The following is a 43,673-nucleotide window of genomic DNA, read 5'->3' as shown; positions in this document are numbered from 1 at the left end:
TCTCAAAAAACGCCCAATCGAAAAAAACACCCTGAAACCGTGCCAAGGTACTGGCAGTTTCAAGGTGATTTATCGTATTTTACTGATTTAGCTGTGGTTAAAAATTTAGTGCATGAATAATCCGGGTCAACTGCTGATATCACTAATTCGGCAGCGTCAACGGCAAGTTCAGCAAATAGTGTTGCGCAAAGTATTGCTGCGACTGATTCTTATGCTGACAACGACGCCGTGAAGTCAGCTGCATCAGTGGCTAGTGCTGCGCAACAAACGGCGGATAGCGCGAATGCAGTTGCCCAGTCAGCTGCATCAGAAGCTGCTTCATTAGCGTCAGTTGCGAGTTCGGCAGCTAATGTGGGTGATGCCGTGACGGCAAGTTCAGCTGCATCAGCCGCAAGTTCAGCTGCAAATCAATCGGCAGCTGCATCAACAGCCGCATCAGAAGGCGCCGCAGCTGCATCAGCCGCGCAATCAGCAACTGATTTGGCTAATAATGCCGAAGCGACAGCGCAATCAGCCGCTGATCAGGCAGTGGTTGCTCAATCACAGGCAACTGATGCCGCAGCCGCAACTGATTTAGCAAACAATGCGAACGACGCAGCGACATTGGCTTCTGAAAATGCGGCATCTGCTGGAGAAGCAGCTAACACAGCTTGTTCATCAGTAACAGATTCTCAAAACGCCGCTAGTGCAGCTGGATCAACGGCACAAGTGACGGCTTCAACAGCCGCAATTGCCTCATCGTATGCCTCACAGGCTAGCGACTTGGCAAACGACTCAGCCTATGCGCACAACAGCGCAGTACAAAGTGCAATTACGGCGGCTACTAGTGCCGCTGCGGCAGCGAACGACTCCCTTACAACGGCAAATAGTGCTGCTACGGCTGCATCTGATGCTGCCAGTGCCGCAGCTGCCGCACAAGAAGCGGCTTCAACAGCTGCTTCAACGGCAAGTTCGGCCGCAACAGCCGCAAGTTCATATGCTGAATTGGCTTCAAGTGCTGCAAACGCGGGTGATAAGTCGGCCGCTGCAAGTTACGCCACGGCCGCAACCGGTGCACAAACCGCAGCGGCTGCTGCGATGAGTGATGCGCAATTGGCCGCTAGTGCCGCATCGGATGCTACTTCAGTTGCAAGTTCATATGCAACGATTGCCGATCAGGCTTCAAGTGCCGCTGATAGCGCCGCCACGGCAGCAAGTACGGCCTTGTCTGAAATGGCAACTGCTGTCAGCGCTGCGGATAATGCAGCGGGAGCAGCGACAGATGGCATTGCAGCATCTGTTTCGGCAGATAGTGCTGCCGCCAGCGCTGATCAAGCCGTAGATGATGCTGATTCAGCTGCTAGCTATGCTGATAATGCGCAATCTTCAGCTGAACAAGCCGCGTCAACAGCGTCGAATGCTGATACAACTGCCCAATCAGCAGCTGATATTTTGGCTTCGAGTGCATACAAGGATAATGCGGCGGTTTCAACGGCTGCATCGATGGCTCAGTCGGCAGCCGATAAGGCAAATTCAGCCAAGGCCGATGCAATTCAAGCCGCATCGGATGCTAAAACATCACAAGACGCAGCGATTGCAGCGGCATCAGAGGCTGATGAGCAAGCGGACATTGCGGATGCAGCTGCGTCAACAGCTGCTGAACAATCATCATTAGCTGCCTCATATGCGCAAGCAGGTGATTTGAGTGCGGCAACTAATGCTAGTTCGGCCGCAAGTTCAGCTGCAGCAGCAGCTAGTGCCGCTAGTGAAGCAGCAGCCAGTGCAGCTTCGACGGCTAATGCAGAAATGATAAAGGCTAGTGAAGCTGCCAGCGCTGCTGCAAGTGCGGACGCCGTAGCTAGTGAATCATTGTCTGAAGCACAACAGGCACTAGCTGAAGCGAAGACGGCTGCTCAAGCCCAGGATGCCGCCGACAGTGCTTTGAACAGTGCAACTGATGCACAAAGTTCAGCTGCTACGGCCGGTGATGTTGCCTCTGAAACAGCATCGACAAGTTCGGAGACGGCTGCATCAAATAATGCAGCACAATCAACGGCAAGTTCAGCCGCGATTGCAGCTGAAACTGCATCAACTGCTGCAGGCGAGGCAGCTTCTATGGCTGCCGATTCAGCCTATGCAAACAACAGTGCCGTGCAATCTAACGCCAGTGCGGCATCAACAGCTGCTTCTCAAGCGAGCGAAGCGAACAGTATTGCGCAATCAGCGGCCACAGTTGCCTCAAATGCCCAAAATGCGGCAAGTGAAGCAACGGACACCGCTAATTCAGCCGCGACGGTTGCCTCATCGGCAACCGAAGCAGCAAGCAAGGCTGCTTCTCAAGCGAGTGAAGCTGCCCAAGCGGGTGATCTAAGCGCAGCCCAAGTGGCAAGTTCAGCTGCTTCATCATATGCTGCGTTGGCAAGTTCAGCTGCCTCAACAGCGGCAAGTGCCCAAGCAGACGCACAAACAGCAGCGGATACAGCAAGCTCAGCTAATTCTTTGGCAAGTTCAGCTGCAACCACAGCATCGAGTGCGCAATCTGATGCAACTTCTTATGCTTCGGCTGGTAGTGATGCCACTGCAGCAGCCGATGCCGCCGGAACGGCCGGTAGCGATGCGGCAACCGCTGGTTCATCGGCTTCAGAAGCAACGGACGATGCAACGAATGCAACGTCAGCAGCGAGTGGCGCCAATACAGCAGCCGATAGCGCGAATGTCAGTGTTGAGAATGCCACTGCTGATAATGCAATTGCGCAATCAGCAGCGAGCGAAGCACAAAGCATCGCAACGAAGTACCCAGCTAACAGTGCGATTGCGACGGCAAATAGCACAGCATCAAGCGCGGCCAGCGTTGCTGACTCAGCTGCACAAGTTGTGTCATCAGCTAATGTCGTTGCCCAATCAGCAGCCAGTGCCGCTAATGATGCTGCGTCGAACGCAACATCGGCTGCTAGCGAAGCTAATAAGCAAGCACAAATTGCAACTGATCAAGCTAGTGCAGCCAGTTCATATGCCCAAGCGGGTGATTTGGCTAATGCATCATTGGCCTCATCAGCCGCAAGTTCAGCATCGGCTGCCGCATCAACTGCAGCGTCACAAGCTGCATCTGAATTGCTAGCAGCTGAAAGCGCTGCTTCGTTGGCTAATAGCGCTGCCACTGTGGCAAGTTCAGCCGCCGGTGTTGTTAGTTCGGCAGCTGCCGTGGCTCAGTTAGCGTTAGCAGATGCGCAAACAGCCGCCCAAGCCCAAGATGATGCTGACAGTGCAGCGTCGGATGCGAAGGCGGCTGGTACGACGGCCTCATCAGCTGGCGACACGGCAAATAATGTGTCACAAACAGCTAGTGATGTCGCGAATGTGACCTCACAAGCTAATGACGCGGCAAGTTCAGCTGCGACTCAAAAGTCAACGGCTGATCAAGTAGCGTCTTCAGCAAGCGCTAAGGCCGCAGAGTCTGCTTACGCAAATAATAGTGCTGTGCAATCAGCTGCTGTTGCTGCTGAATCGGCAGCGATGACAGCGTCGGTTGCTAACAGTACGGCGCAATCAGCCGCAAGTGTCGCGGATGAACAGTTGGCAACTGCGACAGCCCAAAATGCAATCGCAAGTTCAGCTGCTTCAGTCGCAAGTTCGGCCGCAGCTGCAGCCGATGCGTATGCTAAGGCCGCCAGTGAAGCAGCGCAAGTTGGTAATTCATCAGCTGCCGCAACGAACTCGGCCGCAGCAGCACAAGCATTGTCTGAAGCCCAATCAGCCGCTAAGGTGGCAAGTTCAGCTGCGAATGCTGCTGGTGATGCTTTGATTGCTGCCCAATCAGCTCAAAGTGAAGCGGCTACAGCAGCGTCACAAGCGAGCGATGCGACAGCTGATGCAAGTTCATACGCCCAAGCCGGTGACCAAGCAACTGCAGCAGCGGATGCTGCCGGAACGGCAGGAAGTGATGCAACAACCGCTAACGACCAGGCTAAGCAAGCTGGTAGCGATGCGGACAATGCGACCGTTGCCGCGTCAGATGCTACCTCAAATGCCGATGCGACGAATACAGCAACTGAGTCGGCAACTAATTACAATTCTGTCGCCCAATCAGCCGCTTCAGCAGCTGCGAATATTGCGTCAAGTTATCCAGATAACACTGCCGTTTCAACGGCAAATAGCACGGCTCAGTCAGCTGCAGCGGTTGCTAGTGATGCAGAGTCAACGGCAATAGCAGCCAATGCAACAGCTAGTCAAGCGGTTCTAGATGCTAATAGTGCCGCAACGGCAGCAAGTGAGTACGCTTCAACAGCAGCATCGCAAGCAAAGGTTGCCGCTGATCAGGCAAGCGCCGCAAGCTCATATGCTCAAGCTGGTGATCAATCAAATGCTGAAGCAGCCTCAACGGCGGCATCAACAGCCGCTCAAGCTGCTTCGGTAGCGTCATCAGCGGCAGCATCTGAGATGGCTGTTGCAACAACAGCTAACGAAACGGCTTCAAGTGCTGCAACAACTGCCTCATCGGCTGCTACGACGGCTAGTTTGGCAGCTGAAAAGGCTAAGTCAGCGTTGGCGGATGCTCAAACGGCAGCCCAAGCCCAAGACGAGGCTAACCGTGCAACTGAGGATGCAAACTCAGCGAATGCTGATGCTGAAAATGCCGGTCAGGCTGCCAGCGATGCTGGTAAGCAAACGGCTGATGCGAATGCGTCGGCTGATAATGCTTCAAGTGCCGCAGTAACAGCTTCGACAGCTAATTCAAATGCGCAAGCAGACTCTTCAGCTGCAAATGCGTTGCTAGATTCTTCAGCATATGCGCAAAACGCCGCTTTGAATAAGGCGATTGATGATGTGAATTCGGCTGCGACAACAGCATCGAACGCAAATGAAGCTGCCAGTGTGGCTGCCTCGATTGCTTCAAGTGCTGCCGCAACAGCAGATTCAGCTTCAACGGCTGCTTCATCAGCTGCAACAGCTGCAAGTAACGCTGCTAGTTTGGCAAGTTCAGCCGCCAGCGTCGCGAGCGAAGCAGCTCAGGCCGGTGATTTGGACAAGGCAACGAGTGCTGCAAACGAAGCTGCTGAGCAATCAGAAGCAGCTGCCAGTGCCTTGTCGACAGCCTCGAGTGCATCAGCTGTTGCTAGTTCGATGGCTAGCTTAGCTTCAAGTGCTGAAGCTATCGCGTCATCACAAGCAGAAATTGCAACCGCAGCAGAATCAGCAGCCTCGAGCGCCGCAACAACGGCAAGTACGGCCGCTGCTGCAACGGATCAAGCAATTGGCGCCGAGACGGCGGATAACAACGCGAAGTCAGCCGCCGCAGCCGCAAGTAATGCTGCTAGTGCCGCTGGCGTTGTTGCCAGTCAAACGGCAGATAACGCAAGCGCGACGGAATCAGCTGCTTCAACGGCTGATAAGGTTGCTAGTCAGGCGGATAGCGCAGCAACAAGTGCAAATGCAGATGCAGCAAAGTATCCAAACAACAGTGCGGTAACATCAGCTGCCTCAACGGCAACGAATGCCGCAAGCGTGGCAGATGATGCTGCGTCAACAGCAAGCAGCGCTGCGAGCGTCGCGGATGCCCAAAGTAAGATTGCAAGTGATGCCACTAGTCAGGCTTCAGAAGCAGCCAAGGCGGCTGCCGGTCAAGAAGTATTGGCAAGCAGCGCAGCTAGTGCTGCCGAATCATATGCGCAAGCAGGTGACTTGTCTGCCGCTAGCGAAGCCCGTTCAGCCGCAGATGCAGCTGCTAGCCAAGCGGTTGCCCAACAAGCAATTGCCGAGAGTGCTAATAGCAAAGCGATGACTGCTTCGAGTGCTGCTAGTGAGGCAGCATCAACAGCAAGTAGTGCTGCGAGCGTTGCAGGTAGTGCGAATGCAGTTGCCTCGGAAGCTGCTGAAACGGCATTGATTGCCGCAGATTCACAGTCTGAGGCGGATGATGCTCAAAGTTTGGCTGATGTCGCATCAAGTGCTGCATCTGCAACGGCCGATCAAGCTGAAACAGCCTCAAACAGTGCGAGTGTCGCTAATTCGGTAGCTGACGATACGCAAGAAACTGCTGAGGGAACATCAGAAGCTGCAAGTACGGCTAACTCAGCTGCGAAGGATGCTGGAAGTTCAGCAGCAAAGTATCCAAACAATAGTGCGGTAACATCTGCTGCTTCAGTTGCATCTGCTGCAGCTAGTGAAGCTGATAGCGCCAATGCTGTTGCGTCAAGCGCAGCGTCAACAGCAAGTAGTGCTGCAACGAAGGCGGAAAGCGCAGCATCGGTTGCATCAAATGCAAACGCAGTTGCCAGTGAAGCAGCTAACTCAGCTGCCAGCGCTGCAACGGCTGCCTCTTCAGCCGTTCAAGCAGGTGATGAGAGTGCTGCAAGTTCATACGCCGCAGTAGCCTCGAGTGCTGCCGATGCTGTGACATCACTGCAATCAGTAGCTAACTCAGCTGCGAGCGTCGCATCTGAAGCCCAAAGTACAGCAACATCAGCCGCAACCGTGGCCGATAGTGCGAGTGAAGCTGCCAGCGCAGCCTTGTCAACGGCTTCAAGTGCCGCAACAACGGCGTCGACTGCTGCTAATGCGCAATCACAAGCAGACGAAGCGGCTAAGGCGGCTTCATCAGCTAGTCTTGCAAACACAGCAACGGATATTGCTTCAGATGCTGCTGATTCCGCAACAAGTGCTGCCTCAAGTGCAGCGTCGGTTGCCGATGAAGTGGCTAATAACGCAAGCTCAGCAGCTTCAGATGCTACTGATGCAGCGTCAAGTGCTGCTAACGATGCCACGACTTATCCAAATAACAGTGCGGTAACGTCAGCTGCCACAGCTGCGAGTTCGGCTGCTTCGGAAGCGACATCGGCTAATGCGGTAGCAAGTTCAGCAGCCTCGACGGCTAGTTCATATGCACAAGTCGGCGACGAGAGCGCTGCAAGTTCATATGCAGCGATTGCCCAATCAAAGGCCACGGCTGCTAAGTCAGCTCAAGCGCCGCCACGGCTGCCAGTGCTGCTAATGATGCTGCTTCAAGTGCGAATAGTGTTGCGTCAAGTGCTGCCCAAACGGCCACGAGTGCTAATGAGACGGCTGCTAGCGAAGCAGCAACCGCCTCGACGGCAGCAGTTGCCCAATCAGAGGCAGATCAAGCTAGCCAAGCAGCCTCAGCCGCAAGTTCGGCAGCTTCTGCTACGTCAGAACAAGCCGACAAGACGGCTAGTGATGCAGATGCAACTGCTGAAGCGGCCAATTCAACGGCTAGTGCTGCTTCAAGTGCCGCCTCAACGGCAACAGTAGCAAGTTCAGCAGCCTCGAGTGCGGTAGCGGATGCAGGTAAGTATCCAAATAACAGCGCTGCGTCAAGCGCTGCCTCGGTGGCAACTAGTGCTGCTTCGGTTGCAGAATCTGCTAATAGTGTTGCTTCAAGTGCTGCCAGCGTGGCAAGTTCAGCTGCTAGTCTTGCTAATGAAGCGAATAGCGTGGCAAAGAGCGCTGCAACAGCCGCTTCGACAGCTACAGCAGCGCAATCAGCTGCTGATGAAGCTGCCAGCGCTGCGAGCCAAGCAGATGCGAATAACAGTAATGCAGCTTCACAAGCATCAACTGCAAGTCAAGTTGCATCTGGCGCAAGTCAGGCCGCTAGCCAAGCTGATAAGACAGCTTCACAAGCTAGTTCAACTGCCGAAAAGGCACAAAGTGTTGCAACGAATGCTGGATCAGATGCTGCCAAGTATCCAAACAACAGTGCGGTAACGTCAGCTGCCTCAACAGCTTCAAGCGCCGCTAGTGTTGCGCAAAGTGCTGTAAGTACGGCCTCAAGTGCTGCTTCAGTTGCTGCAAGTCAGGCAAGTACGGCCTCAAGTGCTAATGCGGTTGCTTCAAGCGCCGCAACGGTTGCTTCGAACGCCAATGACATTGCTAGCTCAGCTGCAGTCGCCGCAAGTTCATATGCGCAAGCTGGAGATTCTAGCGCTGCAAGTTCAGCAGCTAGCCAAGCTACCAGCGCTGCCGCTGTCGCAAGTTCAGCCCAGGCGGTTGCCTCAAGTGCCGCTAGTGTTGCGCAGTCAGCTTCTGAAGCTGACTCAAGCGCTGCGTCAGTTGCGTCAAGTGCAACTTCAACGGCATCGGCCGCTAATGAGATGGCTTCTAGCGCAGCTGCTGCAACATCAAGAGCAGCTGCCGCACAGTCAGCCGCTGATAAGGAAGCGGCAATGAACCAAGCTGGGGATGCTGCTAAGACTGCCAGCTCAGCAACAGCAACAACGAGTTCAGCCGCTACGCAGGCAACCACTGATGCGTCGGCCGCAAGTTCGTATGCTAAGACCGCTTCAAGTGCTGCAACAGCAATTGGCAGTGTGGCTAACCAAAGTCGCTCACAAGCAAGTGCCGTTGCTAACTTGGCATCGAAGACGACTGATGCAACGGTCGCTTCGGCTGCATCACAAGCTGCCAGTGCCGCATCAGCTGCGGACAGTGCTGCTAGTGTTGCGTCAAGTGCGAGTGCAGTGGCTCAAAGCGCTGCCAAGCTGCCAGCGCCGCCGCTTCTGAAGCAAATGCGTTGCACAGTACGGCCCAAGCTGCTGAATCAGCTGCCTCGATTTATGCCTCATTGGCAACATCGGCTGCCCAAGCTGGTGATCAATCAGCTGCTGATTCATATGCTACTAAGGCCGCCAGTGCTGCCAGCGAAGCAATGAGCGCTGCGTCAGCTGCAACGAGCGCTGCTGCTGTGGCTGCTAGCGAAACAGCAATTGCTTCAAGTGCCGCAGACGTTGCGACATCAGCATTTGCTGAAGCAACATCATTGGCCAATGTCGCAAGCGCCGCGATGGCAACAGCCCAAACGGCTTACGACCGTGCGACCGCAACAACGACACCACAACCTGTGGATCAAGTTGTGACGCAAACGCAAGAATCAAACGTTGTAACGACTGATGCAGTTGCACCAAGTGCAGAACAATCAATCGAAACGACGGTTGTGACACCAGGCGTAGCGGCCTACGTGGCAGAACCAACGACGCAAACAGATTCAGGTTCAGCGACATCGGTAGTGTCAGAAACACCGGCAACGTCTAGTGAGGCAAATGCTTTGCCATACGACGCTGGTACTAAGGCTGATGAGAAGATTATCCGTGCAACGCCGATTAATGTGACGGCCGAGCCAACGGAAACAAGTGAGCCAACTGACGGAACGGATGTTAAGAAGCGTGGGTTGATTGCTGGTGCTGTGGCATCAATGCTAGCTGCCTTGGGTGGTTTGATTGGTATCAAGCGCAAGAAGAACGATGATAAGTAAACGATAAAAATAAGCTCCTGAGATCTCAAAATGATTTCTCGGGAGCTTGTTTTAATTTCACGACAAAAAGAAAAGACCCAATCGGAGCGACACTTCCGATTGGGTCTTTTCTTTAGAGGTAGTGACGGGAATCGAACCCGCGATGGCGGTTTTGCAGACCGGTGCCTTACCACTTGGCTACACTACCAAAATATATTTAAAGTTTTATACCACGAATACATATTATAGGCGAAATGTGAACATCTTGCAATTCAATAAGGAACTTTCAGAGATGTCAAGAAATTTGCTCACGCGATAAGGACAAAAATTTAACCACTTTAATTCTGTTTTCTATCACTGAAAAGAAAAACCAGCCCCGTATTATTCAAGGTAGGGAAAGTATCGAAATTCTTAGGGTTGAGTATACACAAAAATATTGAGTGACTATTGAGGCGGAAACAATGAATAAAAACGAATTTGCAAAGGCGTCAGAAACGCCGAAAAAGAGATCCGCGTGGGTTATCGCGGGGATGACTGCACTGACAGTTGGGGCAAGTATTGTTGGTCCGGAAGTTGTTGATGAAATTCAAAATGAGACTGGTAACAACGAACCACGCTCATCAGTGAAAGTGAAGAAGAGTTCGTCGCCAATTACAAATATTGGGGATATCTTATTTGAGACGCGCTCAGCTTCGGCTGATGCGGTTAATGCTGTGACGGACGCGAATGGGGGAAACCACGCGTTCACGTCAACGCAACAACAGGTGACGTCGAACTTTACGTTGTCAGGTTCGGCGACTAATGCTTCGGGATCTCTTAACGGAAAGCTTGGTAGCGGAAGCGCAACCTTTACATCTTTGACGTCTGGAGCATCAGGCAGTCAGCAAGGTGCTATTGCGTTTAACAAGCAACTCGATATGACTGCAGGTTGGACAATGAAGTTCAATTTGAACTTGACGAAGTATAACACTGGTGGAAGTGGTGGATTTGGTGCTTCCAATGGAGCTGGAGATTTCTTGGGAATGGTGCTTGCGCCGATTGCACCGGGCGCGTTAGGAACTACCGGTGGAGCCGGTGGACAACTTGGAATTGGAAGTGATTCTGAAACAGGTGCTAAGGGTATCCCAAATGCCGTTGAGTGGGGGATTGATTTTTGGAAAAACGATGGGGATTCATCGAACATTGTTAATCCAACGGATGGAGGTGTGCTGTTAAGTGGCTCGGATGGAACACAAGTAGCTGGGTTCCGTACGACTAATTCATCAGGGACGTTGCAAGCAGTATCATCGTCAGATAGTTATCCTTCATTCACAGCTTCAAATGGTGGTTCTGGCGGGTTGATGGGATTTGACGGTTCATCGGCTTCAACGAGTTCAACCTGGAATGGGGCATCTGATTCTAACCTAGAAGCACCTATGACGGCGACGTATACCTATTCGAATGGTGTCGGAACGTTAACGATTAAAGCCGATGATGGTTCGTACTCAGCTACTAAAACTATAACGATTACTGATGGCGTGAATTCTACGATGTCATTAGGATTTAAAGCTGCCGACGGATCTAAGTATTCTCAAAAAGGTGTCACGATTAAGTCGTTTAACCTAACGTTGCCAACAGCTGACACAACTGTGAATTACCAAGACAAGTCGGGTAACACGCTTTCCACTAGTACTAAAATCAAGTCTAACGTCAACGATACATTGGCAATGGTGACTTCTGGTGCATCAACGAACCCAACTGGCACGGCCCACACATTTACGGCACCGACTATTTCTGGGTACACGTATGTTGGAACTACGTATGGTACATCGAAATCAACAACTGAGCCGTTGACGGTTTCTGATACGGATGCTAACAACATTATTAACGTGCAATATGCCAAGAATTCCAAGCTGCCGACGGTCTTCGTTGACCAGAACGGTAAGGTTATTTCAACCGTGCCTTCTGTTGAACTTGGAACGGCTGGTACGAATTATGATGGCCAAAAAGCAACGGCTGCAGCGGATTATGCTGACTATACGACAGCTTTGTCAAACGCAACGAAGGTTGGATATACCGGTGCTGTATCGGGCGTTTATTCAGATTCGGGGCTCACGACCAAGCTCGGTGCTGACCTGTCATCAGCAACATTTGGATCATCTGATAAGACAGTCTGCGTCCAATTGACGCCAGCGGCTCAAACAGCAACTATTAGCTATACACAACCAGATGGGTTGAATGATGCCGGAAAGACGGCACTTTCAACGGCTATCGGTGGTTCTGCAACGTCTTTGACTGGTGTCACAGACGGGGCTTATTCAGCGAACACGATTAAGGTGCCAGATGGATTTACGGCTAAGATTACGGCTAGTGACGGAACAGTGTTGGATACCGATTCAACGAAGTCAATGTACTACAAGGACAACGGTGATGGCACGTACACGATTGTTGGTGCCTTCAACATGACTAGTGCCGGTGCATTGGCCGTGCCAAGTTTCACGGTCGCATACGCTCAAAAGGCCGTTAACATGACCACGACGTACCCAGACGGGTCAACGGATGTTGTTAATCAGAATGCGTTCACGGATTATGCCGAACAAAGCATCAAGCAGCAAGACGGCAAGGTATCATTCGTTGATGGTAACAAGGCGACATCAATTGCTGCTGGTAGTTTTGGTTCAGACAACATTGCGCACACAGTTGCGTATGAAGACACGCCACAAGATGCCGGTGTTGTTGCAAGTGATCAATCAGTGCAAGATGCATTGACGGCTGTAAATAATGCGCAAACGTTGGCCGATTATCAAACGGCATTGGCAGCCTACAATGCTGCAGTATTGGATGCGCAAAAGAAGCGCGTTCAAGCTAATATTGACTCGATTAACAACAACATTGCCCAAATTCAGAGTGACATTACGCAACTTGAGGCAATCGCGGCGGACAATCCTAACGACACAGATATCGCCAACTGGTTGGCTGATGCTAAGACGCGTTTGACGAATGCGCAGACGGTGCTCTCACAAGCCCAAACGGCCCTTGAAAGTTTGAATAGTGGCACGATGTCGATGGCAGATGCCAACAATCTTGTAGTTGGTACTGATCAAAACAGTGCAGCTGCGGCATCAGCGCAACAAATCGCTGATACTGATTTGGCGAATGCACAAACGCGTGCGGCGTCAAACTTGGCCTTGGCTAAGGAAGCTGCAACGTCTGCTGCGACTGCGGTTACGAGTGACAATACGACGGCCACGAACACGATGGCTGACGACGTGGCCGCATTGGAGCAATTAGCTAAGGATTACTCAGGTAATACAACAATTGCGACAGCGTTGGCCGATGCACAAAAGGCGTTGGCAGATGCCAAAGCCGCACAGGTGACGGTTGATACGGCTGCCCAAGAAGTGCCGGATTTGACGTCAGTGCAAGCGGTTATCGCCCAACAAACGGCGGTTAATGCGGCTGGTAAGGATGTGCAAGGTATGCTGGTTGTTGCAAATGATGCGGTAACGGCGGCTCGAGCTGAAGCTGAAAAGGTGCTTGCGGATGATAAGGCAGCTGCTGCAACGGCAATTCAACAACAACTTGATGATGCAGATGCTAACATCAAGACGATTCAATCAAATATTGATGCCATCCAACAATTGCTCGATGATAATCCTGGGGATGCGGATATTCAGGCTGCGTTAGATGATGCGCAGACACAATTAACGACAGCAAATAATCAATTGACAGCGTTGGCACAAGCAGCAACGGATGCGCAAGATGCAACAACGCCAGCAGAGGTGCAGGCAGCACGTGATGCTGCGACGGCCGCTGCAGGTGAAATTACTGATGCAACGACACAATCAACAACTGATTTGGAGAATGCGCAAAAGAAGGCTGACGCTAATTTGGCAGCCGCAAAATCAGCTGCCGAAACCGCAATTGGTGATCAATTGACGCAAGTGACGGATAACATTGCGCAAATCAATGACGATATCACTGCTTTGACGCAGATTGCAGCTGATAATCCAGATAATGATGAAATCCAAGCGAAGTTGGCTGATGCCAAGAATCAATTGACAACAGCAACAACGCAACAAACAGCTATCAAGGATGCGCAAGCGGCCATTGATGCGGCAACCACAGTAGCAGCCGTAACGGCTTTGGAAGACACTGCGACAATGGCAACGACTACTGCAGACACAGCACAAACAGCAGCTGACAAGGACCTAGCTGACGCAAAGGATTTGGCAGCAGCTGATTTGAAGGCTGCCCAAGAGGCAGCAACAACCACGGTTGATAGCAACATCGCAGCTATTCAAGATCAAATTGACCAAATCACACAGGATATCGCCACGATTCAAACGTTGGCGGATAACAACCCTGGTGACACGGATATTGCAAATGCATTGACTGATGCGCAGAAGCAATTGGATAACGCCAACGCAGCGTTGACAGACGCACAAGCGCAAAAGGAAGCGATTGCTGATACAACGACGCCAGCTGCTGTTACGGCAGTTACGGCAGTTGCAGCCGGTGATCAAACCGATGCTGAAGCGGCTGGCACGCAGTCAGCACAAGACGTGACGACTGCCCAAGCTAAGAGCGATGCCAACTTGAAGGCCGCTCAAGAAGCTGCCAAGGATGCCATCCAAGACAACATCAACGCTATCAACGAAGACGTGGCACAAATCGCATCAGACGTCGCAATGCTGCAAACGCTGGCGGACAACAATCCTGATGATCAAGAGATTGCGGATAAGTTGGCTGATGCTCAGGCACAACAAACGATTGCTAATAACGCTTTGACGGATGCCGAGGCACAATTGAAGGCTGTAGATTCTGCAACGACCGTAGCGGGTGTTGATGCTTTGACAACGCAAGGTCAAAAGGATGAGGATGTCGCCCAGGCAGCGGCTGATGCTGTAAGTACGGATGTGACGGCTGCACAATCTCAATCTGAGGATAACTTGACCAATGCGCAAGCTGAAGCCAAGACGGACATTCAAGCAAATATTGATCAAATCGAAAAGGACCAAGCAGCGATTGCAGATACAATCGAATCACTACAAGATTTGGTTGATAAGAATCCTGGTGATACGGCGATTGCTGATGCTTTGGCAAATGCTGAAGATCAAAAGACGATTGCTGACAATGCTTTGGCAGATGCACAAGACCAATTGGCGGCAGTTGATGATGCGAAGACGTTGGCAGATGTGACGACGATTACTGATGCCTCCCAAGCTGATCAAGCCGCAGCTGATAAGGCTGTGACGGATGCGCAAACACAATTGGACACGGCAACTGATAAGTCGGCGGATAACTCGGCAGATGCTAAGACAGCTGCCGAGACAGCAATCGATGCAGACATTGCGGACATTCAAGATAATATCGATAGCATTCAAAGCAATGTTGATGACTTGAAGCAAATCGCGACTGATAACCCAGACAATACAACAATTGCTGACAAGTTGAAGGATGCTGAAGCGCAGTTGGCCGATGCCCAAGCGCAAAAGGAAGCTGCTGAAGCTGCCAAGGATGCGATTGCTGATCAAACGACAATTGCTGATGTGCAAACGCAAACTGATGCTGCCGATGCTGCCAAGAGCACTTCTGATACAGATGCAAAGACAGCGGCGGATGATTTGGCCGATGCTCAAACGGCAGCAGCCTCTGACTTGGCTGCTGACCAAGCGGCTGCGCAAAAGACGGTTGATTCAACGATTTCAACAATTGAAGACCAAATTGGTGATATTCAAGATGACATTAAGGCATTGGAAGATATCGCATCTAAGAACCCAGATGACCAAGACATCGCTGATAAGTTGGCCGATGCCAAGGACCAATTAGCAACGGCTGAGACGGCACTGGATCAAAACATTGCAGATATCACGTCGAACATTGACGATATCCAAACGATTGTTGATGACTTGCAGCAAACGGCAAACGACAATCCTGGCGATACAGTGATTGCTGATGCGTTGGCTGATGCAAAGCAACAATTGACGGATGCCAAGACACAATTGGCCGATGCTGAAACGCAAAAGGATAATGCTGATAACGCAACGACGCTGGCTGATGTCCAGACAGCAGTTGATGCGGGTCAAACAGACGCTGATAAGGCAGCACAAGATTTGGAGAATGCGCAAGCTGATCAAAAGACAGCTGACGAACAAGCAGTGGCAAACTTGACTGATGCGCAAACAAACGCCAAGAACGCGATTAATGCTGATTTGGAGACAATCCAAAAGAATATCGATGGTATTAACAGCGATATTGCTGAATTGACGCAAATTGCAGCAGATAACCCTGATAACACGACGATTCAGGACAAGTTGGCGGATGCGCAACAACAATTGACTGAAGCTGAGACGGCTCAAAAGGCCGCCCAAGATGCGTTGACGGCTGTTGATAGTGCTGCAACGCCAGCTGATGTTGATGCACAAGAGCAAATTGCGACGAATGCCGTAACCTCAACGACTGGTAACAAGGACCAAGCTGACCAGGATTTGGCCGATGCGAAGGACTTGGCAGCTTCTGATTTGGCAACTGACCAAGCGGCTGCACAAACCGCAGTTGATCAAGCGATTAGCGACATTAACGACAACATTGATCAAATTAATGATGATATTGCCGAATTGACGGATATTGCAGCCAATAATCCTGACGACACAACGATTGCCGACAAGTTGGCGGATGCAAAGCAACAATTGGCTGATGCGCAAGATGCTTTGTCGACGGCAACTGATCAAAAGGCAGCCATTGAAAATGCTGATACGCCGGCTGAAGTGACGGCTGCGCAAGATAAGGCGACTGAAGCAGCGACAGCGGGTGATACTGCCCAAGCAGCGGCTGACAAGGATGTGACAGATGCACAAACGCAATCAGATAGCAACTTGGCCGATGCGAAGACGGCCGCCAAGGAGTCATTGCAAGATAACGTCGATGCAATCACCGATGATGTTAAGTCGATTACGGATATCGTTGACCAATTGCAACAAGTTGCCGATAACAATCCTGATGACCAAGACATTGCTGATAAGCTAGCAGATGCGCAACAACAGTTGACGGATGCTCAGGACGCTTTGACGGATGCTCAAAACCAATTGGATACGGTTGATGACGCCAAGACATTGGCTGATGTGCAGGATCAAGTTGACGCTGGTACGGCTGATGAAAAGGCCGCAGCGGATGCTTTGACAAATGCCCAAGGTGATTTGACGGATGCGCAAACGCAATCAGATAGCAACTTGGCCGATGCCAAGGAGGATTCGACGGCAGCGATTACTGACCAAATCACAAGCATCGATGATGATATCGCTAAGATTAACGACGATATCGCAGCGTTGGAGAAAATTGCGACGGATAATCCTGATAACACGGTGATTGCGGATAAGTTGGCTGATGCCAAGGAGCAATTGACGACCGCTGAAACAGCTAAGGACGACGCCCAAAAGGCATTGGATGCCATTGACTCACAAACGACATTGGCTGACGTTGCTGAGCAAGAGCAAGTTGCAACAGACGCCGTTAGTGATGCTGATACGGCTGGTAAGGCGGCTGATCAAGATTTGGCGGACGCCAAGGCTCAAGCCAGTGGTGATTTGGCTGAAGACCAAGCAGCTGCGCAAACGGCAGTTGATAACACAATCGACAATATCAAGGATCAAATTGCTGATATCAATGATGACATTGCCGAATTGACGGATATTGCCGCTAAGAATCCGGATGATACTGAGATTGCGGATAAGTTGGCTGATGCGAAGGAACAATTGCAGACGGCGCAAGATGCATTGACTGATGCGACGAGTCAAAAGTCGGTTATCGAAAATGCAACGACGCCAGCTGAAGTCGAAGCTGCTCGTGATCAAGCAACAGCTGATGGTGACACGGCAACTCAGGCAGCTGAAGCATCAGCACAAGATGTGACGGACGCTCAAACAAAGTCTGACCAAAACTTGGCGGACGCAAAGACACAGGCTGAGACGACGATTACGGATAACATCGCGACGATTGATGACAACATCAAGAACATCACCGATGATATTGCGACGTTGCAAGATTTGGCTGATAAGAATCCAGATGATGAGAAGATTGCGGGATTGTTGGATGACGCGCAAACGCAATTGGATGAAGCCGAAGCGGCCAAGACGCAAGCACAGTCTGATTTGGATAAGGTTAAGGATCAAACGACGTTGGCTGATGTTGCCGATGTAGTGGCTGACGCAGCTGATCAAGTTTCCGAAGTTCAAGAGAATGAAAACCAAGCGCAAACTGACGTTGAAGATGCCCAAAAGCAAAGTGCTGATAATTTGGCGGATGCCAAGGCACAAGCTGAGGTGACAATCGATGACCAATTGACGGCGATTGATGACAACATTGCAGCCATCAATAAGGACATTGACGAGTTGACGCAAATTGCGACGGATAATCCAACTAACACGGAAATTGCCGACAAGCTTGCTGATGCCAAGGACCAATTTGCCCAGGCTGAGCAAGATAAGGCGGATGCCCAAGCAGCAATGGATGCGCTTGATGATCAAACAACGTTGGCCGAGGTCCAAGACCAAGTTGATGCCGCCACTGACGCTGCTAAGAGTGCCGATGGTGCGAATACGCAAGCGGATACTGATTTGAAGCAAGCACAGGATGCCGCAGCAGAAGATTTGCTAACTGACCAAACAGCTGCAAAGACGGCTGTTAACCAAACGATTTCAGGCATTCAAGATGATATCAATGCCATTAATGATGATATCGCTGACTTGAAGGATTTGGTGGCTAAGAATCCTGACGATACGCAAATTGCGGCTGATTTGGCTAAGGCACAACAAGATTTGACGGATGCTAAGACAGCGTTGACGACGGCGCAAGATCAATTGCAGGAGATTGCTGATGCAACGACACCTGCAGAAGTGGCGGCAGCTGAAGAAAAGGTAACGACAGCTGGTACAACTGCTGACACGGCCCAAAAGGATGCCGCTGCTGCGTTGGTCGATGCCCAAGACAAGCATGCTGAAAACCTAGCCAACGCTAAGGAGACAGCGACAGATACGATTAACCAAGACATTGCGTCAATTACGGATAACATCACAAAGATTACGGATGACATCACGCAATTGACGGATATCGCGGCTAAGAATCCTGATGATAGTGAAATTGCGCAAAAGTTGGCTGATGCGAAGGAATAATTGACGGATGCCCAAGCGGCTAAGGCTGACGCGGAGACGCAATTGGCTGATGTTGCTAACCAAACAACAATGGCCGATGTGCAAGACTTGGTTGATCAAGCGGCAACCGATAAGGCGGCTGGTACGACGGCACAAACAAATGTGGATCAAGATTTGACGGACGCACAAACGAAGAGTGCTGAGAACTTGGCAGCAGCTAAGGAAGCAGCCACGGACCAAATCACGGAACAATTGGTAACGATTGGTGACAATATTTTGCAAATTGAGCAAGATATCGCTGATTTGGAGAAAATTGCCAAGGATAATCCAACGAATGATCAAATTGCCCAAGACTTGGCAGACGCACAAGAGCGTTTGACGGATGCCCAAGCCGCCCAAACAGCAGCACAAGACGCAAAGGATGCTATCGACAGTCAAACAACGTTGGCTGATGTTGCTGCCCAAGAGGCAATTGCTGATAAGGCAGTTTCAAACGCAGCAACGGCGCAAAAGACGGCGGATAACGATTTGACGGATGCCCAAGTACAAGCCGCCAAGGATTTGGCAGCTGACCAAGCGGCAGCTAAGACCGGCCATCAATACGTCAATCGACAACATCACGGATGACATCGTGGCCATCAATAAGGACATTGCGGACTTGAAGGATTTGGTAGCGAAGAACCCGGATGACACTGAAATTGCGGATAAGTTGGCGGATGCACAAAACCAATTGACGACGGCTGAAGATGCTTTGTCAGATGCGCAAGACCAATTGGCAGCCGTTAACGATGCCAAGATTCCAGCCGATGTGGCAACAGCGCAGTCAACGGCTGAAACAGCTGAAGCGACGGCCGACACAGCCAAGACGACGGCTGACCAGGACGTTAAGGACGCGCAAACGAAGAGTGACGAAAACTTGGCGGCAGCTAAGGATGCAGCTGACAAGTCGATTGCGGATAACATTGCTACTATCGAAGACTCATTGGCAAACATCAATGATGATGTCGCAACATTGACGGATATTGCAGCGAAGAATCCAGATGATACATTGATTGCCGATTTGTTGGCTGATGCCAATAAGCAATTGACTGAGGCGCAGGGGCGTTATAAGGATGCGCAAGCTGACAAGGACGCTCTGGCTCAAGCCACAACTTTGGCTGAAGTTTCTGATTTGTCTGATGACATTGCTGATAAGACAACGGCTGCTGATGTTGATCGTAAGCAAGCTGACCAAGACTTGGCGAATGCTAAGACGACGGCAGTAGATGATCTGGCTGATGCTAAGGAAGCGGCCAAGGATGCGATCCAACAACAATTGGACCGTGTTGATGATGAAATCAAGCAAATTCAGAAGGATATTGATGAGTTGACGCAATTGGCGAAGGATCATCCAAATACACCTGAGGTTCAACAGGCGTTGGATGATGCCAAGCAACAATTGGCTGACGCAAAGGATGCCAAGGACACGATTGTTGATCAATTAATCGATGTTAACCAAGCTAAGACAGCTGATGATGCTAAGGCAATCAATGATGTCGCCCAAGAAGCTGGTGAAAAGGCAACCGATGCGGTTAAGGCGGCAGATAAGGATGTCGCTGACGCTAAGAAGGCGGTTGCTGATGATATGGCAGATGCCAAGTCAGAAGCAGAAGATGCTGTTCGCGACAAGATTAACGAGTTGCGTGATGATGCTTCTCGTGTTCAAGATATTGTGGATCAATTGCAAGATTTGGTTAACAACCATCCTGGTAATCAAGAACTTGCTGACAAGTTGGCTGAAGCCAAGGATCAATTGAACAAGGTGCAATCAGCCCTTGAAGATGCTCGTGCTCAGTTGGTAGCAATTGAGACAGCGGAAACGCCAGCTCAAATCGACGCAGCAACGAACCAAATTGGTGTTGACCAAGTTGTTGGTAACCAAGCAACGCAACGTGCAGAACAACTTTTGCGTGAAGCACAGGATATTGCTAATGGTCTTTCAACGACGGCGACAATCGTTCAAGCGCTGGGTAGTGGTCAATCAGTACCACAAACAGCGATGTTGCCATACACGGTTACTGAGACGGTTGTATTGCCAACCCAAGTATCAGGTATTGCACAAGCGACTGAAGCGGTGGCAACTCAAGTTGGTGAGCAATTGCCAACGCAAGCACCAGTCCAAGGTGTTGCAGCTTATGTTGGTCAACGTTTGTTGGCTGAAGGTAAGGCAACCCGTGGTGCTCGCATCCAAGACCGCATTATTAAGTCGGATGATGAAACGAAGACTAATGATGCTCGTAGTGGATTCTGGGATCGTCCAGACTATCTAGCTGGTCGATTTAGTGGTGATTGGAACTTTCAACCATTTACACTTGCAACTGTTTTGTTGTTCAGTATGTTCCTTGGATGGTTCTTCTTGCCAACAAAAAAGAAGGAAGATGAACAATAATAAACGTTGATATATCAACGTTTCATACGAAAAGCACACAATGAAAATGCATTGTGTGCTTTTTATTTTAAAAAAGGGGTTGCAAAGTGTTCAGAAGGTATGTATAATAATTTTTGTTGTTGAGCGAGGGACATCGCAAAGCACAAAACATAATGGACGTTTAGCTCAGCTGGGAGAGCACCTGCCTTACAAGCAGGGGGTCACAGGTTCGATCCCTGTAACGTCCATTGGTCGCATGGTCTAGTTGGTTAGGACGTTCGCCTGTCACGCGAAAGATCACGGGTTCGAATCCCGTTGTGACCGTTTAAATGGCTCGGTAGCTCAGTTGGTAGAGCATACGATTGAAGCTCGTAGTGTCGGGGGTTCGATTCCCTCCCGCGCCATTGGAATTTAATAATACATTCCATTATAGGGGTATAGTTTAACGGTAGAACGACGGTCTCCAAAACCGTTGGTGGGGGTTCGATTCCCTCTACCCCTGCTTGATAGATAATGGCGGTAGTGGTGAAGTGGTTAACACATCGGTTTGTGGTACCGACATGCGTGGGTTCGATTCCCATCTACCGCCCTTGAAAGTTTTGAACTTTCTATCATCCGATTAATATTAGATATGCCGTTGTGGCGGAATAGGCAGACGCGCTGGACTCAAAATCCAGTTCCCGCAAGGGAGTGTGGGTTCGACCCCCACCGACGGCATCGGAAATCTCCGGGTTTCCAAGCAGGCCTCAGGTCTTATCTAATAATAATCATGCCGTTGTGGCGGAATAGGCAGACGCGCTGGACTCAAAATCCAGTTCCCGCAAGGGAGTGTGGGTTCGACCCCCACCGACGGCATAATCTAAAGACCTTCGGGTTACAAGTAAGACGTTCGAGAAATCGAACGTCTTTTCTTTTGCATTTTTATATGAAAAAACCTTATCAAATGGAGATAAGGTTTCTTTGTTCTCTAGTTTTGCGTACGGGAATTATTTTCTGTACTTGATTGTTAATGGTGTAACTACATATATGGAAAACTATTAATCTGCTGATTCATCGTTGTCCAGGTCTGTTTCTGAAGGTGTATCAGTTTGATCGGTCATTTTTGATATTTCTTTAAAGTCAGCGTCAAAAATATCCTGTGTATAATGTAGTCCTTTGGCAAGCTCGGTTTTTAATTGTTCGGCGGCTGGAGCCATAGAAGCGAATGTTACCAAACCGCTCACTAAACCACCTACTAATGGAACTGCTTTTTCGGCGATACCTGCTAAACCTTTCTTAGTTAAAGTTTTCGTTGCAACGACTTTTGAGATTTCTTTCAGCAATGGATACCACCACGTTTTGGTGAGGGCAGAGGTTAGTATCTTTTTTGAAACATACTTAGCGGCATTTTGAGCCATTACTCGCAAGACAGCGCCAGCGCCTTGAACCCCAAACATGATTCCCAAAGATAAAATTAGTTGTGTTTGTCCTTCTTCAGTTAAATCGCCGTTACTGTTAAAGATGTCCTTGTATCCATAAATATATGCCAATTCTTGGGCCAACCTTAAACTAAATCCCATATTCTGAGCGATATAGGCTGGAATTGTTGCAGCCATGGCAAATCCTCCAGGTAATCCGCAGCGGTTGAGAGGGCAGTAGATGAAAATACATTGAAATTGATACTGTTTTCAGCGATCTTGTCTATTTTTTCCTTTTGAAAATAATCTTGAGGTCCACCATTGTTTACTTGATCAGTAGTCATGTTAAATTTTGCTATTAGGAATGTTTTCCTGTCGACCTTAACGCCAGGAATTTCGAACGCCATTTGAATTGCTTGTAGAAGGGCATTGTCTGGTTGGGGTAATTGGTTATTGTCCGTCAAATTGGTGGTTCTCCTTTTTCTGTTGAATTACATGAAATAAATTCTGAATCGTATTTCAACGTATTTTTACTAATATGATATTAGTAAACGCTCTCTGCTGTGAGAATGCAAGCGATTTGCATTCTCACAGCGGTACGTATTGTCATTTTTAGCGCCGAGGCTTCCGTAAAAATAGGCTTACTTTTGATAATGGTATTTATTTGTTTACTCATTATGATTCCTTGTCTTTTTTAGAGGAGGTTTTTCTTATTACTTGAAAACAATGCTAAATTGTAGGAGATGGGTTGTAGTGGCTCGGTTAAATTATTGTCATAAGCTTTCAACAGCCAAGTTGGACGAAATTCTTTATGACTTTTATTTAGCATTTAGCATACGAATACCACTAAATATTTAGCGATAAGCGTAAAACTGAATAGTACTGAGACCGCAATCCAAGTTTATAATTTGGAGGTTTTGTCATGGAAAGTGTGACAAACGGTAAGAACGGGTTGATTCAAAACGCCGCAGACGATGCCAGCTTGGCAGAAGTTAACGGGTCAATTGTGCCGCCAAAGAACGGTTCTTTTTTGCGTAAGCTCTGGGCGTTTTCAGGACCAGGTGCCTTGGTGGCGGTTGGTTACATGGATCCCGGTAATTGGGTAACGTCAGTAACAGGTGGTGCAACATATCACTACTTGCTACTGTCAATTGTGTTGATTTCATCATTGATTGCCATGATGCTTCAGTATATGGCTGGAAAGATGGGAATGGTCACTGGTGAAGACTTGGCGCAAGTAACACGAAACCGCACCAGCAAGGGTGGCGGTATTGCGCTATGGATCATTACGGAGTTGGCATTGATGGCCACTGATATCGCCGAAGTAATCGGTGGCGCCATCGCGCTCCATTTGTTGTTCGGTTGGTCAATGATTGTATCTGTCTTAACAACGGCATTTGATGTTTTGTTGCTATTGTTGTTGATGCGTTTTGGGTTCCGAAAGATTGAAGCGATTGTTATTACGTTGATTATGACAATCTTGTTTGTATTCTTGTATCTTGTTGTCCTATCTCGTCCTGATATTGCAGCGATGTTTGGTGGTTACTTGCCAAAGATTCAAGTTGTTAACACACACGGTGTGGCAGGGGCGGATTCACCACTGGTTATGACGCTGGGTATTATTGGTGCGACGGTTATGCCGCACAACTTGTATTTGCACTCATCTATCGCCCAAACGCGTAAGGTTAACCGCGAGAACAAGGAAGAATTGAAGGAATCTGTTCGCTTTATGGCTTGGGATTCAAACATCCAACTTTCAATGGCTTTTGTTATTAACTCAATGTTGTTGATTTTGGGGGCTGCGATGTTCTTTGGCCACGCAGATTCAGTTGGAACATTCGGACAAATGTATAACGCTTTGGGTGACAAGACGATTGCGGGGGCGATTGCATCGCCAGTTCTTTCAACGTTGTTTGCCGTTGCGTTGTTGGCTTCAGGTCAAAACTCTACCATTACGGGTACGTTAACCGGTGAAATTATCATGGCTGGATTCTTGCACTTGCGCGTGCCAATGTGGCTACGTCGTGTGATTACGCGTGGATTGGCGTTGATTCCAGTTGTCGCCTTTACATTGATTTACGGTGGTGCTGAAGATAAGCTTGATCAATTGCTTGTGTACTCACAAGTCTTCTTGTCAGTTGCTTTGCCATTTGCAATGGCACCGCTCATTTGGATGACGAGTTCAAAGAAGATTATGGGTGAAGAGTTCATCATTTCAAAGTGGATGACGATTGTTGCCTGGTTGGTCTTCTTGTTGTTGACTGGTTTGAACATTCAATTGGTAATTCAAATTGTGGGCAAGTTACTTTAATTTTCGGGGGATAATGAAATGGCTTTGGAACTATCAGATATTCAAACAGCCTACCAACACGTTTTGGTTGGGGTTGATGAATCAGAACAAGGACAAGTTGCATTAGCAAGTGCTGTCCACCAGGCGCTAGAAGATCAAGCGAAGTTGACGATTGCAACTGTGTTGGAACTTGGGGATCTTTCAACAACAGATGTCTTGAGCTTGTCAGCTGTGAATAAGCGTCGTGAAGATTTAGAAAAAAACTTGCAAACGTATAAGGCATACGCTGTTGCCCAAGGTGTGACTGATGTCGAGACGGTTTTGGCCGATGGTGCTAAAGCTGGTGAAGTACTCGCAATGGAGTTGGCACCTGAAATTAAGGCTGACCTACTGATTGTCGGCGCGCACTCAAAGCAAGGTATGTGGCCATCATTGGGATCACAAGCAGTGTACATTGCGCGACACGCTAAGATTTCATCATTGATTGCCCGTCGTTAGGCAAGGTTAAGCGCTTTTGGTTGTGTGTGATACATAATCAAAGGCGCTTTTTAGTTTTAAAAAGTAGAAAGTGAATAAGATGGCAAAGGATAAACAAACATTAGCACAACGAAATAATTTGATTCGTGCGTCCGTGATGGGTGCGAATGATGGGATTTTGTCGGTTTCCGGGATTGTTATTGGTGTGGCCGGTGCAACGACGAATTCATTCGCTATTTTTATTGCCGGTTTCGCTGGAGCGCTAGCCGGTACGGTTTCAATGGCGATGGGAGAATATGTTTCGGTACACTCGCAAAATGACGCACAAATTAAGGCGGAAGCGGTGCAGAATGATGCATTGAATAACCGTTATGATGACGAGTTTGCGTTCGTACAAAAGAAGTATGAGGCGCAAGGTATTTCTGAACGCCTAGCAAACAAGGCGACACAAGAAATGATGGCGAAGGATCCGCTTGGAACGACGGTTCGTGAGCGTTATGGCTTTACGTTGCACCACGAGATGTCAGCTGTCGGAGCAGCGATTGCTTCGATGGTGTCATTTCCACTGGGCTCATTATTGCCAATGCTGGCTATCACCTTATTACCACCACGTATTCGTGTTGCTGCAACTGGAGTGGCCGTTTTGATTGCATTGGCGATTACGGGTTATTCAGCGGCCCACTTGTCGGGGGCAAATGAGAAGAAAGCGACGCTACGCAATGTCGTCGCTGGTGTGTTCACAATGATTGTGACGTTCTACATTGGAACGTTGATTGGTCGATAGGAGGAGCGTGCAACTATGAAAAAAGTTAAGACACATCAAACGATGGAAGAGCGTTTGAACGCCATTCGTGCCGGTGTGCTCGGTTCAAATGACGGAATTCTAACAGTTGTTGGTGTTCTATTTTCGGTTGGCGCTGCCACGACCAATCAGTTCACGATTTTGATTGCTGGTTTGGCTGACTTGTTGGCCTGTGCCTTGTCGATGGCATCTGGTGAGTATGCATCAGTTAGCTCACAAGCGGACGCGGAAAAGGTCGTCGTTGACCTTGAGACACAACGTTTGCGTGTTGATCCAGATGGTGTGGCGACAGACATTCGTCAATTCTATCTAGACCGTGGGGTTTCTGAAGCGACGGCTGGAGAAATCGCTACTGAATTGATGGCTAAGTCGCCTTTGGAAACGATTCTATCAACGAAATATAATGTGCAATTGGGTCACTATGTCAGTCCTTGGGCAGCCGCGTTTTCATCATTATTCTGTGCGGCGATTGGTGGGGCGTTCCCATTGCTAGCATTGTATTTTGCCCCAATTCGTTGGCAATTCTGGGCAACTATTCTAGCGACGACAGTAGCGGTGGCACTCACAGGTTACTTGAGTGCGTTGATTGGGAAGGGCTTTGCTAGCCGAGCAGTTAAGCGTAATGTGGTCATCGGCTTACTAACGATCGCTATTCACTACACAATTGGATTGTTCTTCTAAAAGAGACAACGAGCGTTCGAGAAATCGAGCGCTTTTTCTTTGCGTGAGATACAACTGAGATACAAACGTGAGGTATGATAGACTGTCATTACGAATTAGTGAAGGAAGGCAGTTGTCATGAAGCGAACAATTCTAATAGTCGACGACAGTGTGCGAATTAACCAGCTTGTCAAAATGAGTTTGATGAATACGTATGATATCGTACAAGCGTTCACTGGTGAAGATGCCGTTGTAAGCCTGCAATCGACAAAGATTGATCTAGTGTTATTGGATATCACGTTGCCTAAGATGAGTGGTTATGACGTTTTGCCGTATATCACAGATAAGGAAATACCAGTCATCTTTTTGACAGCTAAAACTGAGGTAGCGGATGTTGTGCAGGGTCTGCAACTGGGAGTGGATGATTACATCACAAAGCCATTCCACCTGGAAGTACTGAAGAGTCGGGTTGAAGCGGTCATGCGTCGCGTGTATGGCCATGCCGATGAAATCATTAAGTATGATAATTTGGTAATTGATGTCACCCAACAAACGGTTCGTCGGGATGGTGAGTTGGTGGATTTAACGAATAAGGAATTTGAACTGTTGGTTTATTTCGTGCGCAACCAAGGGGTCACTTTAGCGCGTGAAACACTTTATGAAAACATCTGGGATTTTGCGGATGACATGGTGGATACCCGAACTGTCGATTTGCATGTGCAACGACTACGTAAAAAGCTGGGCCTAGCTGACCGGATTACGACGGTGTTCCGCGTTGGCTATCGAATGGAGACGCTATGAAAATTTCGATTAAATTGTTCATTGCTTTCATTGTCATTTTGGTGGCGTCACTATCGATCAATAGTGTGTTGGTATTGCATCGCAGTTTTGAAAGTGGTCTGCAGGAAAAGGAATCAAGTGCTGCGGTTCTTAATAAGCAGACGGCGCGACAAGTGCAACAGCTGGACTATCAACAAGATAAAGGTATTAAAGAAGGGCAAGTCATTAAGTTCGTCGGCACAACGCAAGATAATGTGTTGATTTGGGATGCGAAGCAAAAGCTGATTTACCACGAGGACATGGCAGTTAAGCAAGCTGACCGTTTGAATTTGCTAGATAGTGATAAACAACAGATTCAATATTTGTTAGATGGTAATCAAAAGTATGTCGTGGCGACAATCAAGGTGCAACTGTTGCGTAAGACGTATTACATTAGCACGTTTACGGATTTGAATTCGGTCTATGTAGCGCAAAAGCGATTGCTTCGTGATGTGCAGGTTAACTTGTTGGTGTTGTTCTTAGTATCGACGGCAATTATTTATATCTTAACGAAGCAAATCTTGGTGCCAGTCCATCAATTGCGTCAGGCCAGTCAGTCGTTTCAGACAGATCCGATGGGATATCAGCCCTTGAAGCCGATGCGTCATGATGAATTGACAGAATTGGTAAATGATTTTAATCAGATGGCACATCAAATTCAGGCAATGGTGGCATCTGAACGTGAAAATGCGGCGTTTCAAAAAGAGTTTGCGAGTCATTTGACTCACGAAATTAATACGCCGCTGACGATTATTTTGGGGTATGCCGAGCTTATCGCTGAATCGAATGTCACTGAAGAGGTGAAGCAAGAGGCGGTGCGTTATATTGTGGATGAAAGTACGCGATTAAAGCAGCTTGGTAGCCGTATCAGTCAGTTGATTCAATATGATCACGTGACCTTGCAGCGTGAAACTATAAGTAGTCAGATGTTGCACGAAAAGGTGACAGATATTGCACTTGGCATTCGACAACAAACAGCTCACGGGTTCCAATTTGAGTATGCACATCAGGCCGACTATCGTTTGCATACAGATATGGGCTTGGTTTCAGAAATGCTGGTCAATCTGTTGGATAATGTCGTCAAAGCATTACCGCAACAAGGTGGTCGAATTACGGTGGCAGAAGACTTGGATGAAACGGGACTGACAATTACGATAACTGACAATGGTCATGGATTAGATGAACAAGCCGTTGATGATGTGTTTGAACCGTTCGTGACAGATAGTGAGCTTGGTGAAGATGACCATCTTGGCTTAGGGTTGTCGATTGTCAAAAGAATCAGTACAGCTTTAGGGTGGCGTGTAGCCTTAAAGAATAATTCTGGGGAAGGAGTGACCGTCAGCATTCAGGTGCCGGCGCAAGATATTGAACGATGAAACAAAAGCAAAATTGGCTTGTGCTCGGCTTGGCGATTCTCTTTTTCTTCCTAGTAATTGGCATGCTCCAACTATTTGTGCACTGGCAAGATAATCATTATAGTCAGCAGGCACCACATCAGACGGCATATAGTTTGCCCAATAAGCAGCAAATGCCACTAAGCAACGCTGAGGCCTTGACCGCTGTGACTGAATACGCCAATCCGATTAAATTTAAAAGTGACGTCGACGAAGCAGGCGGGGTTGATTTAAAGAAAATACTGGCACCAGTTGTCGGCGACATTCCTAATGATTTACAGATACTTGATGTTGAAAAACGGGTGTATCACTCAACCAATGGTGAGGTTGTGACAACTTATTATGTTAGTGCGATGAGTAAAACAAATGAGATCGATTTTGAATTTGTACCCAGCAACAATTTAATTTTGAATCTGCAATGGTTCGGTGACAGTATTGATTTGCCGTTGCAAACGATTGCGCAAAATTGGCGCAACAACATTAACGTGACGTTGCGTCATCAGGAAAGCCTGGCTGATGGTGAAATAAGTCAACAATTTGTATCAGGCATTAATTATCGACTAGCAAAATCAAATGCCAGTTTAGTAATCACACTTGTTTAGAAGGAAGCTCGCAAAATTGCGAGCTTTTTCTTTTGCGATACAAGTTAGATACAACTACTCCGTATGCTTAAGCCTATATTAGTTTAAGTAGAGGAGTTTAGTGAACATGACAGAGCGAAATGAAAGTGAACAATCACGTGTTAGAAAGTGCCATGGTGTGCGCTGGGGACGTTTAATCGGTGCGGGGGTCGTCGTGACGTTGTTGGCGTTGGTCGGTGTTGTGGGCTTTACGTCGATGCGTGCAAAGACGGTGGTCGACAAGACTTATCAAGATGCTGGTATGAAAAAGTCACGTGATGTATCCGCAGCAATTCGAGATGGTAAGCCAATTTCCGTTTTGTTGATGGGGACTGATACGGGTGAACTCGGTCGTGATGACAAGGGACGCACGGATTCAATGATGATTATGACGATTAATCCGCAAAAAGAGGAAACGACGATTATGTCGATTCCGCGTGATACTTTGGTTGCTGTGCCTGGGTATGAAGATACGTTCCCACAAAAGATTAATGCTGCGTATGAATTGGGATCAGCCAAGACCGCAATTGAAACGGTGCAAGATTGGTTGAATATTCCGATTGACTATTACGCACTCGTTAACATGGGCGGTTTGGAGCAAGTTGTTGATGAAATTGGTGGCGTGAAAGTTAAATCACCGCTCACGTTTGACTTTAATCCAGATACTGCGCATGCAACGCCTGGAAATCTGTACAGTTTCGTAAAGAACAGCAGTACATTTACGCACACTGGTGAAGATGGTAAGACGAAGACGTATACCAAGATGGATGGTAAGGCAGCATTGGCTTTCTCACGGATGCGTTACGATGATCCACGCGGTGATTATGGCCGTCAACAACGTCAACGGTTGGTGCTGGAAGCGGTTGTTGATAAGGCTAAGGCCAATCCCGCATCGTTGTTGACGGATGGCTTCATGACATCACTATCTAAATCAGTGAAGACTGATTTGACGTTTGGCGATATGACAACGATTGGCACGAAGTATTTAAATGCCACCAAGAATATCAAGTCAGATTATATTCAAGGGCAGGGATACAACTTGGCATCGGGATCTACAGAAGTTGTGTCACGGCAAGAAGAACAACGTGCGACGAATGTCCTACGTCGTTCATTGAATTTGGATGAAGCGGAAACAGGTAACTTGTACGCTGGTAAGATTTCTGATGCAGAAGCTGTTGCGATTGGCGTGCCGACGATGGCAGCATCAACTGATACGGTAGAACAAGCGCAATAGGCTAGTTGACTAATCTAGTACACTTAATGAAGACACAGCATCATTGAGAGTGAAAGGTTGGACGCTATGACGCAATTAACGTTTGTATACGGCACGATGGCTTCGGGAAAGTCGATTGAAATTCTGAAGGTGGCCCATAATTATGAGGTGCAGGGACGTAAGCCGATGCTCCTAACTTCAGCATTGGATGACCGCACGAATGTCGGTGAAATTTCATCGCGCATTGGCCTTAAGCAAGACGCTGGTATTATTCATACGACGGACAACCTTTTCGAAATGGTGGCGCGTCAAAGTGAACAACCAGCGATTGTGTTGATTGATGAAGCGCAATTTATGACGCGTGAACAAGTCATGCAATTAGCGCACATCGTGGATGATTTGGACATTCCGGTGATGGCGTTCGGTTTGAAAAATGATTTCTCAAATCACCTTTTCCCGGGGTCTGAGGCATTGTTGATTTTTGCGGATAAGCTGGAAGAAATGAAGACGCTCGATTCGTTTGGGACGAAAAAGGCGACGATGAATTTACGTATTCATGACGGTAAGCCGGTGTATGAAGGTGAACAGATTGAAATTGGTGGGGATGAAGCTTATTTACCAGTTTCTCGTTATCACTACTATCACCCGGATGAGGCAGCTATTGCGGCCCGCTTCCGTAAACAAAATTAGTGAATCAAGCCACTGCCGGTTTTGCGACAGTGGCTTTTGTTTATTCATTATATATTGGAAGAAACAGGTTTTGGGGGATAACGAGATGACAGTAACAGCATATGTGATGACTGATACCAAAGGCGTTGTGCAAGGCGATTTTGTCGAACACGAATTGCCTGAACTATCAGCTGGGGAGATACAAATTCAAACGGCTTTTTCGAGTGTGAACTACAAAGACTACTTGGCGAGTTTGCCCAAGGGTGGCGTGATTCGCCAATATCCAATGGTGCCGGGAATCGATGTTAGTGGGACGGTAGTAGCATCAAAATCAGGGTTATTTGCAGTTGGGGATGAAGTACTAGTAACTGGCTATGACTTAGGCGTTCGTCACGATGGTGGTTTTGCGACGCAAGTGCAAGTGCCAGCAGAGTGGGCGGTGAAGTTGCCGGATGGTCTTTCTCTGCAAGATGCTATGGCAATTGGAACGGCTGGTTTTACAGCTGGTTTGGCTATTGTGAAGTTGGAAGGGTTGGGGATGCGCGTTGCTGATCAACCCAAGATTGCGGTTACCGGGGCAGCCGGTGGTGTTGGTAGCGTGGCACTAGCGCTGTTGCAAGCTAGCGGCTACCAAAATGTGACGCCGATTGTGCACCGCGGTAGTGAAGATGAGACGACAGCCGATGGTGTTTTGGCATTACCGAATAAGCCGCTTTTGTCGCAAACGTATGATTATGTCATCGATACGGTTGGTGGTGAGTTAGCAGCTAAGTTGATTGCTATGCTGCACTACAATGGTGCAATCGCCATGACGGGTAATGCCGGTGGCGTTGATTTGCCAACGTCAGTGTTCCCGCTGATTTTGCGTGGCGTTAGCATCTTAGGCGTCGATTCAGTGGCGGCTGATATGCCAACGCGCCAATTATTGTGGCAACGTTTTGCAACTGATTGGCATGTGATGCATGAGTTGCCAGTTGAACAAGTGCCTTTCGAAAAGTTGCCAGATGTACTTGATGCGTTTGCGGCACATACGCATAAGGGACGTACGATTTTGACATTCTAAACAAAGACGCCGACCAGGTTGGATAGACCTGATCGGCGTCTTTTGGTTTAAAAATTAGTTACCCATTTTCCGCTATATGGTGTCATTTCATACTTCACTGAAGCTGGTATGGGATTACGCCAAACGGCGATTGCCACTAACGTGTTGGCGTTAGTGTCCCAATGGACGTTTGAGAGAGTTACATAATAAGTTTGGCTCTGGAAATCAACAGGAACGGTTGCACCTGGAGTGGTGGCGCCATTTCGTCCTATGTTAGTTAAATGATCTGTATAATAATTTTGCTTTAGAAGATTCATAGCATCTGATACAGACATATTAGTGCCAGTAACCTTACCGTTGGTGTCATTAGTAACCGGTAACCAAACGTTACCGTACCAAATAAATGTTTGGTTACCATTGCTTGAAACCAACTTATTATAACTACTGGACCAATAGATTTGCCTAACATTTTGAAATGGTGGCGTTGCAATTGGTGTGTACGAACCGTATTGTGGCATGCTGTTGAAATATACAGCATATAAATCAGAGCTACCTTCAGCAGATTGCAGGGCAGCGACCGTCTTGTTCAGCTGTTCAGTTTGAGCGGTCATGGTCGCTGTTAAATCGCGAATGCGGTTGGCGTCATTTATATCGCCGTTGAAGGTCAGAATTCTGTAATAAGCACTAGCAAATATAGTCGTTGTCGCAATCAGTGTGATGACTGCAGTCACGATAATCGCTGATATCCGCCTTTTCATCATGGCTATTAGTTAACTTTAGAAGTTGTAGTGGTAGGTTGTGCGGTAGAACTTATTGCGCTTTCAGCATGTGCGATAGCGCTACTTGCGTTGTTCTTTGCAGTATCAGCTTCAGAAACAGCTGTTCTAACGTTTGATGCGTAAGAGTTGGCGTTCGCAATTTGTGTGTTCGCTTTAATAACGGCATCGGTAGCAGCTTTATTGTCATTGGCGTGTTCTTGTTTCTCGCCTTGGAGGCTGCTTGCAGTGTCCCCCAGTGTGTTGGCTGTAGTAGCCAAGGTTTTTGTAAGGTCGGATATATCATTTACAGCTTGGTTACCGTTGAAATTCGAGATATTAGGTAGCTGCAAAGCTGCAAATCCGACAGTAGAAACAGCAGTTAAAGCTGCTAGAGTGATAAGTGTACGCTTAGTGAAGCGTCGACATGATTTTTTCATAATGTAACCCCTTTCATGTTTTGAATTATAAAGCGGAATATTCGACATACGAATAACTGCTTTTTAACGACTAATTAAAAATAAGTAACATTGCATATGTATGATACAAAGAGTCTGCGAATAAGCTTTGCAGCACGACTGAAGTCCCAATTTACGGATAAATAAATCGACATTCTACTTACCGAACATTAGTAGTCAATACATATATTTTTTTAAAAGGTTTAACTATAAATATGAACAAAATGCATATTGTCATGAAGAAAGTTCGGTGTTATCCTTAATTCAACCTTTAAGGGGACATACATTAAGGAGTATAGAGGGACATGTTTAAAAAGCTTGTTGCAGGGGCTGCACTTACGATTGCAGCATCAACACTTGTTACCGCATTGCCTGCTGCATCAGTTGATGCCGCATCAAAGAAGGTTAGCTTGAAGGAGTTGAACGTCCAATTCGTTCCATCATCACAAGCTGACACGATTCAAGCGAAGGCTAAGCCATTGGAAAAGTTGCTAAAGAAGCAATTGGGGATTCCAGTGCACGTAACTATCTCAACTGACTACAACACGGTTGTTGAGGCGATGGGTTCAAAGAAGGTGGATATGGGATTCTTGCCACCTGACCCATACGTACACGCACACGAGTAATACGGTGCCAAGGTTATCTTGCAATCAGAGCGTTACGGTATTAACGACAAGAAGGGCGACGGTTCAAACACGGACAAGCTTGTTGATTACTACCGCGCGATTGTCTTGGTAAAGAAGGATTCAAAGATCAAGTCAGTTAAGTACTTGAAGGGTAAGAAGATTGCCGTTCAAGATACGACTTCAGACGCGGGTTACATGTTCCCAGTCGTTGACTTGAAGAAGAAGGGTATGAACGTTGTAAAGAACTCTGACCTAGTTACGGTTAAGGGTCACGACCAAGGTGTTTTGTCAGTCTTGAACGGCGACACGGACGCAGCATTTATCTTCGATGATGCCCGTAACGTTGTTAAGAAGGACAACCCAGATGTCTTCAAGCAAACGCGTGCTTTGATGTACACGTCAAAGATTCCTAACGATACAATTGCTTTGCGTAAGGGTATCTCAGCTAAGGATTCAAAGGCTATCCAAAACGCCATGATCAAGGTATCAAAGACGGCTGAGGGTAAGAAGGTTTTGAACGATGTCTACAGCTGGGCCGGTGTTGCGAAGTCAAAGGATTCAAACTTTGACATCGTGCGCGACTACCAAAAGCAAATTGAAGACATCAAGTAAGCTTGATTTCTAAATAAAACGAGAAGAACGGGCTTTACTGGCATTGCCCAGTGAGGTCCTTTCTTCGTACATATCATGTAAAACGGTTCAGCAGATTTCGCTGGATTTGGTTAACAAGGTTAAACAAGAGTGGAGAGTTATTATGACAGCCAAAAAAGGCACGATTAAAGTTAACAACGTTTCAAAGATTTATCCGAACGGGACGGTTGGTTTGGATAACATTAACTTGGACATCGCTTCAGGTGAGTTCGTTGTGATTGTTGGTCTTTCAGGAGCCGGTAAGAGTACGTTGTTGCGTGCTATCAACCGACTACACGATGTGACGTCAGGTGAAATCTTGATTGATGGTGAAGATATCACGGTTGCGAAGGGACGTAAGCTTCGCGAATTGCGTCGTAACATCGCCATGATTTTCCAAAACTTTAACTTGGTAAAGCGTGCATCAGTTGCGCGTAACGTATTGGCCGGACGCGTGGGTTACTACTCAACGTTCAAGAGTACGTTTGGTCTATTCTCTAAGGAAGATAAGGCGAAAGCAGCCGAGAACTTGGATAAGGTTAACATGCTCGACAAGTACTACACGCGTGCGGACGAGTTGTCAGGTGGACAACAACAACGTGTTGCCATTGCACGTGCCATGATGCAATCACCAACGGTTGTCTTGGCCGACGAACCAATCGCATCACTTGATCCAAAAACAACCAAGATGGTTATGGATGACTTGAAGCGTTTGAACACGGAAATGGGCATGACAGTGGTTGTTAACTTGCACAGTGTGCCACTTGCAATGGAATACGCAACGCGCATCATTGGTTTGCGTGCTGGTCAACTTGTTTATGACAAGCCGATCGCAGAAGTTAACAAGAATGACTTTGACGGTATTTACGCTGAAGCAACAGATGGAGAATAGACGATGAATGTAAGTTTACCTGAACAGCGTTTCAGCGAAAAATGGCACGTCAAGGGTCTACTGGCAACGCTTCTAGTTGTATTAATTTTGTTTGGATCAGGACGCATGACGGGTGTTTCAACTGACTTCAGTTGGGAACAATTCATGGATATCTTGATTAAGATGATGAATCCGGATTGGTCATATGTCACGGCGGTGATTACACCAATCCTACAGACCATTCAAATGGCTTTGGTCGGAACTTTGTTGGGAACGATTATTGCGGTGCCGTTCAGTTTGTTGGCAGCCCGTAATTTGATGAAGAACACGATTGTCCGTGGTATTGTTCGTTTCTTCTTGAACTTGGTGCGTGCCTTGCCTGACTTGTTGTTGGCAGCGTTGTTCGTTGCGATCGTTGGTATCGGTCCGATGGCCGGTGTCGGCGCTTTGACGATTTTCAGTTTTGGTATGATTTCGAAGTTGTTCTATGAAGCAATTGAAACAATCGATGAAGGACCAATTGAAGCGTTGACGGCTGCCGGTGCGAACAGCTTGCAAACGATTGTGTTTGCGGTTATTCCACAAGTGTTCAACCAATTCTTGAGTTACTTCCTATACACATTGGAAATCAATGTCCGTGCCTCAACGGTGCTTGGATATTTGGGAGCTGGTGGTGTTGGATTGTTCTTGAGTCAGACACTTTCAATGTTCCGATACGATCGCACGGCCGTGGTTATCTTGGCCATCTTGGTTGTCGTGGTGATTGTTGACGGCATTTCAAATCGATTGCGGGAGGCGTTGGCATAATGCAAGTAGTTAAGCAAAGTCCTTGGCGCCGTTATCGTCCTTGGATTATTACAGTGTTGGTTGTGGCATTGTTTGCCTGGGCTTTTTCTGGGATTCCAATGTCATCAGTTAAGCCACAAGCACTATTGATTACGAAGGCTATTTTCACCGGATTGTTCCATCCAGATTGGTCTTACGTTTATACAGGGGATGGCGAAGACTTGATCACAGCGTTGGTTGAAACGCTGGCCATTGCCTTCTTGGGAACGTTCATATCAGCTATTTTGTCAGTACCATTTGCCTTCTTGGCAGCCCGCACAAAGAAGGGATTCTTCACGCCACGTTCAACGTTGGGTAAGGTGATTTTGACGGTTATCCGTGTGTTCCCAGAAATCGTGATGGCCATCATGTTCATCAAGGCGGTTGGTCCTGGTGCCTACGCTGGTGTATTGGGGGTCTCGATTCACTCAATTGGTATGTTGGGAAAGTTGTTCTCAGAAGCTGTTGAAAACATCGACCGCGGACCGAACGAAGCCATCGTGGCAGCTGGCGGATCAGCGCTTGATGGTTTGACGTTGGCAACGTTGCCAGCAGTTATGCCTGAATTTATGAATTACACACTATACCGATTTGAAATCGCGGTTCGTTCAGCGGCTATCTTGGGTATGGTTGGTGCCGGTGGTATCGGTGCGCCATTGATTTTTGCCTTGCAAACGCGTCAATGGCCAAAGGTTGGTATCATTTTGCTAGGAATCATCATCATGGTGACGGTAATTGACTTCTTGTCAGGTCAATTGCGTAAGCGCCTAGTCTAATAGGTTAGAAGGTCATCGATTACTCGATGGCCTTCTCTGTTTAAAGGAGTAAACATGCAAGTTTCTATTATTTCGACTTCTGATGTCCACGGTTATTTTCGGGCTGATGATTTCCGTCGACCATTACAAAATGATGGGTTGGGTTTGACCCGCGCAGCGACAGTTATTGAAACGTTGCGTGAACAAGCTGCCCCAGAAGATGTCATCATCACAATTGAAAATGGTGATTTTATTCAAGGGTCACCATTAACGAATTACATTGAGAAAGTCGATCAATCAGCGGTAAGTTTGTATGATGACTTGGCTGAAACGATGGGTTACGACGTGCGCATTTTGGGTAATCACGAATTTAATTATGGTCGTGATTATCTTGAACGCGTTTTAGGACAAAACGATTTGTTGTTGAATGCTAATGTGCTTGATGAAACAAGTGGTGAGCCGTTTATCGGTCGTCCATACACGATTATTGAACGTGGTGGGGTGAAGGTTGGTGTCGTTGGTTTGATTACCAAGTACGTGCCAAATTGGGAGCAGCCAGCTAACATCCATGGGCTAACATTTGCTGACCCGGTCGAAGTAGCCACGCGTTATGTTGACGAATTGCGTTCACAAGTGGATGTGTTGATATTGGCTTATCACGGTGGCTTTGCTGAAGATTTGGAGACTGGTGAACCGTTGGAACGCTTGACGGGTGAAAACCAAGGGTACCAATTGCTACAAGTGCCAGGTGTTGATGCTGTCGTGACTGGTCACCAACATCGTACGCTGGCAGCGGTTATCAATCATGTTGCGACAACGCAACCTGGCTATCGCGCTGACCAAGTTGGTTTGATGACATTCACATTGAACGACGAGCGTCAAATTACCAACCGTGATGCGCAATTGATTGCGACAGCGGTGTTTCCTGAGAACGATGCGGTGAAGGCAGTTGTTGAGCCGGTTCACGTTGCGACAAACCACTGGCTTGATACGGCGGTCGGTCACGTTGGTCACAACATGCAAGTGACGGATCACTTCGAAGCGCGTTTGCACAGTCACCCATTCATTGCCTTGGTTAACCAAGTTCAAATGGATGCCACACAAACGACGATTGCTAATACGGCGTTGTTTAACAACGAAGTGAAGGGATTGGCTGATGAAGTGACGTTGCGTGACATCATGACGAATTACATTTATCCAAATACGCTAGTTGTCGAAAAGTTGACGGGACAAGATATTGTGGATGCGCTTGAAGTGAATGCACGCTACTTTGTTTTGGATGATAACGGTCAACCAACCGTTAACCCGGCGTTTTTGGAGCCTAAGGTTGAACACTATAACTATGATGTTTGGAGTGGCATTGATTACACATTTGATTTGCGCCGTCGTGAAGGTGAACGCGTGATTGAAGTGCTTGTTGATGGGGAACCAATTGATTTGGCTGGCGAATACGAAGTTGCAATGAATAACTACCGTGCAGGTGGTGCGGGCAATTTTGCATCCTTCTCACTAGATAAGGTGGTTCGTGAAGTGCAACAAGAAACGGCTGATTTGATTGGTGATTACATTATGAGTCACCCAGATATTAAGATTGCCCAACCAACTAATTTCCATGTGATTTATTAAAAATAAAGCCGGTTTCGTCAATGCAGACGAGACCGGCTTTTGATTACTTCTTATCAGACCAATATTTCTTTTGGTAGGCTTTGCGTGGCACCATCATCATGTACTCGCGCAAAGGATTCTTCTTATAAAATTGTTGATGCTCTTCTTCAGCATCGTAGAACGGCTGGGCGTCTTCAATGCTTGTAACGATTGGTGCGTCGAAGCGACCGGAGTCATTCAAGGCGCGCTTTGATGCTTCAGCAATCTGACGTTGTTCGTCGTTCGCCACGAAAATCACTGGGCGGTAACTGTCACCGCGGTCAGCAAATTGGCCCATGGCATCCGTTGGATCGGCGAGCTGCCAATATAGCTCAACCAAATCGCCATATGAAACAACATCATCATCGAACCAAATTTTAACTGCTTCTGTGTGACCAGTTTGATGTGATGCGACTTGTGCATAGGTTGGGTTGGCGACGAAACCGCCAGTGTAACCTGAGCGTACCTTTTGAATGCCAGCCATGGTTTCGAATGGCTCGACCATGCACCAGAAACATCCGCCTGCAAAAATTGCTGTTTGAATTGCCATAATATCCCCTCCGTTTGGTTCTTATTCTACTCAGTTGGTGCAAAAACAAAAGCAATATTTCAAGACTTTCCCTTGAAAAATCGTTATTGCAACTTTTTTGGTTATAATAACTACTGACAAAAGTTAAGTGAGGACATAGAAATGGGTATTACACTTCAAATTGATGATGCGATGGTTGCTTCAATGGCAGAAACGATTCGCAAGAGCATTCCACGTATTGCGCGTGCGAATGAGCAAATGATTTTGTCAGCGCCAGAGTTATCAGAGCGCTTGCCAAAGTTGTCAGCTTTGCCTGATGATGAATTGGTACGTGGTTACTTGCAATTCCTATTCATGTCAATGAATGATACGAAGATGTTGTTGGACCGTGCTTACGTTGATCTATTTTTGACGTCACAACTGGCAACGGTTATTTACTGAGAAACTCTTAAAGCCACGCGTTTGCGTGGCTTTTTTGTAAGTGGTACGTGTAGAATAAAAATAGAAGATTAGTGAAGAGAGATTATTATGATTACGATTAAGTCACCTCGTGAGATCGAGGGAATGCGTAAGTCTGGGGCCATCATTGCCGGTATGCACCAAGGACTACGTGACATTATTAAGCCAGGCATTTCGACCTGGGAGATTGAAGAATTCAGTCGCCAATACATCGAGAGTCACGGTGGACGTGCTGCGCAAATCGGTTTTGAAGGCTATGAATACGCCACGACGGTTTCAGTGAATGAAGAGGTTGCGCACGCGTTTCCACGTAAGGCACTTTTCCTTAAGGAAGGCGACATCGTCACCGTTGATACGGTGGTTGAATTGGATGGTTATTATTCAGATTCAGCTTGGACATATGCCGTTGGTGAAGTCTCACCTGAAGCCCAACACTTGATGGATGTTGCCAAAGAAGCAATGTACATCGGCATTGAACAAGCGCAAGTTGGTAACCGTTTGGGTGACATCGGGGCTGCAATCAATGCCTTTGTTAAAGATGAAAACGGCTATGGTAATGTCCGTGATTATGTTGGTCACGGTATTCAACCAACGATGCACGAAGATCCAAATGTGTTCCACTATGGTGTTGCGGGTCGCGGACTGCGTTTGAAGCCTGGTATGACCATTACGATTGAGCCAATGGTCAACATGGGAACGTGGGAAGTTGAAACGTCTGAAGAAGACGGTTGGACGGTGACGACGTTGGATGGCTCATGGTCAGCCCAATATGAGCACGTGATTGCAATTACCGAAGAGGGTCCGAAGATTTTGACGAGTCAGGACCCTGAATTCGATGCGAAGTATCTATAATTTGCAGGAGGGAAATCCATGACTGGTCAAGAATGGGAAGATAAATTCCGCCAAGAACATGGTCGCGTTGCGCGCCGTGAAGAATATCGTGCAGCTGCTGCACGTAATTTTGAACCTGAAGAGGCGCCGGTAGAAGCACCGGTTGCGTCAGCTCCGAAGGCTGTTGCAAAGAAGTCTAGTGGCAAGGGCAAGCAAGCATTGTTCTTGTTGTTGGCTGTCGTTGTTGCCGTTGTGGCTGGCGCCCTGACGTACAAGTTGACGCATCCTAAGACTAACGATGAACCAGCCAAGGTTGCATCTTCAGCTAAGTCAGTGTCAAAGGCGTCTTCAAGCCAAGCTTCGAGCGCGGTTTCTTCTTCAAGTAGTAGCGCAAGTTCATCAAGCGCCAGCTCAGCAAGTTCAACCAAGGCGTCAGACTTTTCAGGAAGCACGCCTGGGGTTGTCGCAACGGACCTAAGTCGTACTGACCGTGCTGAGATTATTGCTCAGGTGGTTATGGCGGGATATAACAAGCCGGCCACTGATGTAAACGGCATTACGGCTGGAACAGTTGGTGGTGTTGGATCTGGTAAAGGAAGCTTGCACCTTGGCGTTGGCGTAAATGGTATCGGCGTGCAATATTCATTGGCCGGGGATGGCGGTGTGAGCCAAATTACTGGCCGTTATAGCGCGGGTAATGGGGATAGTGCGCACGACTTCTCAATCGATGTTGATAATTGGTTGGCGACGCACAATCTTGATGCTGTTCGACAAGCCCTTGGCAACGTGACAGTAACTGACAGCGACGTCAGCGCAATGGGCAACTAAAAATAAGTTAACTTTTTAGCTTGCGTGATTGTTCAAAACCACGTATAGTAATTTAAGTATTAAAAAGTAAATAAATTCGACTTTCCTATCGAGAGTTCAGGGAGGGACTAGACCCTTTGATCTGACGCCAACTTACCCGTTTCGGGCGATGTGGTACTTTCTAGCAGATAGGCGCATATCGACTGAACCCCGACATGCCGCCTACGAGTGGTATGTCGGGGTTATTTAATTTCACAAGAGTTTTTTTATTTTAGGAGATTAGATTATATGTCAGAAAAGCGTTTGTTCACGTCAGAATCAGTTTCAGAAGGACATCCAGATAAGGTTTCAGACCAAATCTCAGATGCCATTTTGGACGCCGTTTTGGCTGAAGATCCACAAGCACGTACGGCCATTGAAACGTCAGTAACGACTGGTTACGTTAACGTCTTCGGTGAGATGTCAACGACGGCCTACGTTAACATTAACGAAATTGTTCGTAACACATTGAAGCGCATCGGTTACGATGACAAGGAAGCTGGTTTCTTGGCTGACGATATCCACGTTGGGGTAACGTTGGACGAGCAATCACCTGACATTGCGCAAGGTGTTGACTCAGCTATTGAGCACCGTGAAGATGGTGGCGTTGATCCATTGGACCAAATCGGTGCCGGTGACCAAGGTTTGATGTTCGGTTTCGCCACGAACGAAACGGACGAATACTTGCCATTGTCAGTTGTTTTGTCTCACAAGTTGGTTAAGAAGCAAGCTGACGTTCGCCGTTCAGGTGAGTTGTCATACTTGTTGCCTGACGCCAAGGCACAAGTGACGGTTGAATTGGATGAAAACGACAAGCCAATCCGTATCGACGCTGTCGTTTTGTCAACGCAACACCGTGAGTCAATCTCATTGGAGCAATTGCGTGCCGATGTTCGTAAGTACATCATCGGCCCAGTTTTGCCAGCCGACATGGTTGACGACGAGACGCGTTACTACATCAACCCAACTGGTCGCTTCGTAATCGGAGGACCTAAGGGTGATGCCGGTATGACTGGTCGTAAGATTATCGTTGATACGTACGGTGGATACGCTCGTCACGGTGGTGGTGCCTTCTCAGGTAAGGACGCAACCAAGGTTGACCGTTCAGCTGCCTACGCAACACGTCACATCGCCAAGAACATCGTTGCAGCTGGTTTGGCCGAAAAGGTTGAAATCCAAGTTGCCTACGCTATCGGTGTGGCAAAGCCAGTTTCAGTTAACGTGAACACGTTCGGTACGGGTAAGGTTTCTGATGACGAATTGGTAGCCGCAATCCGTGACTTGTTCGAGTTGCGTCCAGCCGGAATTATCGAGGACTTGGATTTGCGCAAGCCTCGTTACGAAGCAACTGCTGCATACGGTCACTTCGGTCGTCCTGAATTGGACTTGCCATGGGAGCGTTTGGATAAGGTTGATGCTTTGAAGGCGTACTTTAACAAGTAATAGATAAGATAAAGAAAATGGTCGCTAGGCAGAATGTGCTTAGCGACCATTTTTAAATTGTTATTTGAATCCTTAATTAAAAAATAGGGGTAATTTTAAAATAAGGACGGCTGACTGAGTGCTCTTAATTGAAAATAACGGGATATTTTAAACCCGGATTATTCATCAAGACAAACAAAAAACCGCTGAAACAGCAAGTTAATACCGTTTCAGCGGGTTTTGCGCTTTCACCCGTTGGGTGAAAACCATAGGAGCTCTTTTTTATGATATTTTGTTAGTGGAAAACAAACCAAATACTCAAAAATTGGAGCGTCTAAAATTATGACTCCAAAAGTATTACCTAGCAACCATTTAGTTGCAGTTTCAGACAATGGGGCACCAATTACCTCGGATGGTGGCAACGTGCTGCTTAGTATTTTTCTGAATTCGCCTGTAATTTCCAGGCTCTTTAATAACGTTGAATTCAACGATAATCGCAAAAATCCACGCTATGCTAAGGTAGAATTGTTATTGCAAATGCTCATTCAAGTTATCGAAGGTTATCGCAACGACGACGTTGCAGATTACTTGACCCAAGATATCGAACATCGACTTGTTTATGCGCAAAACATGGCATCTCAACCAACTATTTCCAGATTTCTATCACATCTCACGAACGAAGACATTGATGAGCTACAAGAATTAAATCGTCGTATTGTCTCTTTAATTGATGAAAGATCAGCCAATACTGAACTGGTGCTAGATTTGGATTCAACCTACTTTGAGACCTTTGGTCATCAAGAAAAAATTGGTTTTAATTATCACTACTTGAACGTCGGTTACCATCCGCTTATCATGACCGATGCTTTAACTGGAACCGT

Annotated in this window: 29 protein-coding genes, 8 tRNA genes and 1 pseudogene; 32 read left to right on the top strand and 6 right to left on the bottom strand. The window is 47.7% G+C overall.

Annotation, left to right across the window (positions count from 1 at the left end):
- Window positions 1-228 precede the first annotated feature (228 nt).
- Together C6P11_RS10060 and C6P11_RS10055 are read left to right on the top strand one after the other, a co-directional pair.
- On the top strand, window positions 229-7,245 hold the full coding sequence (locus C6P11_RS10060; RefSeq protein WP_135520807.1) for a beta strand repeat-containing protein: 7,017 nt from the start codon (window positions 229-231) through the stop codon (window positions 7,243-7,245).
- 77 nt (window positions 7,246-7,322) lie between these two features.
- A complete protein-coding gene (locus C6P11_RS10055) occupies window positions 7,323-8,645 on the top strand; it encodes a hypothetical protein (protein ID WP_135520805.1) in 1,323 nt (440 codons plus the stop codon).
- 715 nt (window positions 8,646-9,360) lie between these two features.
- Here C6P11_RS10055 and C6P11_RS10050 read toward each other — a convergent pair.
- Window positions 9,361-9,431 (bottom strand) — tRNA-Cys (locus C6P11_RS10050).
- A 253-nt stretch (window positions 9,432-9,684) separates the two neighbouring features.
- Between C6P11_RS10050 and C6P11_RS10045 the strand changes: the two genes are divergently transcribed.
- From C6P11_RS10045 to C6P11_RS10000, 10 genes are all read left to right on the top strand, one after another.
- Window positions 9,685-18,372 carry a hypothetical protein gene (locus C6P11_RS10045; RefSeq protein WP_135520803.1) on the top strand — a complete coding sequence of 2,896 codons (8,688 nt, stop codon included), beginning with the start codon at window positions 9,685-9,687 and terminating at the stop codon, window positions 18,370-18,372.
- The gene (locus C6P11_RS10040) at window positions 18,373-18,978 is read left to right on the top strand and encodes a hypothetical protein (protein WP_135520801.1); all 606 of its coding nucleotides are present in this window, start codon (window positions 18,373-18,375) and stop codon (window positions 18,976-18,978) included.
- Window positions 18,887-20,779 carry a hypothetical protein gene (locus C6P11_RS10035; protein ID WP_167849569.1) on the top strand — a complete coding sequence of 631 codons (1,893 nt, stop codon included), beginning with the start codon at window positions 18,887-18,889 and terminating at the stop codon, window positions 20,777-20,779. Before C6P11_RS10040 ends, C6P11_RS10035 begins: the two co-directional genes overlap by 92 nt.
- A gap of 154 nt (window positions 20,780-20,933) precedes the next feature.
- Window positions 20,934-21,006: transfer RNA gene (locus C6P11_RS10030), tRNA-Val, on the top strand.
- 2 nt (window positions 21,007-21,008) lie between these two features.
- A tRNA-Asp gene (locus tag C6P11_RS10025) sits at window positions 21,009-21,082 on the top strand.
- Window positions 21,083-21,089: 7 nt separating this feature from the next.
- Window positions 21,090-21,162, top strand: a tRNA-Phe gene (locus C6P11_RS10020).
- Window positions 21,163-21,189: 27 nt separating this feature from the next.
- Window positions 21,190-21,260, top strand: a tRNA-Trp gene (locus tag C6P11_RS10015).
- 14 nt (window positions 21,261-21,274) lie between these two features.
- Window positions 21,275-21,347, top strand: a tRNA-His gene (locus tag C6P11_RS10010).
- A gap of 44 nt (window positions 21,348-21,391) precedes the next feature.
- Window positions 21,392-21,475: transfer RNA gene (locus C6P11_RS10005), tRNA-Leu, on the top strand.
- 54 nt (window positions 21,476-21,529) lie between these two features.
- A tRNA-Leu gene (locus C6P11_RS10000) sits at window positions 21,530-21,613 on the top strand.
- A gap of 182 nt (window positions 21,614-21,795) precedes the next feature.
- On the opposite strand, the gene C6P11_RS09995 is transcribed toward C6P11_RS10000, so the two are convergent.
- Window positions 21,796-22,353: a hypothetical protein gene (locus C6P11_RS09995; protein WP_135520797.1), complete on the bottom strand. Its 558-nt coding sequence runs from the start codon at window positions 22,351-22,353 to the stop codon at window positions 21,796-21,798.
- On the bottom strand, window positions 22,302-22,619 hold the full coding sequence (locus tag C6P11_RS09990; RefSeq protein WP_135520795.1) for a hypothetical protein: 318 nt from the start codon (window positions 22,617-22,619) through the stop codon (window positions 22,302-22,304). Before C6P11_RS09990 ends, C6P11_RS09995 begins: the two co-directional genes overlap by 52 nt.
- 458 nt (window positions 22,620-23,077) lie before the next feature.
- Between C6P11_RS09990 and C6P11_RS09985 the strand changes: the two genes are divergently transcribed.
- From C6P11_RS09985 to C6P11_RS09940, 10 genes are all read left to right on the top strand, one after another.
- Window positions 23,078-24,466 (top strand): Nramp family divalent metal transporter, encoded by a 1,389-nt coding sequence (locus C6P11_RS09985; RefSeq protein ID WP_135520793.1) that lies wholly within the window; start codon window positions 23,078-23,080, stop codon window positions 24,464-24,466.
- 18 nt (window positions 24,467-24,484) lie between these two features.
- Window positions 24,485-24,943, top strand: coding sequence for a universal stress protein (locus tag C6P11_RS09980; protein WP_135520791.1), 459 nt, complete (start codon window positions 24,485-24,487; stop codon window positions 24,941-24,943).
- 79 nt (window positions 24,944-25,022) lie between these two features.
- Entirely contained in the window at window positions 25,023-25,706 is a 684-nt protein-coding gene (locus C6P11_RS09975) for a VIT1/CCC1 transporter family protein (protein WP_135520789.1), read from the top strand.
- A gap of 15 nt (window positions 25,707-25,721) precedes the next feature.
- Window positions 25,722-26,405 (top strand): VIT1/CCC1 transporter family protein, encoded by a 684-nt coding sequence (locus C6P11_RS09970; RefSeq protein WP_135520787.1) that lies wholly within the window; start codon window positions 25,722-25,724, stop codon window positions 26,403-26,405.
- A gap of 117 nt (window positions 26,406-26,522) precedes the next feature.
- Window positions 26,523-27,185 carry a response regulator transcription factor gene (locus tag C6P11_RS09965; protein ID WP_135520785.1) on the top strand — a complete coding sequence of 221 codons (663 nt, stop codon included), beginning with the start codon at window positions 26,523-26,525 and terminating at the stop codon, window positions 27,183-27,185.
- Window positions 27,182-28,579 carry a sensor histidine kinase gene (locus tag C6P11_RS09960; protein ID WP_135520783.1) on the top strand — a complete coding sequence of 466 codons (1,398 nt, stop codon included), beginning with the start codon at window positions 27,182-27,184 and terminating at the stop codon, window positions 28,577-28,579. Before C6P11_RS09965 ends, C6P11_RS09960 begins: the two co-directional genes overlap by 4 nt.
- Window positions 28,576-29,199 carry a hypothetical protein gene (locus C6P11_RS09955; RefSeq protein ID WP_135520781.1) on the top strand — a complete coding sequence of 208 codons (624 nt, stop codon included), beginning with the start codon at window positions 28,576-28,578 and terminating at the stop codon, window positions 29,197-29,199. The genes C6P11_RS09960 and C6P11_RS09955 overlap by 4 nt, the downstream gene beginning before the upstream one ends.
- A 106-nt stretch (window positions 29,200-29,305) precedes the next feature.
- Window positions 29,306-30,451 (top strand): LCP family protein, encoded by a 1,146-nt coding sequence (locus C6P11_RS09950; protein WP_135520779.1) that lies wholly within the window; start codon window positions 29,306-29,308, stop codon window positions 30,449-30,451.
- A 66-nt stretch (window positions 30,452-30,517) separates the two neighbouring features.
- Window positions 30,518-31,120, top strand: a complete 603-nt coding sequence (locus tag C6P11_RS09945) for a thymidine kinase (protein WP_135520777.1) — start codon at window positions 30,518-30,520, stop codon at window positions 31,118-31,120.
- Between the two features lie 85 nt (window positions 31,121-31,205).
- Window positions 31,206-32,162, top strand: a complete 957-nt coding sequence (locus C6P11_RS09940) for an acryloyl-CoA reductase (RefSeq protein WP_135520775.1) — start codon at window positions 31,206-31,208, stop codon at window positions 32,160-32,162.
- Between the two features lie 47 nt (window positions 32,163-32,209).
- On the opposite strand, the gene C6P11_RS09935 is transcribed toward C6P11_RS09940, so the two are convergent.
- Window positions 32,210-32,872, bottom strand: a complete 663-nt coding sequence (locus C6P11_RS09935) for a hypothetical protein (RefSeq protein WP_135520773.1) — start codon at window positions 32,870-32,872, stop codon at window positions 32,210-32,212.
- Between the two features lie 35 nt (window positions 32,873-32,907).
- Entirely contained in the window at window positions 32,908-33,384 is a 477-nt protein-coding gene (locus C6P11_RS09930; RefSeq protein WP_135520771.1) for a hypothetical protein, read from the bottom strand.
- Window positions 33,385-33,659: 275 nt separating this feature from the next.
- Here C6P11_RS09930 and C6P11_RS09925 point away from each other — a divergent pair.
- From C6P11_RS09925 to C6P11_RS09905, 5 genes and pseudogenes are all read left to right on the top strand, one after another.
- A pseudogene (locus C6P11_RS09925) lies at window positions 33,660-34,592 on the top strand (phosphate/phosphite/phosphonate ABC transporter substrate-binding protein).
- Between the two features lie 142 nt (window positions 34,593-34,734).
- Window positions 34,735-35,502, top strand: coding sequence for a phosphonate ABC transporter ATP-binding protein (gene phnC, locus C6P11_RS09920; protein ID WP_135520769.1), 768 nt, complete (start codon window positions 34,735-34,737; stop codon window positions 35,500-35,502).
- Window positions 35,503-35,505: 3 nt separating this feature from the next.
- Window positions 35,506-36,288 (top strand): phosphonate ABC transporter, permease protein PhnE, encoded by a 783-nt coding sequence (phnE, locus tag C6P11_RS09915; RefSeq protein ID WP_003608852.1) that lies wholly within the window; start codon window positions 35,506-35,508, stop codon window positions 36,286-36,288.
- Window positions 36,288-37,082: a phosphonate ABC transporter, permease protein PhnE gene (gene phnE / locus C6P11_RS09910; protein ID WP_135520767.1), complete on the top strand. Its 795-nt coding sequence runs from the start codon at window positions 36,288-36,290 to the stop codon at window positions 37,080-37,082. The genes phnE (C6P11_RS09915) and phnE (C6P11_RS09910) overlap by 1 nt, the downstream gene beginning before the upstream one ends.
- 54 nt (window positions 37,083-37,136) lie before the next feature.
- Window positions 37,137-38,687, top strand: coding sequence for a bifunctional metallophosphatase/5'-nucleotidase (locus tag C6P11_RS09905; RefSeq protein ID WP_135520765.1), 1,551 nt, complete (start codon window positions 37,137-37,139; stop codon window positions 38,685-38,687).
- A gap of 43 nt (window positions 38,688-38,730) precedes the next feature.
- On the opposite strand, the gene msrA is transcribed toward C6P11_RS09905, so the two are convergent.
- A complete protein-coding gene (gene msrA, locus C6P11_RS09900) occupies window positions 38,731-39,255 on the bottom strand; it encodes a peptide-methionine (S)-S-oxide reductase MsrA (RefSeq protein ID WP_135520763.1) in 525 nt (174 codons plus the stop codon).
- Window positions 39,256-39,396: 141 nt separating this feature from the next.
- Between msrA and C6P11_RS09895 the strand changes: the two genes are divergently transcribed.
- From C6P11_RS09895 to C6P11_RS09875, 5 genes are all read left to right on the top strand, one after another.
- Entirely contained in the window at window positions 39,397-39,675 is a 279-nt protein-coding gene (locus C6P11_RS09895) for a hypothetical protein (RefSeq protein ID WP_003608845.1), read from the top strand.
- Window positions 39,676-39,762: 87 nt separating this feature from the next.
- Window positions 39,763-40,545 carry a type I methionyl aminopeptidase gene (map, locus tag C6P11_RS09890; RefSeq protein WP_135520761.1) on the top strand — a complete coding sequence of 261 codons (783 nt, stop codon included), beginning with the start codon at window positions 39,763-39,765 and terminating at the stop codon, window positions 40,543-40,545.
- 18 nt (window positions 40,546-40,563) lie between these two features.
- On the top strand, window positions 40,564-41,352 hold the full coding sequence (locus C6P11_RS09885; protein ID WP_135520759.1) for a hypothetical protein: 789 nt from the start codon (window positions 40,564-40,566) through the stop codon (window positions 41,350-41,352).
- Window positions 41,353-41,619: 267 nt separating this feature from the next.
- A complete protein-coding gene (metK, locus tag C6P11_RS09880) occupies window positions 41,620-42,813 on the top strand; it encodes a methionine adenosyltransferase (RefSeq protein WP_135520757.1) in 1,194 nt (397 codons plus the stop codon).
- Window positions 42,814-43,134: 321 nt separating this feature from the next.
- Window positions 43,135-43,673 (top strand): transposase (locus C6P11_RS09875; protein ID WP_210114239.1); only part of this gene is annotated, 539 nt, incomplete at its 3' end.

Source organism: Weissella confusa, from assembly GCF_004766315.1.
Lineage (GTDB): Bacteria > Bacillota > Bacilli > Lactobacillales > Lactobacillaceae > Weissella > Weissella confusa_A.
The sequence above is the reverse complement of the archived record's forward strand: the minus strand, read 5'-3'. Positions and strand labels throughout refer to the sequence as shown.

What these genes read in the sequence shown, in the direction of transcription:
- msrA (WP_135520763.1), bottom strand. Translation starts at nt 39,255, where the DNA reads ATGGCAATTCAAACAGCAATTTTTGCAGGCGGATGTTTCTGGTGCATG.
- C6P11_RS10045 (WP_135520803.1), top strand. Translation starts at nt 9,685, where the DNA reads ATGAATAAAAACGAATTTGCAAAGGCGTCAGAAACGCCGAAAAAGAGA.
- C6P11_RS10035 (WP_167849569.1), top strand. Translation starts at nt 18,887, where the DNA reads ATGCCCAAGTACAAGCCGCCAAGGATTTGGCAGCTGACCAAGCGGCAG.
- map (WP_135520761.1), top strand. Translation starts at nt 39,763, where the DNA reads ATGATTACGATTAAGTCACCTCGTGAGATCGAGGGAATGCGTAAGTCT.
- phnC (WP_135520769.1), top strand. Translation starts at nt 34,735, where the DNA reads ATGACAGCCAAAAAAGGCACGATTAAAGTTAACAACGTTTCAAAGATT.
- C6P11_RS09940 (WP_135520775.1), top strand. Translation starts at nt 31,206, where the DNA reads ATGACAGTAACAGCATATGTGATGACTGATACCAAAGGCGTTGTGCAA.
- C6P11_RS09950 (WP_135520779.1), top strand. Translation starts at nt 29,306, where the DNA reads ATGACAGAGCGAAATGAAAGTGAACAATCACGTGTTAGAAAGTGCCAT.
- C6P11_RS09955 (WP_135520781.1), top strand. Translation starts at nt 28,576, where the DNA reads ATGAAACAAAAGCAAAATTGGCTTGTGCTCGGCTTGGCGATTCTCTTT.
- C6P11_RS09985 (WP_135520793.1), top strand. Translation starts at nt 23,078, where the DNA reads ATGGAAAGTGTGACAAACGGTAAGAACGGGTTGATTCAAAACGCCGCA.
- C6P11_RS09930 (WP_135520771.1), bottom strand. Translation starts at nt 33,384, where the DNA reads ATGTCGAATATTCCGCTTTATAATTCAAAACATGAAAGGGGTTACATT.
- C6P11_RS09905 (WP_135520765.1), top strand. Translation starts at nt 37,137, where the DNA reads ATGCAAGTTTCTATTATTTCGACTTCTGATGTCCACGGTTATTTTCGG.
- C6P11_RS09980 (WP_135520791.1), top strand. Translation starts at nt 24,485, where the DNA reads ATGGCTTTGGAACTATCAGATATTCAAACAGCCTACCAACACGTTTTG.
- metK (WP_135520757.1), top strand. Translation starts at nt 41,620, where the DNA reads ATGTCAGAAAAGCGTTTGTTCACGTCAGAATCAGTTTCAGAAGGACAT.
- C6P11_RS09970 (WP_135520787.1), top strand. Translation starts at nt 25,722, where the DNA reads ATGAAAAAAGTTAAGACACATCAAACGATGGAAGAGCGTTTGAACGCC.
- C6P11_RS09960 (WP_135520783.1), top strand. Translation starts at nt 27,182, where the DNA reads ATGAAAATTTCGATTAAATTGTTCATTGCTTTCATTGTCATTTTGGTG.
- phnE (WP_003608852.1), top strand. Translation starts at nt 35,506, where the DNA reads ATGAATGTAAGTTTACCTGAACAGCGTTTCAGCGAAAAATGGCACGTC.
- C6P11_RS09885 (WP_135520759.1), top strand. Translation starts at nt 40,564, where the DNA reads ATGACTGGTCAAGAATGGGAAGATAAATTCCGCCAAGAACATGGTCGC.
- C6P11_RS09895 (WP_003608845.1), top strand. Translation starts at nt 39,397, where the DNA reads ATGGGTATTACACTTCAAATTGATGATGCGATGGTTGCTTCAATGGCA.
- C6P11_RS09965 (WP_135520785.1), top strand. Translation starts at nt 26,523, where the DNA reads ATGAAGCGAACAATTCTAATAGTCGACGACAGTGTGCGAATTAACCAG.
- C6P11_RS09995 (WP_135520797.1), bottom strand. Translation starts at nt 22,353, where the DNA reads ATGGCTGCAACAATTCCAGCCTATATCGCTCAGAATATGGGATTTAGT.
- phnE (WP_135520767.1), top strand. Translation starts at nt 36,288, where the DNA reads ATGCAAGTAGTTAAGCAAAGTCCTTGGCGCCGTTATCGTCCTTGGATT.
- C6P11_RS09975 (WP_135520789.1), top strand. Translation starts at nt 25,023, where the DNA reads ATGGCAAAGGATAAACAAACATTAGCACAACGAAATAATTTGATTCGT.
- C6P11_RS09945 (WP_135520777.1), top strand. Translation starts at nt 30,518, where the DNA reads ATGACGCAATTAACGTTTGTATACGGCACGATGGCTTCGGGAAAGTCG.